Consider the following 55,449-nt stretch of genomic DNA (forward strand, 5'->3'; position numbering starts at 1 on the left):
GGCTGCGCGCCGCACACGAGAGGGAGATCGACGAGGCAGCCCGCGCCGCCCACTTCGCGAAGGTCGAGCGGGCCGCGAGGGCGGCCGCACCGATCAAGGCTTGACGTGCCAGGTGGGAAATCTTCTCAACTCCGTGACCTGAATCTGACCGCCCCCTCCCGCCGGGGAAGCCCCCGTTTCCGGAAGTCCGCGCAATTCATCGGCTCTGGCTATATACGTGACACGGAATTCGCCCTTGTTCGGATTCCCGGCCGCCGATGAAATGGCTGCGGTGCGGTGGCCGTACGCGGTGATTCAGCGAAGCCGATCGCGCCAGCCGTCCCGAATGCGAGAAAGGACTGCCCGCGCGATGGGTGAGATCAGCACTGTAGGAGTCGTCGGCTGCGGCCTGATGGGCTCCGGGATCGCCGAGGTCTGCGCCCGCGCGGGCCTCGACGTTCTCGTCGGCGAGCTCGACGCCGAGGCCGCCAGGGCCGGAAAGGCCCGCGTCACCGCCTCCCTCGACCGGGGCGTCCGTAGCAGAAAGCTCTCCGCGGCCGACCGGGACACCGCCCTGGCACGGCTCGCCTTCACCGACGACCTGGCGGATTTCGCCGAACTCCCCCTGGTCGTCGAGGCCGTGGCCGAACGGCTCGACGTGAAGAGCGGCATCCTCACCGCCCTCGACAAGGTCCTCCTCGACCCGGACGCGATCATCGCCTCCAACACGTCCTCCATCCCCGTCATCGAACTCGCGGCGCTCACCGCACGCCCGGACCATGTCGTCGGCGTGCACTTCTTCAACCCGGTCCCGGTGCAGCAACTCGTGGAGATCGTCCCCACCCAGCTCACCGCCGACGACGTCGTCGAACGCGTCACCACGCTCGTCACCGACGGCCTGGGCAAGACCGCGATCCGCGCCCGCGACCGCTCCGGCTTCGTCGTCAACGCCCTTCTGGTCCCCTACCTGATCTCCACCGTCCGGATGCTGGAGTCCGGCTTCGCGTCCGCCGAGGACATCGACAAGGGCATGGTCCTTGGCTGCGCCCACCCCATGGGGCCGCTGCGCCTGCTCGACCTGATCGGTCTCGACACCGTCCAGGCCATCGCGGAGTCCATGTACGAGGAGTTCAAGGAGCCGTTGTACGCCCCGCCTCCGCTGCTGCGGCGCATGGTCGCCGCGGGCACGCTCGGCCGCAAGACCGGCCGGGGCTTCTACCGCTACGACGGCTGACGCCGACCATCGGCCACCGACTCCCGCCGCGCCGCCGGTCTCGTCGTCCTCGGTCTCGTCGTCCTCGGGATGGCCTGCAGCACCGTCGCGTTCCGGCGTGGGATGAGCAGTGAACGGGCGCACCGCACTCGCCTGGCAGCGGACCCTGCACGCCCGCCGGAAGTCGACCGGCCCTGGCTCAGGCGTCGTTGACCGGTCGCGGCTCGGTGCCGATCGGCCGGTGCACGTCGTCGTACGCGGCGTCCGCGGCGTCCAGGAGGCTCGCGCCCTCGGCCTGGCGGCGTTCGATGGCGGCGTACCAGCTGTCGAGGGTCGCCCTGCACCGGCGTACCACCTCCTCCGCCGCCGGGCTCAGGGCCGCGCGGCGGTGGACGATCCCGAACGGCGCCGACACCACCGGATCCGTCTCCACCACGACGGCCCCGAGCCTCCGCGCCTGCACCGCCATCCGCAGCGGCAGGAAGGCGTGCACGCCCCCGCCGAGCACGAGCGTGAGCTGGGCGTGCCGGTTGGGCATGCTCGCGATCAGCCTCGGTTCGACGCCGACGTCCCGCAGCGCGGAACCGACCCGGTCGTTCTCACGCTGGGCCGGTGCGCAGACCGTCAGGGGCAGCTCGCCGACGGCGTCGAGCGGCAGCCGTCCCCCCGCCGGGGCCGGAGACCCCGGCGGCATCACCAACAGCATGCGCTGCACGCCGAGTTCGACGAAGTCCAGGCCCTCCGTGGGGACCGGCAGGGTGGTGAAGCCGAGCTCGCACCGACCCGCTTCGACCTCGCCGCACAGCGCCCGGACCCCGGGGACCTCGGCGATGTCCAGGCGTACGTCCGGGTGCCGGGCCCGGAACGACGTGATCCAGGAGGCGACCGCGTCGCTGGACATCTCCGGCATCGTGCCGATCGACACGGAGCCGGCCTTCAGGGCACGGGCCCGGCTCATCGTGTCCCGCGCGGCCACGACGCCCTCCAGGATCGCCCGCGCCTTCGGGACCAGGAGCGTCCCCGCGGACGTCAGGACGAGGTTGCGCCGCGCGGCCCGGTGGAAAAGGGTCACGCCGAGCTCGCGCTCAAGGGACTGGACGGCCTGGGAGAGCGTGGGCTGGGAGACGTACAGGTGCTGCGCGGCCCGGTTCAGGCCCTCGTGCTCGACCACGGCCAGGAAGTACTCGAGTTGGCGCAGCTCCATCGTCTCTCCTCGGACACAGGCTCCCGGAACGCCCTGGTTCCGTCGCGGCTCGGCGGACCAGGCTCAACGTACGCGGACCGGGCTCAACGTACGCGGTAGCTGTCCGGAAGGACTCCCTCCGCGGCGACGGACTTGACCGTGGCACGGCCCAGGTTCCGCTCGTGGACCGCGGACGCGCCCTCGTAGATGCGCAGCGTCCGGACGTCGCGCCACATCCGGGGGACGGGGTGCGGGCCGACGATGCCCTCGCCGCCGAGGAGTTGCACGCAGCGGTCGGCGACCCGGCCGACCATCTCCGAGCAGTACAGCTTGGCCGCCGAGATGCGCTGCCGGGGCACGGCCCCGGTGTCGAAGGCACGCGCGGCGTCCAGGGCGAGGGCCCGCCCGGCCTCCAACTCGGCGTAGCAGCGGCCGAGTTCAGCCTGCACGACGCCGAGGTCGGCGAGCGGGGCGCCGAACTGACGGCGCCCGGTGACGTGCCGGGTGGTCTCCTCCAGCATCCGCGTCGCCTGTCCGACGCAGGTCGCGGCGACGTGGAGCCGGGCGTGGTTGATGCCGCGCATCGCCGCCTTGAGCCCGGTCCCCGGTGTGCCGCCGAGCAGCCGGTCCGCGGGCACGGCCACCGATTCGAGGTCGATCTCGGCGACGGGGCCCTCGGCGTGACCGTTCATCAGGTCCGGGATGCGGGTCGAGACGCCGGGCAAGGACGTGTCGACGATGAACGCGGAGATCTCAGCGGCTTCGGCGGCTTCGGCGCTGCCGTCGTCCGTACGCGCGAAGCCGCCGTCGTCCGTACGCGCGAACACGAGCAGGGTGTCCGCCCAGTGGGCGTTGGTGATGTAGCGCTTCATTCCGTCGATGACCCAGCCGTCCCCGGTGCGTCGGGCGACGGTCTGCACGTTGGTGGCATCGGAGCCGGCCTCCGGCTCGGTCAGCGCGAACGAGGTGACCCGCCGGCCGGCCGCCATCGCCAGCAGCATCTCGCGACGCTGCTCCTCCGTGCCGTGGTCGAGGATCGCCTGCGAGCAGAGCCCGATCACGGTCGAGAAACGGGAGCGGTAGACGCAGGACGCCCTGGTGAACTCGTACGTCAGGAGCACCTGTTGTTCCATGGTCCAGCCGAGCCCGCCGTAGGCCCGCGGGATCGAGATGCCGAACAGGCCGAGTTCGGCCATGCGCTGCACGAGCGCGTCCGGCACCTGCCCGGCGGCGACCATGTCCGGCTCGGCCGGGATGAGTTCGTCGTCGGTGAACGCGGCGATCGTACGCAGATACGTGTCGAAGTCGGTCGTCGCCAGGGCAGGGCGATCCGCCGTCACGGTCATGGGGTCTCCTCAGAGAGGTTGGTCTTGGTCGGAGGGCTTGGTCTTGGTCGCGGTCACGGTGTTTCTCGTGGTCGCGGGCGTAGTCGTAGCCGCGGTTGCGGTTGCGGTCGTGGTCGTCGTCGCGGGGACGGTCAGGGTCGCTTCGGCAGGGCGACGACGCCGTCGTCGACGAGCCGGTCGATCTCGTCCTCGCCGCGCCCCAGTTCGCGCAGCACGTCGCGGGTGTGGGCGCCGAGGCGGGGTGCGGCCGTGGTCCGGCCACGGGCGGTGCCGTCGACCCGGAAGGCGGTGCCCGGGGCGTCGAGTCCCGGCTCGTCGAGGGCGACGACCAGTCCGGACGCGGCCAGGTCGGCGTCCTTCACGAACTCGTCGAACGACCGCACCGAGCCGCAGACGATGCCGCGCGAGGCCAGCAGCGCGATGGCCTCGTCGCGGGTGAGCCGGCCGAGGACCGAGTCGAGTACCTGCTTGAGCGCCGCCCGGTTCGCGACCCTCGCCGCGTTGTCCACGAAGCGCGGGTCTGCCGTGAGCTCGGGCCGGCCGATCACCGAGCAGAGGTCGGCCCACTTGGCGGCGGTGTACGCGGAGATCACGACGGCGCCGTCGACGGTCCGCACGAGATCCGCGGCGGGGGCCACAGCGGGCTGGCCGTTGCCCGTCCGCCGGGGCGGCTGCCCGGAGAGGCGGTAGTCCGTCCACTGGGTGGCCTGGGCGGAGACGACCGCCTCCATCAGGGAGGTCTCGACCACGCCGCCCGCGCCGGTCCGCGCCCGCCGCAAGAGCGCGGCGAGCACCCCGGTGGCCAGGGCGTTCGCCGCCAGGACGTCGGCGACCGTGAAGCCCACGCGCTGCGGTTCGCCGTCGGCGTCGCCCGTGGTGTGCATGATCCCGAACTCGGCCTGGGCCGCGATGTCGAGGCCGGCCCGCCCCGCCGACGGACCTCGGCTGCCGAACCCGCTGACGAAGCCGTAGACGAGGTGGGGGTGGCGGACGCGCGTCTGCTCCGGCCCGATCCCGAGCCGCTCGGCGGAGCCGTTGCGGAAGTTGTGCAGCAGTACGTCCGACTCCGCGCACAGCTCGTCGAGGATGCGCAGCCCTTCGGGGCGCCGCAGGTCGATGGCGAGGCTGCGCTTGCCCCGGTTGTTGGCGTGCAGCATGGCGGCGCCGAAGGGGCCCACGGACCGTGCCTGATCGCCCGTGAGGCTCTCCACCTTGAGCACCTCCGCGCCCAGATCGGCGAGTTGCTGACCGGCGCCGGGGGCGGCGATGTACTGGCCGAGGTCGATCACCCGGACTCCGGTCAGCGGTCCTTCGGTCGCCGGCACCTCTGCCGGTGCGGTCGTCACTTCGGTCGTTTCCGTTGCTGCGATCGCTGCGGCTTCTGACACCTCTGCGGGTGCGGCTGTCGCTTCGGTCACGACGTCCTCCCGGTGGTCGCCGCGGACCGCAGGCGGAGCGTCTCGGACTCCAGCGTCCGGCGGGCCGCCTCCGGGTTCAGCAGGCGCCCGCCGATCGCCGCGCACACGCAGATGGCGACGCCGACGAGCAGGAACCCGTTCGCGTAGCCCTCGGAGACCGTCGCCCCGGCTTCGACGACGAGCCCCAGGACGTACGGTGCGACGATCCCCGCGACGCTGTAGACGGCGATGACGCACCCGAAGAACGCGGTGCGCTGGCGCTGCGGGAGGAAGTCGGACGCGCCGGCGAAGGCCACGGAGAACGCGACGCTGTTGATCGAGAAGGTGCAGATCACCAGGGCCAGCTGCAGCGGCCCCGGCCCGACCAGGGTGAACGCGATCATGCTCAGGCCGGCGAAGACGATCAGCGCGGCGCTGAAGTAGCTGCGCGCGGCCCGGGAGCTCCAGCCGCGCGCGAGCAGCCTGCCGGACAGGAACCCGGAGCCGAGGAGGACGACGACCGCGGTGGCGTAGGGCACGGTGACCAGCCAGCCGACGGTGGTCGGCGCGTAGCCGAGCCCCTCGCCGAGGAACGCGGGCAGCCAGGCGACCTTCAGCGAGGTGATGAGGTAGCCCGCGAACGACAGCAGGCTGAGCCCCCAGAAGCTGGGGAGCCGCAGCAGCGCGCGGAAGGGGACGTCGATGTGGCCGTTCGGGTCCGCTTCGGCGTCGGCTCGTCGGGCGGCCGCCGGCCTCTTCCGCAGCGGCTGGCGTTCTACGTAGCACACCCAGACGAGCAGCCAGGCGAGGCCGACGACGATCAGGGCGAGGAATGCCGTGTGCCAGGAGTGCGTGACGATGACCCAGGTCAGGATCGGCGCGGAGATCAGCGGGCCCACCGAGGAGCCCGCGTTCACGACGGCCCCGGCGAACGCGCGCTTCTCTTTCGGAAAGCGATCGGCGACGACGCTCTGGCACAGGGCGTGCGCAGGCCCTTCGAAGAAGCCGAGCGCCACCCGGGACGCGAGGAGCACCCCGAAGGTGGTGGGCATCGTGAGCGGCAGCATGCTGGCGACCCAGGTGACCATCAGGAAGGCCGCCGCCCACTTGTAGGAGATCCAGCGCATGGCGGCCGAGAGCCCCACCGCGCCGACGGCGAACAGCCAGAAGAACGAGCTGCCGACGAGGCCGAATTCTCCGGCGCTGAGGCCGAGATCCCGGCGAATCTGCGGTGACGCGAGGCCTACCGCCGCTTTGTCCGCGAAATTCAGGGTGAAGAAAACAAAAAGCAGAATGACAATGCCCCAGGCCCTGCGATCCGGGCGGACGGGCACCGGCGACGCCGGCGGCGTGGCGATTTCGGGTGATGCCATGTGAGCCTCCCTCGACAGCCTCGTCCTCCCTGACGAGTGCTGCGCTGCACTCACTTCATCGACAATTCACGTCGCCGACAACGACGAATATGTTGCCACGGTTATAGCCAGAGCCAATAACGCACGACCGGTCCGTACGACGCACGCGAACCGCCGCACGACCGGTCCGTACGACGCACCGCCCCGCGGGTTCTCCTGATCGCCGAGGCCGTTGACGTCTCAGGCGCGCGTTCCGGAATGGCCCAGGCCCTGACGCGCCGGACTCACCGGACTCACCGGACTCACCGGACTCACCGGACTCACCGGGTTCGCCGGACTCACCGGACTCACCGGATTCGCCCACGCGACGTCGTCGACCGCGAGCCAGGGCGCGGTCGCGACGGCCCTGGGGGTCACGCCCGCGAAGGCCACGACGTCGCGGTGGAGGTGGGACTGGTCGACGTAGCCGCTCTCCGCCGCCACCCGCGCTGCGCTGTGGCCTGCGGCGAGGCGGTGGGCGACGTGGTCGAAGCGGACCAGCTGCGCCGCGCGCTCGGGGGTGAGGCCGATCTGGGACCGGAAGCGGGCCCACAGCCGCTTGCGGCTCCACCCGACCTCGGCCGCGAGCGGCTCGACCCGCACCTGTCCTCGGCCGGTCACCATCCGCCGCCAGACGTGGCCGACCTCCGGATCCACCGCCCGGCCTGCGTCGTGGCCCCGTACGAGCGCGGCCTGCGCGATCGCGAACCGGTCCTCCCACGACGCGGCGGCGCGCAACCGCTCCTGGGTACGCGTGGCGTCGCGGCCCCAGAGGTCGTCGAGGCCGACCACCCTGTCACCGGACTCCGGGAATCCGCCGAGGACCGCGTGCGCGACCAGCGGTGAAAGGCGGATCTGCAGGCCGTCGATGTCCCGGCCGCGCACCCGGACGCTGCCGGGCGCGAGGCCGAGCACGGCGCTGCCTCGCTGCGTCCGGCCGCTCACGTCGTCCACGAGCAGCCCGTCGCCGAGGTCGACGACGAGGGTGACGGCCGGGTACGGGACCACCTGAAGGTCGAGGAGGTCCGTGCTTCGGTCCCGGAATCCGGCCATGGCGACCCCAGGCAACCGGCGGAGCCGCGACGGGGTGGCGATGTCCCACCTCGCCGCGGCGTCAGCACGAGCCGACTCCGCGTAGGGCATGGCCCCAGGCTACGAGCCCGCCCCGATGGACGCGTACGCCGTCGGGACATTTGTCCAAGACCCGGCCCGGGGGCCGCGCGAACACTGGCAGCCAGCCCAACACCCGTACAGGGAAGGACAGTTCGTGATGCGCAATCCGATCGACCCGTTCACGTCGGCGGTCGAGCTCGCCGCAGCCGTACGCCGCAAGGAGATCAGCCCGGTCGAGATCGTCGACGGCTGTCTCGCGCGGATGGACGCGCTCGACCCCGGACTCAACGCGTTCTGCCACCGGGCCGACGACGACGTACGCAAGGCCGCCGCCGCGGCAGCCGATGCGGTGGTGCGGGCCGGCTCGGTCGAGGACCTGCCGCCCTTCCACGGCGTCCCGCTGCCGGTCAAGGACCTTGCCGATGTGGCCGGTTGGCCCACGACCTACGGGAGCGCCGCCACCGACCGGGCCCCGGCGGCGGCGTCGGCCCCGGTGGTGCACCGGTTCGTGGACGCCGGTTTCGTGCCGCTCGGCAAGACCACCACCTCCGAGTTCGGCAGCGTGCCCTTCACCGAGAGTCCGGCCCTCGGCATCACCCGCAACCCGTGGGACCCGGACCGCACTCCGGGCGGTTCGTCGAGCGGTGCGGGCGTTGCCGTGGCCTCCGGGATGGCGCCGATCGCGCACGCGGCCGACGGCGGTGGCTCGATCCGCGTCCCGGCGTCGTGCAACGGCCTCGTCGGGCTCAAGCCCACCCGCGGTCTGGTCACCGACGCCGTCGTCGAGTGCGAGGGCCTGGGCGTCAACGGCGTACTGACCCGCACGGTGGCCGACTCGGCGGCCGCGCTCGACGTGCTCGCCCGCCACGATCCCGCCGCGTGGTGGTCGCCCCCGGCCCCGCGGCGCCCCTTCGTGGACGCGCTCACGACGGCCCCGCCGGCCGGGCTGCGGATCGGGGTGCTCGTCGACCCGCCGATCGCCGGGATGGACGTGGACCCGGCGTGCCTGGCGGCGGTCGACACGACGCTGCGCGCGCTCGAAGCCGCGGGCCACCACGTGGTGGACGTACCTCTGCCGCTGCCGCCGACGGACGAGCTGATCGAGACGTTCACGACCATCTGGAACATCGCCGCCGCGGGCGTCCCACTCACGGACCCGGACCGCGTCGAGCCGCACAACCGAGCCCTGCGCGAGGCGGCGCACGCCGTCGGCTCCTGGTCCTACGCACAGGCCGTACACCGCACCCAACACCTGTCGCGGCGCGTGGTCGAGGGCTTCGTCGGCAGCTTCGACCTGCTGGTCACGCCCACGATGGCGTGCCTGCCGCCGCCCGTCGGCTTCTGGCGCACATCCGACGCCGCCGCCTCCGCCCCCGACCCGCTGGCTCCCGTACGGAGGAGCTATCCGCTGGCCGTGTTCACCTCGCTGTTCAACGTGACCGGGCAACCGGCCGTCTCGCTGCCCGTGCACCACGACGACGCCACCGGTCTGCCCGTGGGTGTCCAACTCGTCGCCGCGCCATGGCGGGAGGACCTCCTGCTCCAGGTGTCCCGCGCTCTTGAGCTCACACTCCCCTGGGCTGATCGCCGCCCGCCCGCCAGCGCCGCCCGACGGTTGGGAACCCCCAACTCCAGCGTGTGACTGCCCACTTCAGAAGGGACGCCTCGACATGACGACGAACACGACGACGAACAAGCCCCAGAACACGACCGCGAACACGATCGCGAACGTGACTCCGATCGGCGTCTTCGCCTCCCTCATCCACCTCGACGAGGACGGTCAAGTACGCGCCGCGGTGTCAGCGCCCGGCCAGGACGCCGATGCCGCGCAGGAGTGTGTCGACCACCCGCGTGGCGAGGGCGTCCACGGCGGCGTCCGTGTCCGGTGACTCGGCCGCCGCTTCGTGGATGAGCGCGTAGTACACGCGCCGCGCCCAGTCCAGGTCGGTGTCGGGCCGCAGCAGGCCGGCGTCGCGGAGGCGGGTGAACAGGCGCTCGCACTGGGCAAGGACCGCGGCGTGCACACGCGCGACCTCGGGCGAATCGGTGGGGAGCGCGCCCATGGCGTACCGCCATCCGATCTTCACGTGTAGGACGTTCGCAGTGACCTGGTAGAGCGCGACGGCGGGCGGGGTGGTGTCCGGCCGGGCCGCTTCGACGGCGTCGTGGAACCGCTGTGTCGCCCACGCGGCCAGTGCCGCGATCAGCGCCTCCCGCGAGGCGAACCGCCGGTGCACGGTGGTCCGGGCGACCCCGGCGGCCTCGGCGATCTGCTCCATCGGCGCCGCCGGGTTCGCGGACAGCACCCGCTCGGCCGCTTCGAGAATCGCGCGGACCGTCCGCTCGGCATCGGAGCGGAGCGGCTTGGCGGAGGCAGGCAGCGCCATGGGGGTACGGGTCCTTCTGCTTCGGCGGGACGACTCCCCGAGGATACATCCACGTATCAACTCACCCTGAACTTGCAACACTGATGTTGCATGTTCTACGTTCCATGCAACGAGCAAGAAGCACTTTGTTGGAAGCACTTTGTTGGAAGCACTTTGTTGGAAGCGCTTTGTTGGTGGAGGGGAACCATGGATCTGCAGCTGAACGGCAAGACCGCACTGGTCACGGGCGCAAGCCGCGGCATCGGGCTGGCCGTGGTCCGGGCCCTGACCGACGAGGGGGTCCGGGTCGTCGCGGCAGCGCGTACCCCCACCGCGGAACTGAAGGCGGCCGGCGCCCATCCGGTGGCGGTGGACCTGTCCGATCCCGCCGGGGCCGAGCGGCTTGTCGACCAGGCCGTGGCCGAGTTGGGCGGCATCGACATCCTGGTCAACAACGTCGGCGGCGGTGACGGGGGTGACGGCAGCCTGAGCGGCGGTTTCCTCGACGTGACGAACGCGCAGTGGGAACAAACGGTGGACCTGAACTTCTTCACGGCCGTCCGCGTCACACGCGCGGCCCTGCCCGCCCTCCTTGCGGTGCGCGGTGCGATCGTCAACGTGTCCTCCATCGGCGCACGCGTCCCGCACGGCGGACCCATCGCCTATACGACGGCCAAGGCCGCACTGACCGCGTTCGGCAAGGCCCTCGTCCACGAGTTCGGCCCGAGGGGAGTGCGGGTGAACACCGTCTCGCCGGGTCCGGTCCGCACGGACATGTGGGAGAGTCCGACCGGCTACGGCGCCGAGTTGGCCGCATCCATGGGCATTCCGCAGGCCGACCTGCTCGCCGGTCTGCCGACGGCGATGGGCATGCTGATCGACCGACTCGTCGAACCGGACGAGGTCGCCGCGCTCGTCACCTACCTCGCCTCACCGCTCGCCGCCGCGACCACCGGCGCGGACCACGTCATCGACGGCGGAGCGATCAAGACCGCCTGAGCGGCGGCCTTTCTCGCCACGACGGGGCAGGGGACTGACACAGCGAAGCGGGTGCCTCGGCACCGTCAGTCAGGAACTGCTGCCGCAGCTGGAGCCGCCGGAGGACCCTCCGCACGACGAACCGCCGCCCGAGAAGTCCCAGGACCACCCGCCTCCCGCCCCGCCGGACGAACCACCCCACGACGAACCACCCCACGACGAGCTGCCGCACGACGACCCACCGCAGGACGAGCCGTCACCGCCGCCGCACCACGCCAGACCCGCGTCGCCGACCAACACAGCACTACCGGCAACGGCACCGGCACCAGCGCCCGCACCCGCGACCCGCATCCTGCCGGACACCTCCAACTGCTCGCGCATCAACGGGTCCGGCGCGCTCCCGGGGCCGAAGTACGCCACCAGGTGAGCCGGGTCGTTCCAGTCGGCCCGGCTGCGGAACCCGCGAAGCGCCCTCCTGCCCGCGCCGGTGCTGCGACCGCCGAACACCTCCAGATATCCCCGGCCCCCGAAGAACCCGGCCAGACAGGCAGGAAGCACCAACACGACGAACGGCAGCCCGAAACCGCCCCTGTCGGCCTGCGAGAACTGGACGAACGTCAGGACGACCGCCAGCGGGCCCGCCCCGAACGACAGCAGCATCTGCCACTCCGCCCAACGCCGCCGTGCCTCCTGCACGGCCGGCCGCATCAGGAGCCCGCGCTCGGCGAGCCCGTCCCCGAGCGTCTGCACGGCCGGGCTGCGCATCACACCGACCCGCACCCACTCCAGGGCGCTGCTCGGCGCCACGGCGTGCGCGTCGAGTACCGCCTGCTCCACCGGGTGGCGCGCCACCCCCCGCCCCACGCCGACCAGGCCTGGCCTGACGACCGTGATCAGGCCATCGGCATGCATGGCCGTCAGGACGGTGTCCGCGACCCGGCCGGGGCCGCCCGCGAGGAACGCCGCCTCCAACGGGTCGAGCAGACGCCCGGTGGCGGACGAGCCCGACGGACGAGCAGCCCTGAGCACCGGTACGAGCAACCGGATGATCGAGCCGCCGATGACTACGTAATAGAGCAGCGCCAGAAAGATCACCATCGCCGACTCCCCTCCCCGTGACCGAGTCCGCCCGTACAGGCGTAGTGACCCATGCAGCCACTGCCGAATCCACCAACAGGGACGTTCAGAGGGCGATTTGAGGTTTCACCCCGAGCCGTGAGCCCTGAGCCGTGTGGTGACACAGCACTGCATCCGGCAGTCACTCACTGGACGCGCTGGTCCGGCCCCCTCCCCCGAGGTCGTCGCGGCTCACATGCTCGCCCGGTGTCGCCAGCTCGTCGACCGCGTCCGCGCCGACCACCGCGCCGGTGGTTCTCTTCCCGCGCCTCAGCCGGCCTTCCAGCCAGCTCGCGAAGGACGTGAGTGCGAAGTTCAGTACGACGAAGACCACCGCGACCACGGTGAAGCTGGCGATGGTGTTCGCGCCGTAGTTCGCGCTCATCGGGCGGACCGACGCGAGGAGTTCGGAGAAGCCGAGCAGCGCGCCGCCGAGGGCCGTGTCCTTCACGATGACGACCAGCTGGCTGACGATCGCCGGGAGCATCGCGGTGACCGACTGCGGCAGCAGCACATGGCGCATGACCTGGCTCTTGCGCATGCCGATCGCCTTGGCCGCGTCGCTCTGCCCACGGGGGAGGGACAGGATTCCGGCTCGTACGATCTCCGCGAGCACGGAGGCGTTGTAGAGGACGAGGCCGGTGACCACCGCGTACAGCGGCCGGCTGTCGGGGCTGATGTCGGTGAACTCGGAGTACGCCGCGTTCGCGAACAGCATCAGGATCAGCACCGGGATCGCGCGGAAGAACTCCACGACGAGACCGGCCGAACCCCGCACCCACCAGTGGTCGGAGAGCCGGGCGATACCGGCCACCGCCCCGAGCGGCAGCGCGATGGCCATGGCGAGGGACGCGGCGATGAGCGTGTTCTTCAGTCCGGGCAGGAGGTACGTGTACCAGGCGCGGGAGTCCGTGAAGAAGGGCCGCCACTTGACCCATTCCAGCTGGTTCTTGTCGGCGAGGCTCTGCAGCACCCACCAGATCAACGCGGCGAGCGCCACCACGAACACCACCGTGAGCAGCACGTTGCGCCGCTTGGCGCGCGGCCCCGGGACGTCGTACAGGACGGATTGCGAGCTCATCGCCGCACCGACACCTTCTTGCTCACCCAGCCGAGGAACAGTCCGGTCGGGAGGGTGAGGCAGATGAATCCGAACGCGAAGATGACGGAGATCAGGATGAGTTGGGCCTCGTTCTCGATCATCACCCGCATCAGCGCCGCCGCCTCCGCGACGCCGATCGCGGCGGCCACGGTGGTGTTCTTGGTCAGCGCGATCAGCACGCTCGCCAGCGGCCCCACCACGGAACGGAACGCCTGGGGAAGGACGATGAGCCGCAGCACCTGCGGGAAGTTCAGGCCGATCGCGCGCGCCGCCTCGGTCTGGCCGACGGGCACCGTGTTGATGCCGGAGCGGAGCGCCTCGCAGACGAACGAGGAGGTGTAGGCGGTCAGTCCGAGCACGGCGAGCCGGAAGTTGATCGTCGTGAAGTCCTTGGCGCCGAGGGTGACGCCGAGCGTCTGGAACAGGCCGAGCGACGTGAAGACGATGACCACGGTGAGCGGGATGTTCCGGACGATGTTGACGTAGGCGGTGCCGAAGCCCCGCATCAGGGGCACGGGGCTGACGCGCATGGCGGCCAGCACCGTTCCCCAGACGAGGGAGCCGATGGCCGAGTAGAGGGTGAGCTGCACGGTCACCCAGAAGGCGGCGAGGAGGTCGTAACCCTCGAGAAAGTCGAACACGGTCGGCCTTCCGCGGAAGAGAAGGGCGAGGCGCGCCGCTCACGAAAAGCGGCGCGCCGTGGTGCACCGGCGTCAGTTGACGACGACGCCGATCTTCGGTGCGGGCTCGTTCTTGTAGTTGGCCGGGCCGAAGTTCTTCTCTACGGCCGCGTCCCAGGAGCCGTCCTTGACCATCTTCTGCAGGGCGGTGTTGATCTGGTCCTTGAGGTCGCTGCCCTTCTGGACGCCGATGCCGTAGTTCTCGTTGCTCAGCTTGAAGCCGCCGAGCTTGAACTTGCCCTTGAACTCGGGCTGCGCGGCATAGCCGGCGAGGATCGAGTCATCGGTGGTGAGGGCGTCGATGACCTTGTTCTCCAGACCCGTCAGGCACTCCGAGTAGCCGCCGTACTCCTGCAGTTGGGCCTTGGGCGCGATCTTGTCCTTGACGTTCTGCGCCGAGGTGGAGCCGGTGACCGAGCAGAGCTTCTTGTTGTTGAGGTCCTCGGGCTTCTTGATGGTGTCGTCGTCGGCCCGGATCAGGACGTCCTGGTGGGCGAGGAGGTAGGGGCCCGCGAAGTCGACCTTCTTCTCGCGCTCGGGGGTGATCGAGTACGAGGCGGCGATGAAGTCGACGTCGCCGCGCTGGAGGAGCGTCTCGCGGTCGGCGCTCTTGGCTTCCTTCCACTCGATGTCGCCGGGATCGTGCCCGAGCTCCTTGGCGACGTACGTGGCCACGTCTACGTCGAAGCCCGTGTACTTGCCGTCGGGGGTCTTCAGGCCGACGCCGGGCTGGTCGAACTTGATGCCGATGGTGATCTTCTCGTCGCCGGAGCTGGAGCTCGTGTTGTCGCTGTCGTCCGAGCCGCAGCCGACGGCGGTCAGAGAGAGCACGAGCGAGGCGGCGGCCGCGACGGTGACTTTGTGAAGCTTCATGGTGATCGTTCCTAGTGCTCAAGGCCCCCGGGTCAGTGGTGCAGGATTTTCGAGAGAAAGTCTTTGGCCCGCTCGCTGCTCGGATTGCTGAAGAACCGGGCGGGCGTCGTCTCTTCCACGATGCGGCCGTCCGCCATGAACACCACGCGGTTGGCGGCCGAACGGGCGAATCCCATTTCGTGGGTGACGACCACCATGGTCATTCCGTCATGGGCGAGCTGCCGCATCACTTCGAGCACTTCGTTGATCATCTCGGGGTCGAGCGCGGAGGTCGGCTCGTCGAAGAGCATGATCTTCGGGTCCATGGCGAGGGCGCGGGCGATCGCGACGCGCTGCTGCTGGCCGCCGGAGAGCTGCGCCGGGTATTTCTCCGCCTGGGAGGCGACACCCACCCGGTCGAGAAGGCTGCGGGCTCTCTCCTCCGCCTCCTTCTTCTCCTTCTTGCGGACTCTGACCTGGCCGAGGGTCACGTTGTGCAGCACGGATTTGTGCGCGAAGAGGTTGAAGGACTGGAAGACCATTCCGACGTCGGCGCGCAGGGCGGCGAGCTCGCGTCCTTCGGCGGGAAGGGGCTTTCCGTCGATGACGATCTCACCGGAATCGATGGTCTCCAGGCGGTTGATGGCGCGGCACAGCGTGGACTTCCCGCCCCCGGACGGCCCGATGACGACGACGACTTCGCCCCGGGCGATGGTCAGGTCGATGTTCTGGAGGACATGGAGCTCGCCGAAGTGTTTGTTGACGTTGCTCAGCACGACGAGATCGTCTGCAGCCGGGGATGGGTTTTCCTTGATCACGGCAACTCCGCTCATTGATTTCATCGTCCGACTTCCAAAAGAAAGCCGCACGCCGAGAGCGTGTACGAACACGGATGACTGCGGTCGGCCGAGAGCGTCTCTCCGCTCGTGGGATTCCGTCTCGGTGGGTACTCGGCAGGCAGGAGCCGTGAGAGGAGAGTGCGTCATGAACGGGCCTGACTCCGAACCTGATCGCATTCAAGGGCGCGATGCGGGCGGCACAGTTCCCCCTGGTGAGACCCCACCGGGCGAGGCGGGCACCTCCGCAGGAATTTCGTATCCGCAGCCGGAGCTGCGCAGGGGTTGGGGGCCCTTGCCGATCGTCCTGATCATCGTGGTGACGCTGCTGTTCGCGGTCGGCCTGATCGCCATGGCGGTGTCGCTGCTCGCCTGATCCGACACCCGGACGCTTTCACTTACGGGCGTCAAGGACGGCCGCGAGGCCCTCTTGCAGGTCCTTGACGAAATACTCGGGAACCTCAAGGGACGGGAAATGTCCCCCTGTTTCGGGCGACCGCCATCGGACGATCTTTCGGTACCGCTCCTGCGCCCAGGGGCGCGGGCACTTCTCGATGTCGCGGGGGTACATGGTGATCGCCGCCGGGACGTCGACCCGAAGTTCCGGGTCGAGGGAGTTGTGGCTCTCGTAATAGATACGGGCCGCCGATGCGCCGGTCCGTGTCAGCCAGTACAGGGTGACGTCGTCGAGAATCCGGTCTCTGGAAATCCGCTCGAACGGGCTGTCCTCGGTGTCCGACCACTCGGCGAACTTGTCGAGGATCCAGGCGAGCAGGCCGACCGGTGAGTCGACGAGCGAGTAGCCGATGGTCTGCGGCCGGGTCGCCTGCTGCTTCGCGTAGGCCGCGCGGTGACGCCAGAAGTCGCGGGTTTCTTCGGTCCATTTGCGCTCGGCCGCCGTCAGCCCGTCCGTCGGCAACCCGGGCGGGGCCTCCGCGAAGAGTGTGTGCACGCCGAGAACGTGCTCCGGGAATCTGCCGCCGAGAACCGTGGTGATATTGCCGCCCCAGTCGCCGCCGTGGGCCGCGAATTCGCTGTAGCCGAGCCGCCCCATCAGTTCCACCCAGGCGGCGGCGATTTTTTCAGTTCCCCAGCCGGTGGTGGTCGGCTTGTCGCTGTAGCCGAAGCCGGGCAGCGACGGGGCCACGACATGGAACGCCGGGCTGTCCGCGGCTTTCGGATCGGCCAGCTCGTCCACCACGTCGACGAACTCGGCGACGCTGCCCGGCCAGCCGTGCGTCAGGATCAGCGGGGTGGCGTCCGCGCGCGCGGATCGGCGGTGCAGGAAGTGAATGCCCAGGCCGTCGACGGTCGTACGGAACTGGCCGATCGCCTTGAGGCGTTCCTCGAACGCCCGCCAGTCGTACCCGGTGCGCCAGTAGTCCACGACGTCGACGAGGTCGGCGAGCGGAACGCCCTGCCCCCATCGGCGCGGGCCGGGCTCCGCGCCATGGACCGTCTCCGCCTCCGGCAGCCGCGCCGCGGCCAGTCTCGCGCGCAGATCGTCGAGGTCGGCGTCGGTGGCGTGGGCTTCAAACGCGTACACGTCGCTGCTGCGGCGGGGCATGGGACCTCCTGACCATCGCGGAACCGGCTACGACCCAACGCGAACCGGCAATGACGGTTCTAGCAGCCCTCGGAGCCACGCCGCAACCAGCTATGGTGGTTCCATGCGTTCCGGCTTTCCTGACTTCCGCCTCGGCACTGTGCTGGCGACCAGCTTCACGGGGACTCTTTCGGAGCGGCACGGCAACGCCGTGGAGCGCATTCCGACCCCGCAGCGGCTCATCGACTGGCTGGCGGTGTACGGCCTGGCCGTGGACTCCTGCACCCCGGCCCAGCTCGAACTCGCCCGTGAACTACGGGAGTCGATCCACGCCGCCGCGACGGCGGCCGCGCTCCAGGACCCGATTCCCGCGGCTGCAGTCCAGGTCATCAACGACCGCAGCGCCCAGGGTCGGGGCGCAGCGATCCTCACCGCCGAGGGCGGGCGGGAGTGGCGGCTCGGTTCGGCTTCCCGCCTGGAGGACGCCCTCGGCGTGATCGCCGCCGACGCGATCAGCGTCATCTCGGGCGAGCGAGACGGAAAGCTGGCCCTGTGCGCCTCGCCGACCTGTCAGGCGGCCTTCTTCGACACCAGTCGCAGCCGCACCCGCAGATGGTGCGACATGAACACCTGCGGGAACCGTCAGAAGAAGGCCCGCTTCAACGCCAACCAGCGCAAGGACCCCAGCTCAGCGGGGTGAGCGCCGGGCCGTGCCGGCGGGGTGGACTGTCAGTCCGTGCCCTTCTCACGAGGGCCCGCCAAGTCCGGTTTCTGGTCCTGGGACGGGGCGCGGCGGCGGTGCGGGTGGCCGGTGGCGTGGGTCAGGGCGGCTGCGGGGTGAAGGAGCAGCCGCACTCTGGGGTGGTCGAGGATCAGCATGCGCAGTGGCTTGGGGTGCATGGGCGTTTTCTGTCCGGCAGAGGGGTGCGGTGGGATGGGGGTGGGAAAGGTGAGGGTCGCTACGCGGCGTCCTGGAGGACCTCGTCGCGAAGCCGGTGGCAGCAGCGGCTGAGCAGACGCGAGACCTGCATCTGCGAGATCCCGAGCTGCTCTGCGATGCGGCTCTGGGTCATGTCCTTGAAGTACCGCATGTAGAGGATGGTCCGTTCCCGCTCGGGCAGGGCCCGGAGGCGGGGTTTGACCGCCTCGCGCTCCACTGCGGTGTCGAAGGCGGGGTCCGGCTCGCCGAGGGTGTCACCCAGGGCCGGACCGTCCGTGAGACCGGGCGCCTCGGCGTCGAGGGACAGCGCGCTGAAACTCTCCAGCGCCTCCAGCCCCGTCCGTACGTCCTCCTCGCTGAGCTGGGCGTACGCGGAGATCTCGCCGACGCTGGGCAGGTGGTCGGCGACGCTGCAGGACAGGTCCTGGCAGGCCGCCCGTACGCGGTTGCGCAGGTTCTGCACGCGGCGCGGCACATGCAGGTCCCACATGTGGTCCCGGAAGTGCCGCTTGAGCTCGCCGGTGACGGTGGGCACGGCGTAGCTCTCGAAGGCGTAGCCCCGGCCGGGGTCGTAGCGGTCCACCGCCTTGACCAGTCCGAGTGCTGCGACCTGGCAGAGGTCCTCACTGCTCTCCCCACGGTTGCGGAAACGTCCTGCGAGCCTTTCGGCCATCGGCAACCAGGCCTCGACGATCTCCTCGCGCAGCAGGTCGCGCGAGTGGCCCGGCGGCAGGGCGGCGAGCTTTCTGAACGCCTCACCGGTGTCGGGGGCGTCATCGTGCTGGTGGCGCTCGCTCGCTTGGGTGCGCATGGCGGTCGCAACTCCCTCGAAGGGTCAGTGGGGAGCGCGATCTCGTGTCGGGCGGGGGTGTCCGCACGACGACCTGCGTCGCCGCTCCCACGGATGTGCCTCCGGTCCGAAACACGTCTTTCCTGTCTCATGCCTCACATTTCCGGCAGGCAAACGCCTGGGGGTGGTCGCCCTGGCGTGAGGGCCGGGTGGCATGCCGGCTCTGCGGTCGGTCCCGCGGGGCTCGGCCTTCGGCCGGGGTCACGATGCTTTGCCGAGTGCCTCGATGAGTTCGTCGCGGTTCATCGTGGAGCGCCCGGGGACGCCGGCGTGCGCGGCACGTTCGTAGAGCTGCTTCTTGTTGAGCTCCTCCAGACCGCCCTCGGGCTTCTTCCGCCCCTTGCTCCCCTTGCCTCTGCCCTTGCCACCCCGCCCCCTCCGCTCCCCCGCCTCGTCGACGCTTCGCTGCAGTGCGTCCATCAGGTCGACCACGTCGGTGGCCTGCGGGGGCTGCTCGGCCTTCTCGTACGTCTCTCCCTTGGCCTTCGCCTCGACCAGCTCCAGGACGCGCTCGCGATAGGTGTCCCGGTACTCCTCGGGGTGCCACTCCATGTCGAGGGTCTCGACCAGTTTCACCGCCGTCTTCAGCTCTTTCTCGGGCAGGCGGCGCTTGCCGGGGACCGGCGAGAGCTCCTCCTTCGGGTCCCGGATCTCGTCCGCCCAGTGCAGGGTGTGGACGGCCAGGACGTCCGCCTCGGCCTTCACCGCGACGAGGTACTCACGGTTGCGCATCACGAAGGTGGCGATCCCCGCGCGGTTGGTGCGGGACAAGGCCTCGTGGAGCAGCGCGTACGTCTTCGCGTACTCCTCGCCCTTGGGCGCGAGCCAGTAGGTCCGGTCGAAGTAGATCGGGTCGACCTCGTCCAGATCGACGAAGCCGTCGATCTCCAGCGTCCTGGAGCGGCCGGGCGCGATCTCGTCCAGTTCGTCCGGCTCGACGACGACGTACGTGCCGTCCGTCTCCAGGCCCTTGACCATGTCCTCGGCCGCCACCTCTGCGCCGGTGCGCTCGTTCACGTGCTTGTTGCGGATACGGTCCGAGGTGCCCCGCTCCAGCTGCCTGAAGCGGATCGTGTGGCTCTCCGTCGCGCTGTGAAGCCGGACCGGCAGCGAGACCAGACCGAAGGTGAGCGCTCCGCTCCATATCGGGCGTGCCATCTCCTCCACCTCCACGAGGCGCGGCTCGCGCCGCCGCCGAGGATGTGCGGGTAACCGGCGCGGACGAGCTGGAAACCCGGCCTCCCCGGGGCACGTACGTCCGGCCCCGCAGCGCACAGGTCCGGGCACCGGAGCGGCGCTATCGTGGAAGTGTGCTTCGGGCCAGAGGCACGCCGCGGGCCGCTCTTCCCGGCGGCGGCGCCTGCTGGCCGGCTCCCGCGGCGGACATCTGTCAGCCCCTCCGAGAAGGCGCGGGAGCCCTCATGCGAACCGACCGCGACTCCCGGGAGCCCCTCCAGAGCCGCTCCCCGAGGAAGCGCGCCCACGCGCGTCACGACGACACACCTGACACCGCTTCCGCGTTCCGCAGGCTGACCCGCCTGCCGGACGGGCCCGAGCGCTCCGCCGTACGAGAGGAGATCATCCGGGCCTGGATACCGGTGGCCGAGCGGGTGACGCGCCGCTTCCGTCACCGTGGGGAGAGCGGTGAGGACCTCTTCCAGGTCGCCGCGCTCGGGCTGGTCAAGGCGGTCGACCACTACGACCCCGAGCGTGGCCACGCCTTCGCCTCCTTCGCGATCCCCACGATGGTCGGGGAGCTCAAGCGCCACTTCCGCGACCACCTGTGGAGCCTGCACGTGCCGCGCCGCTTCCAGGAGCTGCACACCAAGACGTATCTGGCCATCGTGGAGCTGGACCAGGCCGATCCCAGCCGCACCCCCACCCCCGGAGAGGTCGCCGAGCAGGCCGGTCTGACCGAGAGCGAGGCGGCCGCCGGCATGGCGGCGCACGACGCGTACAGGGCCGCCTCCCTCGACGCCCCCACCCCCGGCATCGCCGGCTCCAGCCTCACCGACGTCCTGGGCGACGACGACCACGCCTTCGACCTCGTGGTCGACCGTGAATCGCTCAAGCCGCTCCTCGCCGACCTGCCCGAGCGTCAACAGCGCATCCTCTACCTGCGCTTCTTCCGGGAGCTCACCCAGTCGCAGATCGCCGAGGCGGTCGGCGTCTCGCAGATGCAGGTGTCCCGCCTCCTGAGGTCGACGTGCGCTCAGCTCCGCAGGGGGCTCCTCGCCGGAGTCTGAAACCTGCGGGCGGTCGGCTTTTCGAGGCTGCGGGCGTAGGGCGCGTCAGCGCGGGTAACCGAGGTCAACCCGGTGGTTCGGCTGACAGCCGCCGGGCCAGCGGGGGCGGCCGGACTGCAGCCGGCTTCCCCACGCGCCCTCCGCCCGCACCCGTGTTTAGCTGGCACAAAGCATCAGCACAAAGCATCGGCTAGGCATGGAGCGGCGCCGTGGACGAGGCAGCGATCAAGCTGGCACGGATGCTCGCCGACCTGGCGCAACAGCTGCACGAGAAGGGCAGTTGGGAACAGACCCTCACCGAGGTCGTCGAGGCGGTCCGCTGGGCCGTGGACGGGTGCGACGGGGCCGGCGCCCTGCTGCAGCGGGCCAAGGGGGCCGCCGAGATCCCCGCGTCCACCGCGGAGTGGGTGCACCTCTGCGACCGCGCCCAGCTGGAGCTCGGCGAAGGCCCCACCCTGGACGTCTCGGCCGGCCACCCCCTCGTACGCATCCCCGACCTGGCGGCCGAGCCCCGCTGGCCGCGCTTCGCCGAGCGCGCGCACGGCCTCGGGGCGGGCTCGATGCTCGTGCTGCCCGTGACCTCATCGGCCGGACTGTCCTGCTCCCTCAACCTCTACGGGACCCGGCCCGAGGCCTTCGACGGCACCGCCGAGGAGCTGGCCGAGATCTTCGCCGCGCACGCCTCCGTGGCACTCGCCAGCGCCCGCGTGCAGGAGACCCTGGAGGCGGCCGTCGCCTCACGGCAGGCGATCGGCGAAGCCTGCGGCATCCTCATGGAGCGTCACGGAACCACGTCGAGGCAGGCCTTCGACATGCTCGTACGCGCCTCCCAGCACATGAACGTCAAACTCCGGCTGATCGCCGAAGCGGTGGTACGCACGGGACGCGACCCGGCCGACGTCAGGCCGCGGCAGGACGGCTGACCGCACCGTCGACACGTAGGTCGAATTCCCGGGCTCCGCGGGAGCGTTCTCAGCTGAGGAGCGCGCTCGGCTTGAGTGGCGGTGTGCGGAGGCCCTCGCCCTTGCGCAGGGCCTCGAGGAACTCGGTGAGTGTGTCGTCCGCCGTGTGCTCCGGGGTCCAGCCAAGGCGGTCCCGGGCGCGGGTCGTGTCCAGGAGGGGCAGGTCGAGGAGGGCGTCGAGCAACTGCGGGGGAACGGGGGCCAGATGGGCCGCCCACGCGGCGCGTGCGGCTGCTCGCGCGGCCTGCCGGGGCACCTTCCACGCCCGCGCGCCCAACAGCCGGGCCAGCACGCCCGCGTCGATCACCGGCTCCGCGGCCAGGTTGAAGGCGCCGCGAACGTCGTCGTCCAGTGCGGCGAGCCGGTAGGCCTCGGCGACGTCGTCCGCGTGCACCACCTGGAAGGCCAGGCCCTCGATGTCCGGTACGACGGGAATCAGCTCGGGCCGTACCAGACCGTGGGGCAGGAACGGTCCGGCGAAGAGGCGGAGCTGCTCCATGGCCGCCGTGCGCTGGAAGGTGAACCCGGGCCGCATGCGTACGACGCGCCGCTCGGGGTGCGTCGCCTCGAAGGCGTCGAGGACCCGTTCCACGTAGGCCTTCTCGCGGGAATAGGCCACGTCGGGCCGGCCGTGCGTGGGCCAGCCCTCGCGGACGGGCGGGCGTTTGGGGCCGGGGGCGTACGCGGCCAGGGACGACGCGACGACGACCGCGGGCACGTCGGCGGCCGCGACCGCCGCCAGGACGGCGACCGTGCCCAGGGCGTTGGTGCGCCAGGTGACGTGGGGATCGCGTGCGGGCTGGAGCAGCCAGGCGAGATGGATGACGGCGTCGGCGCCGCGGAAGAGGCCGGTGAGGTGCTCGACCGACGTCCCGTCGAGGTCGACGCTCCGCCACCGGGTCTTGGGGACCTCCCAGCGGGGCGTCCGGCGGGCGAGGCCCAGGATCGTGGACACCTGGTCGTCCGCCGCGAGGGCGCGTACGACGGCGGTGCCGACGTTTCCTGTGGCTCCCGTGACGACGATGCTTCGTCCGCGGCGCTGCTCACCGCTCTGTTCACCGCTCTGCTCACGGCTCTGCTCGCGGCTCTGTTCATGGCTCCGTTCACGCTTCATGCCGCCGGGTGCCCGAGCTCTCGCGGCTTGAAACGGGTGCGGTGCGCCGGGAGGAAAGGCGGGCGCCGTTTGCCGTGCGCCGTTGGGGATACCCGGACGTGCTGAAGGGAGCCCCCGTGCCCGGACCCGATGCCGATGCCGATGCCGATGCCGACGCCTATGACGCCACGCCCTTCGTCCCTGAGCGCGGCGGACTCGACGCGCTGCGCAAGGCGGCCGCCCGGTGCGAGGGGTGTCCCCTCTTCCGCGAGGCCACGCAGACGGTGTTCGGCAAGGGGCGGCGTTCCGCCCGCGTGGTCCTGCTCGGGGAGCAGCCCGGCGACCAGGAGGACCGCCGGGGCGAACCGTTCGTCGGGCCCGCCGGGCACCTGCTCATGCGTGCCTGTTCGGAGGCGGAGATCGACCCGGCGGAGACGTACGTGACGAACGCGGTGAAGCACTTCAAGTTCGTCCTGAGCGAGGAGCGCGGCAAGCGGCGCATCCACAAGCCGCCCACACTGCGCGAGTTGGCCGCCTGCCGGCCCTGGTTGTCGGCCGAACTCCGCCTGGTCGAACCGGAGTTGATCGTCGCTCTCGGGGCGACCGCGGGCAAGGCCCTGTACGGGTCCGGCTTCCGCGTGACCCAGGCGCGCGGCGCCGTACTGGACCCGCCGGACGAGCTCCAGGCCCTGGACGCCAAGGGCGTCGTGGCGACGATCCACCCCGCTGCCGTGCTGCGCGCCGGCGAGAACCGCGAGGAGGTGTACGCGGGCCTGGTGTCCGACCTCCGGGTGGCGGCAGCCGCCCTGAGCCGGTCGTAGGGTCGTAGCCCGATCGGGCCTCCTTCAGTCGCGGCACACGATCGTCCGGGTTTGAGGTGGAGAGCAGCGGGGACTCGGGCCCAGGCCCACACCCAGCGCAAGGAAGCATTCACCCACCAGCGCAAAGGGGCGCCGTGCCATGCCAGCAGGATCGAGTGCCAAGCGGGAGCGGCAGTACGAGCACATCAAGGAGGGCGCTCAGAAACGCGGCGCCTCGGAAGGCCGGGCCGAGGAGATCGCGGCGCGGACCGTGAACAAGGAACGGGCGCGTTCCGGGGAGTCGAAGACGGCGAGCAAGAGCTCCTCCAGGGGTTCGAAATCCCCTTCCCAGAAGGGCGGCGAGCGTTCGCACACCGGGAAGCAGGGGCGTACGAAGGAGCAGTTGTACGAGGAGGCGCAGCGGCGCAACATCGAGGGGCGCTCGTCCATGAACAAGGCTGAACTCCGCAAGGCCCTCGGCGGCTGACGGCGTTCGCCATGACCGCGTCGACCACATACGGATACTTTCTGGCGAGCGAGGAGTTCGGTCCCGCCGAACTCCTCGCCCAGGCAAAGGCGGCGGAAGCGGCCGGATTCGACGCTCTCGCCATTTCGGACCACTACCACCCCTGGAGCGACGAACAGGGGCAGAGCCCGTTCGTGTGGTCGATGATCGGGGCCCTCTCCCAGGTCAGTTCGCTGCCGGTGACGACCTTGGTGACCTGCCCGACCGTACGGATGCATCCGGCGCTCAACGCGCAGGCGGCCGCGACCTCCGCAGTGCTGACGAACGGGCGGTTCCGCTTCGGTCTGGGCACCGGTGAGGCGCTCAACGAGCATGTCCTGGGCGACTCCTGGCCCGCCGCCGACCTGCGATTCGGCATGCTGGAAGAGGCCATGCAGGTCATGCGGCAGCTGCTCACGGGCCGCATGACCACGCACCGCGGGGAGCACTACACGGTGGAGAACGCCCGTCTCTACACGGTCCCCGACGAGCCGCCTCCCCTCTACGTGTCGGCGTTCGGCCCCCAGGCGGCGGCCCTGGCCGGGCGGATCGCGGACGGCTTCGTGACCATGACGCCCGACGCTCAACTCGTCGAGCAGTTCCGCGACTCGGGCGGCGGCGGCAAACCGGTCCTCGGCGGTCTCAAGGTCTGCTGGGGCCGCGACCGCGACCAGGCCGTCAAGACCGCACACCGCCTCTGGCCCAACCTGCTGCTCCCCGGCGAGCTGGGGCAACTCCTGCCGACACCCCAACACTTCGAGCAGGCAAGCGAGTTGGTCACCGACGACATGGTCAGCTCGGCCATCACGTGCGGCAACGACGTGGACGAGCATCTGTACTCGGTCCGCGCGTACGAGGAGGCCGGCTTCGACGAGGTGTACGTCGGCCAGATCGGCGGCGAGCAGCAGGGTTTCTTCGACTTCTACGGGTCCGAGGTCCTGCCGCGTCTCAGGGGCTCCGCATGACGGCCGGGCGGGACGTCCCGTGCGCGGCGCTCTTCGACGTGGACGGCACCCTCGTCGACACCAACCACCTTCATGTGACGTGCTGGTGGGAGGCGTTCCGGCAGGCCGGGCACCGGGTGTCCACGCACGCCGTCCACCGCGCGATCGGCCTGCCCTCCGAGGATCTAGTCGCGCACCTGCTCGGCGAGGACCGGGACAAGGGCCGGGACGAGGAGATCAGCGCCGCGCACAAGGCGCTCTACGGCACGTACGCGGACCGGCTCGCGCCCCTGGACGGCGCGGGCGACCTGCTGAACGAACTGGCCGACCGGGGCTGGCGCACGATCCTCGTCACCTCGGCCGGCGGCAGCGAACTGGCGGCCCTGAAGCGGGCGATCGACGCGGACGACGCGATCGCGGGCACGGCGAGCGCGGACGACGTGGCCGACGGCAAGCCCGCCCCCGAGCCGGTGCGGCGCGCACTCGACCTGGCCGAAGTCGACGCCGGCGGGGCGGTGTTCGTCGGCGACTCGGTCTGGGACATGCAGTCGGCGACCCGGGCCGGGGTACGGCCCGTCGGCCTCCTCTGCGGCGGCATCCCGCACGCCGACCTGCGCGAGGCCGGTGCGGTGGAGGTGCACCGGGACCCCGCCGACCTCCTCGCCCGGCTCGACACGAGCGTGTTCGACCGCGTACGGCGCGACTGATCGGTCTGGTCACTGCTGGTGGGCACTGGTAGGCCTGTCGGCCGGAAGTCCTGGAACGGCGAGAGCCTGGAACGGCGAGAGCCCTGGAACGGCGAGAGCCCGGCGCGCCCTCTTCCCGCTGTGCGGGGTGTGGCGCGCCGGGCTTCACGGCGCTCGGGTCACATGGGGTCGACCGGGTTGTCCGGGGTCGAGCGGCCGGCCTTGCGCGCCTGCTCCTCGGCCTTGCCGCGCAGCTTCTTCGCCTCGCCGCGGGCCTGCTGCATCTTGCCCTCGGCCTGCTGCTTGCGGTCGCCGGTGACCTTGCCGGTCATTTCCTTGGCCTTGCCCTTTGCCTTGTCCATGCCGCCCTTGTCGGCCATGGGTTCCTCCTTGTTCGGAAAGGATTGCGCTCTCAACGTATGCGGGACTCGCCACTCGCACACTTTGGAGCGTCACTGTGCGTGGTAACCGAATTGCCGCCGTATTCGGCGGCGTTGTTTCAACCGGTGGGCGCGGGGTTACCCGGAACTCGGCCGGGCGGCCACGCCCCGAGCGCGGACGAGGAGGAGGACATGACCGGCACGCTCCACACTCGGATCGGGCGACGGGAGTTCGAGGTCAAGCGGCCGGAGAAGGAGCTCTTCCCGCAGGACGGCCTCAGCAAGGCCGACCTCGTCGAGCACTACCGCCGCGTGGCCCCGCGCATGCTGCCCGAACTGCGCGGCAGGCCCCTGATGCTGGAGCGGATGCCGGACGGGATCGAGGGCGACCGGTTCTTCCAGAAGGAGATCTCCGCATACTTCCCCGACTGGATCCACCGGGCCTCGGTGCCCAAGGAGGACGGCGAGGTCACGCATGTGCTGTGCGAGGACACGGCGACCCTCGCCTATCTGGCCGGGCAAGCGTGCATCACGCTGCACCGCTGGCTGAGCCGCGCCGACCGGCCCCGCAACCCCGACCGGCTTGTCTTCGACCTGGACCCGCCCCGCCACGACTTCGAGCCGGTGCGCCGCGCCGCGCGCCAACTGTACGAACTCCTCGGCGAGTTGGAGCTACACGCGGGGCTGATGACGACCGGTTCCCGGGGCCTGCACGTCGTCGTGCCGCTGAACCGGCACGCGGACGTCGACGATGTGCTGGCCTTCGCACGCGAGGTCGCGGAGGTGCTCACGGCACGCCACCCGGAGACGCTGACCACGGAGTTCTACAAGGACGCCCGCAAGGGCCGCCTCTACCTGGACGTGGCGCGCAACGGCTACGCCCAGACCGCGGTCGTGCCGTACGCCGTGCGCACCAAGCCCGGCGCGCCGGTGGCCGTGCCGCTGGCCTGGGGCGACTTGGATTCGCCGGAGTTGAACGCCCGCCGCTGGACGGTGACCGACCTCGGCGACCGGCTCGACAAGGACCCCTGGGAGGGGCTCGCCCGGCACCGCCACGGCCTGACCGAGCCGGCCCGTCGCCTGCGGAGCCTGCGGCGGAAGGACGGGGCCTGAGCCGGACATACGGGACCTGAGCCGGGCTTTTACGGGACCCATCGGTCAGAGGTCCGTGAAGCGCGGCTCGCGCTTCTCGAACCGGGCCGCGACCGCCTCCGCCTGGTTCGGGCTGCCGATGAGCGCGCCGATCTCCTTCTGCTCCTCCGCGAATCCGGACGCGAGGTCCGTACGGCCCGCCAGATCGAGCAGCCGCTTCGCGGCGCGGACGGCGTGCGGGCTGTGCCGGGCCATGTCCGCGGCCAGGGCGAGTGCGGCCGACAACGGGTCCGGGTCGGTCCGGGTGGCGAGGCCGATCCTCGCGGCCTCGTCCCCGCTGACGATCCGGGCGGTCAGGGTCAGCTCCTTCGCCACGTCCCGGCCGACGAGTTCGGGCAGGAGCTGCGTGCCCGTCATGTCCGGGACGAGTCCCCACGCCACCTCGAAGACGCTGAGGCGGGCGTCCGGGGCGACGATGCGGATGTCGGCGCCGAGTGCGATCTGCAGGCCGCCGCCGAGCGCGTTGCCGCGTACGGCCGCGACGACCGGGACCGGCAGTTCGGACCACACGTGCGCCGCGCGCTGGCCGGCCGCCTGCGCCGGGCCTTCCGACAGCGGGAGTTCAGCGAGCGCGGAGAGCCTCTGCCCGTCGCGCATCGCCTGGAACGCGGCGAAGTCGAGGCCGGCGCAGAAGTCCGGGCCCTCCCCGGAGAGGACCACCGCCCGCACGCCCGGTTCTCTCTTCAGTCGTTCGCCGGCCGCCACCAGTGCCGCGAACATCGCCGGGTCCAACGCGTTGCGCTTCTCGGGCCGGTTGAGCCGGACGTCGGCGACCCCGTCGGTCATCGACACGGTCACGCGCTCAGACGTATCTGTCATGGAAATCCTCTCTCGATGAACGTTCGTTCAACCGTCTCGACCGACGGCCGTCCTCATCTGCTCGCGGGTTCAGCGGGGAGCCACCGGGCCGGCTCGCTCCCGCTCTCGACGATCTCTCCCCGCGCTGCGAGGAGTTTGAGGTGGGCCAGGGTCTCCCCCAGGGCGAACCGCCGCTGCTGGATGCCGAACTGCCCCCAGGGGCGCGACCATTCGAGGCGTGCGGCCAACTCCCAACCGGTCGCGCCCGGTACCGAGTTGACGGCGGCGTAGGTCTCGGCGAGGCGCTCGGTGTGGTGCTTCGCCATCTGTACGAGGCGCTGGTCGAGGCGGCTGAAGCGGTACTCGTGGGCGGGCAGGACCTCTTCCACGTCGTACCGTTCGAGTCGCTCGAGGGACAGCAGGAAGTCGGCGAGCGGGTCGCCGACGGTGCGGGCGTACACGCCGACCGCCGGGGTGATCCGGGGCAGCACGTGGTCGCCCGAGAACAGCAGGCGGCGGCCGGGTTGGTGGAAGCAGGAGTGGCCGGGGCTGTGGCCCGGGGTCCACACCACGGTCAGGTCCAGGCCGGGCAGCTTGATCCGCTCGCCGTCCTGGAGCAGCACGTCGGGGCGGGGCGCTCCGAACAGCAGGTCGGTGTTCATGGCGCGCACCGTGTCGGCGGCCTCGGCGTCGGGCATGCCGTTGCGGGTGAGGTGGCGGCGGAGGCCGTCGTGCCACTCCTCGCGGGTGCCGGGTTCCGGCCCCAACGGCGTTGCGTCCAGGGCGTGCAGGGCGACGTACGCGCCGGAGGCCTCGCGGACCCGGCCGGCGAGGCCGAGGTGGTCGGCGTGGTTGTGGGTGACCAGGACCGCCTTGACGTGCTCGACCGCGGTGCCCATCTCCGTGAGGCCGTCGCACAGCGCCTGCCAGGACTCCTCCGCGGGCCAGCCGGCGTCGACGAGGACGACTCCGTCACCGGATTCCAGGGCGTACACCAGGACGTACCGCAGGGGGTTGTCCGGGATGGGGACGGGGATGGACCAGAGGCCGTCGCGGACGCGCTCGACCGGGGGCAGGACGCGGTCCTGCCAGGCCTGCCACTGCGCGGTGCCGGTGATCTCGAGAGCCACGGTCCGTCCCTTCCGTCGACACCGTCCGGTCCGTTGACACGGTCTGGGGCCTGTGGTTGCCTGAGCACGCAATTGCCGAACGATCGTTAAGTTAGCAGACCAGGTGCGGCCCCGGCACTCCCCGCCGGAAGCGGAGCACAGAGTTCGCGACAGCTCCGGCACAGCCGCCCGCAGCACTCCCCGCCACAGGGAAGGATGTGGGGGAATTCATGCGTATCGACGGTGTTTCCGCTCTGGTCGCCGGTGGGGCCTCCGGTCTCGGTCTGGCCACCACGCGTCTGCTCGTGGCGGGCGGCGCCCATATCGTTCTTCTCGACCCTCCGACGTTCGAAGGCGCTTCCGTGGCAAAGGAGTTGGGCGAGCGGGCCGCTGGACGGCGACCGCGGCGTCATCGTCAACACCGCCTCGATCGCGGCGTTCGACGGGCAGATCGGGCAGGCGGCGTACTCGCTCGATACTGAACGGGGAGGCCGTTCGGCTTGATGGGGCGATTCGGATGGGGCCCAGGCAGGACTCCCCGCCCCTTCCCGAAAGTTCTCAGCGGACAGCTTCGGGGCTGCGCCCCGGACCCCCTGTCGTTCGACTGCTGCGCCGGCGTGGCTGGTCGCGCCCACGCGGCGCAGCCGCCAATGTCACAGCCCCGCGCCCCTGTCGGGGCACGGCCCACCTACGGAGCACGGAGACCCCAGATGTCCGACGCGGTTCGCACCGAGTTCTTCGACGGCGTCGCCGTCATCACCATCGACCGGCCCGAAGCCCGTAACGCCGTCGACCTCGCCGTGGCCGAGGGGGTCGCTGTTGCACTCGATGAGTTGGACGCGCGGGACGACCTGAGTGTGGGGGTTCTCACCGGGGCGGGTGGCACGTTCTGTTCCGGTATGGATCTCAAGGCCTTCCTGCGCGGTGAGCGGCCCAGCGTCGAGGGGCGCGGCTTCGGCGGGCTCACCGACAGTCCGCCGTGTAAGCCGTTGATCGCCGCGGTCGAGGGGTACGCGCTGGCCGGGGGCTGTGAACTCGCGCTCGCCTGCGACCTGATCGTGGCCGCCGACGACGCGAAGTTCGGGCTGCCCGAGGTCAGGCGCGGACTGGTCGCGGCGGCGGGCGGGCTGCTTCGCCTGCCGCAGCGGCTGCCGTATCCGATCGCCATGGAACTCGCCCTGACCGGCGGCTTCCTGGAGGCCGGGCGGGCGCACGCGTACGGCCTCGTCAACCGGCTCACCGCCCCCGGCGGCGCCCTGGACGGAGCGCGGAAGCTCGCCGCCGTCATCGCCGCCAACGGGCCGCTCGCCGTACGGGTCACCAAGGAGGTCGTCGTCGGGTCCCTGCAGTGGCCGGCCGACGAGGCGAGGCAGCGTCAACAGGCCCTGGTGGAGCCGGTGTTCGCGTCCGAGGACGCGAGGGAGGGGCCGCGCGCCTTCGCGGAGAAGCGTGCCCCGCGCTGGACCGGCCGCTGATGTCCGGCAGCCGGAATCCGTCCCGTGGGCCACTCACGGGCGTACGCATCGTAGAGCTGGGCGGGGTCGGCCCCGTGCCCTTCGCCGGGATGGTGCTCACCGGGCTCGGCGCGGAGGTGATCCGGGTCGAGCGGCCGCAGGCCCGTGTCAGCGCCGGGGACACGGTCCTGCTGCGCGGCCGGCGGTCCGTGGCCGTCGACCTCAAACAGCCCGAGGGCGCGGCGGCCGTGCTGCGGCTCGTCGACTCCGCCGACGCTCTCCTCGAAGGGTTCCGGCCCGGCGTCACCGAACGTCTCCGCCTCGGCCCGGAAGTGTGCCGGGCCCGCAACCCGCGTCTCGTGTACGGGCGGATGACCGGCTGGGGCCAGGACGGGCCGCTCGCCGAGGCGCCGGGGCACGACATCAACTACATAGCCCTGACAGGGGTGTTGCACTCCATCGGCGCGGCCGGCGGCGACCCCGTACCGCCGCTCAACCTGATCGGCGACTTCGGCGGTGGCGGGATGCTCCTCGCCCTCGGTGTGGTCAGCGCGCTGCTGCACGCGCGGGCCACCGGCAGCGGGCAGGTCGTCGACGCCGCGATGACGGACGGCAGCGCGCTCCTGCTGGCCATGACGCACGGCTTCCTCGCCGGGGGCCAGTGGTCCGAGGGGCGCGGCGTCAACCTGTTCAGCGGGTGCGCGCCCTTCTACACCACGTACCGGTGCGCGGACGGCGAGCACGTCGCGGTCGGCGCCATCGAGCCGCAGTTCTACGCCGCGCTGGTACGGGAGTTGGGCCTGGCGGACGATCCGGTGTGCGGCGTGCAGAGCAGGTCGCCGGAGACCTGGCCGACCGCGCGGCAGCGGTTCGCGGAGGTCTTCGCGACCCGCACCAGGGACGCCTGGGCGGAGCACTTCGCCGGTACGCAGGCCTGCGTCACGCCCGTGCTCTCCCTCACCGAGGCGGCCGCGCACCCGCACAACGCGGCCCGCGGCACCTTCCTCGACGGGGACGGGCCGCTGCGCCCCGCGCCCGCGCCCCGGTTCTCCGCGACTCCGGGCGCCGCGCCCGGCCGGCTGCCCGAGGCGGGCGGTGACACCCGGAGCGTCCTGGCCGGAGCGGGCCTGACCGACGCCGAGCTGGACCGCCTGAGCGCGCGAGGAGTGATCGCATGACCCGTACCTCCCTGGACTGTCCGACGGCCGACGCGGGCGCCGTCCTCGCCGGAGCCGCCCACCACCACGAGCACCGCGTCGCCGTGCGCGAGGGCGAGCAGACTCTGACGTTCGGTCAACTCGACGACCAAGCAGATCCCCACCGCGTACGTCGTGCCGCGCCCCGGCTCGTCCGCCACGGCGGAGGAGCTGATGTCGTACGTGGCGGACCGCGTCGCCCCGTACCAGCAGGTGCGGGAAGTGCACTTCCTCGACGCGCTGCCGGTCAGCTCCGCCGGAAAGATCCTCAAGAACGAGCTGCGCGCGCGGCACGCAGGAACAGGCGAACAACCGTCCATCTCACGGCAGTTGAGGAGCACACGATGAGGATCGGCCTGATGCTGAGCTACAGCGGCGGTTTCAAGGAGACCGTCGATGTGCTCGGCGACTACGAGAAGGCCGGCCTGGACATCGTCTTCGTCCCGGAGGCGTACTCGTACGACGCGATCAGTCAGCTCGGGTTCATCGCGGCGCGCACCGAGCGCCTGGAGATCGCGTCCGGCATCGTCCAGATCTACACCCGCACACCGTCGCTGACCGCCATGACCGCGGCCGGTCTCGACTACGTCTCCGACGGCCGCTTCACGCTCGGCATCGGCGCGTCCGGGCCGCAGGTCATCGAGGGCTTCCACGGGGTGCCGTACGACGCTCCGCTCGCGCGCACGCGGGAGATCGTCGACATCTGCCGGCAGGTGTGGCGCCGCGAGAAGGTCGTCCACGACGGCGCCCACTACCAGATCCCGCTGCCCGCCGACCGGGGCACCGGGCTCGGCAAACCGCTCAAGCTCATCAACCGCCCGGTGCGTGACCGCATCCCGATCGTGCTCGCCGCGATCGGGCCGAAGAACGTGGCGCTGACCGCCGAGTTGGCCGAGGGCTGGCTGCCCATCTTCTTCCACCCCGACAAGGCGCACGAGGTGTGGGGGCCGTCCCTCGCCGAGGGCTCGGCGCTGCGCGACCCGGCGCTCGGCCCGCTGGACATCGTGGCCCAGGCGCCGCTGGCCATCGGCGAGGACGTGGACGTGGACGAGCTGATCGACCTGGCCCGGCCCCAACTCGCCCTCTACATCGGCGGGATGGGCGCGCGCGGCAAGAACTTCTACAACAACCTCGCGCGCCGCTACGGCTACGAGGCCGAGGCCGCGAAGATCCAGGACCTCTACCTGTCCGGCCGCAAGGAGGAGGCCGCGGCCGCCGTGCCCGCCGATCTGCTGCGGAACATCTCGCTGATCGGCCCCGCCTCGTACATCGCCGAACGCGTCGCGGCGTACCGGGCGGCCGGGGTCACCACCCTCAAGGTCAACCCGGTCTCCCCCGACCCGGCCCGTCGCCTTGCCGACCTGGAGCAGCTGAAGGCCCTGGCGTCGTAGCGCACGCCGCCCCTGAACCCCAACGCGAGAAAGGCAGGCCGACGTCATGACCGACGAGCCCGTACTGCTCACCAGCCGCACCGACGGCGTCCTCACCCTCACCCTGAACCGGCCGCGGCGCAAGAACGCCCTCGACGGCGAGCTGTGGACGACACTCGGGGAGGCGCTGAGCGCGGCGGGGAGGGACCCGGAGGTGCGTGCGGTCGTCCTGGCCGGGGCGGGCGGGGCGTTCTGTGCGGGGGCCGATCTGTCCGGCGGGGCCGACAGCCGGCCGGGGCATCCGCTCGACCGGATGCGCGGCATCAACGACATCGCCCTGCTGCTGCACGAGTTGCCCGTGCCGACGGTGGCGAAGGTCGACGGGGTGGCGGTCGGCGCGGGGTGGAACCTCGCCCTGGGGTGCGATCTGGTGGTGGCCACACCTCAGGCCCGCTTCTCGCAGATCTTCGCGCGCCGCGGCCTGTCCCTGGACTTCGGCGGCTCGTGGCTGCTGCCGAAGCTGGTCGGCCTGCAGCAGGCCAAGCGGCTCGCGCTGCTCGCCGAGATGATCGACGCGGCGGAGGCGCACCGGCTCGGCCTGGTGACGTGGCTGGTCGACGCGGCCGAGCTCGACACGTTCGTGGACGACCTCGGCCGACGCCTCGCCGCCGGGCCGCCGGTTGCGTTGGCGCAGAACAAGGCGCTGCTCAACGAGGGCGGGGACCGCACGCTGCGCGACGCGCTCGCAAGCGAGGCACGCGCCCAGTCGGTCAACTTCGCGACGGCGGACGCGCCGGCGGCGTTCGCGGCGTTCAACGAGAAGCGCGAGCCTGTGTTCACCGGCGAGTGGGCCGTCAAGTGACCGGCCGCAGCGACGCTGTGCCTTGGGGCCCGTACGGTCAGCGTGACGTGCGGGCCCTGCGGGCGGCCGGGCGGTACTCGACGAGGACCAGGGCCAACTCGGCGTAGCGGTCGGCCAGTTCCTCGACACTCACCTCGCCGCCCTCGTCGTACCACTGGGCGACCGCGTTGCACATGGCGATCACTGCGCGCCGCGCGTCCTCGGGGTGCGGCGTACGGAAGACGCCCTCGGCCACCCCCGCGTCGACGATCTCCTGGAACATCCGGGAGCCGTCGAACTGGCGGCGCCGGAACTCTACCAGCTGCTCCTCGGACAGGCTGCGCCACTCGGTGAGCGTGAGGCTGCTCTCCAGGCGGTACTCCGCGCGGTACCGCACGGTGGCGCGGACCAGTACGGCGAGGCGCTCCCCCGGGTCGTCGCCGGCGGCCTTCAGCTCTTCGTCGCAGACGTCGAAGTACGCCTGGCCGCCGGCGTTCACCAGCGCGTGCAGCAGGTGCTGCTTGCTCGGGTAGTAGTAGTACATCGCCGACAGGCTCAACCCGGCCCGCTTGGCGATGTCGCGGATCGACGCGGCCGCGTACCCGCGCTCCGCGAACTCGTGCCGGGCGGCCTCCAGAATCGCCTGCCCACCTGTGCCTCGCACCGGCGCCCCTCTCCGAACGGATCCGGTCAGTTTACGTGTCCGGGCAGCGGCGCCGATGCTCAGGAAGGGCCGCCGGGAGCGCTCGCGTAGCGCGCCTTCAGCTTGCCTTTGACGAGCTTGCCGGTGGGTGTGCGCGGCAGGCTCTCGACGAAGTCGACGCTGCGGGGCGCTTTGTAGTGCGCGATGCGGGAGCGGACGTGGTCGATGAGCCGCCGTTCAAGGTCCGGGCCTGGGCGCAGGTCGGGCGAGGCCTGGACGACCGCCTTGACCGATTCCCCCATCTCCGCGTCCGGTACGCCGATGACCGCGACGTCGACGACGTCGGGATGCAGGGCGAGTACGTCCTCCACCTCCTGCGGGTAGATGTTCACCCCACCCGAGATGATCATGAATGCTTTGCGGTCGGTGAGGAACAGGTAACCGTCCTCGTCGACGTAGCCGAGGTCACCGACGGTCGCCCACATCGGATGGTCCGGGTGATGTGCGGCCTTGGTCTTCTCCGCGTCCCCGAGGTACTCGAACCCGCCCTCCTCGCGTACGAAGTAGATCGTGCCGGTCTCCCCCGCGGGCAGCGGCCGGCCCTCGTCGTCGCAGACGCGCAGCTCCCCGAGGAGGGACCGGCCCACCGATCCGGGTTTGCTCAGCCACTCCTCGGAGGTGATGAACGTGGTGCCGATGCCCTCGGTCGAGGCGTAGTACTCGTAGAGGACGGGCCCCCACCAGTCGAGCATCGCGCGTTTGACGTCGGGCGGGCACGGGGCGGCGGCGTGCACGGCCACGCGGTGACTCGAGAGGTCGTGCGCGGTGCGGGTCTTCTCCGGGAGTCGCAGCATCCGGATGAACATGGTCGGCACCCACTGGCTGTGCGTCACCCGGTACCGCTCGATCGCCCGCAACGCGTCCTCGGCGTCGAAGCGTTCCATCATCACGACCGTGCCGCCGACCGCGTGCACCGACGCCCCGTACCGGAGCGGGGCGGCGTGGTAGACGGGCGCCGGGGACAGGTACACCGTGTCCCGGTCGAATCCGTAGAACGCCCGCGTGAGTTCGACCAGTACGTCGCCTTCCTCCCCCACCTGGCGGTCCGGGAGTTCGGGGCGGATTCCCTTGGGGCGGCCGGTCGTTCCCGAGGAGTAGAGCAGGTCGGCGCCCCTCGGCTGGTCGGCGGGCGGCTCGGGCGAGGCGGCGGCGAGGGCGGGCTCGTAGTCCTCGTACCCGGCGACCGGGCCTCCGTAGGCGAGGCGGATCCGCACGGCCGGGGTGCGGTCGGCCAGTTCCGCAGTCAGCCCCTGCGCCAGGTCGGCCAGCGCGTGGGACACGACCAGGGCGGCGGCCCCGGAGTCCGCGACGATGTAGGCGACCTCGGACGCCCCGAGGTGGCTGTTGACGAGGGTGATGTACAGGCCCGAGCGGACCGCCGCCCAGTACACCTCGTACGCGTGGATCGAGTTGTCCGTCAGCAGGGCGACCACGTCGCCACGGCGCAGACCGGCGTCGTGCAGCACATGCGCCAGACGTACGGAGCGCTCTTCGAGCTCGGCGTAGGTCAGCCGGTCGCCGGTCGCGGCCATGACCACGGCGGCGCGGTGCGGATCTGTCGCGACATGGGCACCTGGGTACATGGGATCCCTTCGCCGGAGTAACGAGCGATCGTTAAGTACCATGCCACCACGGCCAGTTGACGCCGACAAGCCCTCGCGCCGGACTCTCTCCCCCGCCCCTGCACACGCGCCGTACCGGGCCTCCCCGGGCACGACCACAGCAGCTCGGACGACCGGCGGCGCTACGATGGACACCTGTACGAACGTTCGGCCAGCACTGTGACTGTGACTGTCCGGAGCGCGCCCTTGTGATCGGAGAACCGTGAGCACCCGTCCCCCAGGCCACGCCGCCATCGTCAGGGCGGCCCGCGCGGAGTTCGCCGAGCGGGGCTACGGTGCGACGTCGATCCGGGACATCGCGCAGCGCGCAGGGGTCAGCCTGTCGGCGCTGTACTACTACTACAAGGGCAAGCAGGACCTGCTCGTGGCCATTCTGGACGACGCCCAGGACGCCTACTTCAGCTCCTGCGAACAGGCCCTGGCCGAGGCGGGCGAGGATCCGGCGGAGCAGCTGGAGGCCCTCGTCGAGGCCACGGTCCGGTACCGCAGCACCCACGCGAGCAAGAGCAACATCCTGCTGTCCGAGGAACGCAGCCTGGAGCCGGAGCACCTGGAGCGCTACCGGGCCGACAACGCCCGAAGCACCCGGCGGTTCCGCGACATCATCGAGCGGGGCGTGCAGGACGGGTTGTTCCTCACCCCGTACCCCGACGACGCCCGGCGCGCGGTCATCGCCATGTGCAATGCGGTGGCGCAGTGGTACGAGCCGGGGGGCGCGCTCTCCGAGGACGACCTCGTCGAACGCTATGTGTCCCTGGCCCTGACCGCGGTGGAGTACCGCCCCCGTGCCCCGCGCAGGGCCTCACGGACTCAGGCGTAGCCGACGGTTCCCGTGCAGGCCGGGGCCCCTCCTCGGGTGCCCGCGTTCAACTCCGCGCCCCCTTCCGCCGGTTGCCCGGCCACCCTCACCTCGTCCGGCAGGAACAGCGGGCTGCGCAGACGGTACGCGAACGACTCCACCCGGCGTTCCGGGGCGAAGCGGCGCGGCAGTTCGAGCAGGGCCAGGGCCAGGAGCGGGCCGTGCACCACAAGGTCCGGGTAGCCCTCCACTTCGGTGGCGTAGTCACGGTCGTAATGGATGCGATGCGCGTTGTACGTGAGCGCACTGAAGCGGAACAGCAGGGCGGGGTCGGGGCGCAGGGTGTACGTCCACGGGGCGGAGGGATCCGTAGGCGTTGATGCGGTCGGCGGCCGCGTGACTGCAGGGGCCTCGGGGACGGGCTGCTTGTAAACGATGTCCTGCTCCTCGACAGCCCTCAACTCTCCCTGTACACGTAGTTCGTGACGAGTGGTCACAAGGAGCAGCCAACCGGATCCGCCGCGGCGCACCCGGACGCGCGCGGCCGATGAGCGCCGGGTCAGGAGGTCGCCGACCAGGATCGGTGCGCGGAGCTCAAGGCGGCCGCCGCCGAACATGCGGCGGCGGTCCGGGAGCGGCGGCAGGAAGGGCCCGGCCTGCGGATGGCCGTCCTCGCCGAGGTCGGCCTGTGCGGGGCGGTCGAGCAGGTACAGCCAGTGCCAGAGCGGCGGCAACACGTCGCCCACGCCCATGGCCGGCGGCTCCTGGTCGAAGAGCCCGGCCAGGGCCCGCGCGGGTGCGGCCGTGACGAACTCGCTCAGCTCGACCGGCTCCGGCCGCCACTCCCGCTCGACGGCGGCGAAGTGCTCGGGGACCCGGTCCCGGCCGTCGGCGGCGCGCGCAACCCCGCTCACCCGAGTGCCTCCGCCGTGCCGAGCAGAGCCGTCGCCTGACTCGACAGGACACCGCCATTGCCGTTGACCAACGCGACGCGCGCGCCCGGCTCGGCGTCACCGCAGTGCGGGCAGAGCACCCTCGGGTGGAACACGGCTCGCTCGCAGGCCGTGCAGTGCTGGAAGCGGAGCTCGCCGGCGGCGAGGCCTTCGGCGTACGCCACGGTGGGCGCGGTCGGCTCGCTCATCCGCGGCCTCCGTCGTCGATCGGGTTGCGGGCGATGTGCTGCTTGACGATGACGCCCAGCTGGATCTCGTTGGTGCCCTCGCCGACGATCATCAGCGGGGCGTCGCGGAAGTAGCGCTCGACGTCGAACTCGGTGGAGTAGCCGTAACCGCCGTGCACGCGGACCGCGTTGAGGGCGATCTCCATGCACACCTCGGACGCGAACAGTTTCGCCATGCCCGCCTCCATGTCCGCGCGCTGCCCCGCGTCCACGCGGGCGGCGGCGTCCAGGGTGAGCAGCCGGGCGGCGCGCAGTTTGGTGGCCCCCTCGGCGAGGTAGTTCCCGACGGTTTGGTGCCGCCAGATCGGCTTGCCGAAGCTGTGCCGTTCCTGCGCGTACCGGGTGGCGTCGTTCAGGGCGGCCTGGGCGACGCCGAGGGCCCGGGATGCGACCTGGATGCGGCCGATCTCCAGGCCGCGCATCATCTGCGCGAAGCCGACGCCCGCCGTGCCGCCGAGCACCGCGCTCTCCGGGACCCGGACGTCGTCGAAGGTCACCTCGCAGCTCTCGACGCCCTTGTAGCCGAGCTTGGGCAAATCCTCGGAGACCTGGTAGCCCGCGCTCTTCTCGACGAGGAGGATGGAGAAGCCCTTGCCCTGCTTCGGTTCCGTACGGCAGAGCAGTGCGATCAGACCGGCCCGGCGGGAGTTGGTGATCCACGTCTTGGAGCCGTTGACGGTCCAGGTGCCGTCGGCGAGTACCGCCTTGGTGCGCATGTTCTGCAGGTCGGAGCCGCCGCTCGGCTCGGTGAGCGCCATGGTGGCGCGCAGCTCGCCGGTGGCCATGCGGGGCAGGTAGGCGGCCTGCTGCTGCGGAGTGCCGAAGGTGCGGATCAGATACGTGACCACCGAGTGGCCGCCCATGGCCCCGGACAGCGACATCCAGCCGCGCGCCAACTCCTGCGCCACCAGCGCGAAGCACGCGGTCGAGACGTCCGTGCCGCCGTACTCGGCCGGCGCCAACAAGCCGTACACGCCGAGCTTCTTCATCTTCTCGATCAGCCGCCCCGGATAGGCGTTCGCATGCTCCAACTCCCTTACGACCTGGAGGACTTCGGTGTCGACGAAGTCGGCGACGACTTCGACGACGGCGCGCTCCTCGTCGTCGAGTCGCGCCGTCAGCGGGATCTCCGTCATGGCCATGGGCTACTTCACGTCCTTGCGCACTGCGTCCGGCGTCGCATCCTTCAGGAGGGCCTTGCCGATGATGAGCTGCTGGATCTCGCTGGTGCCCTCGTAGATGCGGAAGAGGCGGGCGTCGCGGAAACAGCGCTCGACGACGGTGCCGCGCATGTAGCCCATGCCGCCGTGGATCTGCACCGCGAGGTCCGCGGCCTTGGACGCCATCTCCGAGCAGAACAGCTTCGCCGCCGAGGGTGCGATACGCCGGTCCTCGCCCGAGTCGTACTGCCGGGCCGCTTCGAGGACCATCGCCCGGCCCGCGTACAGGCCGGTCTTGATCTCCGCGAGCATCGCCTGGACCAGCTGGAACTCGCCGATCGGCCGGCCGCCCTGCCTGTTGGAAGCGGCGTACGCGACGGACTCCTCCAGGATCCGCTCGGCCATGCCGACGCACAGCGCGGCGATGTGCACCCGGCCGCGGACCAGCGACTTCATCGCCGTGCCGAAGCCCGCGCCCTCCTCGCCACCGACCAGGCTGTCCTTGGGGACCCGTACGTCGTCGAAGAACACCTCGGCCGTCCACGCTCCGGCCTGGCCCGTCTTGCGGTCCTTCGGGCCGACGGTGAGGCCCGGCAGACCCCGCTCGACCAGGAACACGGAGATGCCCTTCGTGCCGCGGCTCTCCTCGCCGGTACGGGCGAACACCACGAACAGGTCGGCGAGCGGGGCGTTGGTGATGAAGCGCTTGGCCCCTGAGATGACGTATGCGCCGTCCTCCCCGTCCCGTACGGCCCGTGTGGTCAGCCCCGACGGGTCGGATCCGGCCTCGGCCTCCGTGAGGGCGAACGAGGCGACCGCGCCCTCGGCGAGCCGGGGCAGCCAGTGCCGTTGCTGCTCCTCGGTGCCCGCGTTGACCAGGACCTGCCCCGCGATGCCGTTGTTCGTGCCGAACATCGAGCGGAACGCGGGCGTGGTGTAGCCGAACTCGAAGGCCAGGCGCACGTCTTCGGAGAGGCTCGCACCCAGGCCGCCGTACTCCTCGGGGAGCGTGTAGCCGAACAGGCCCATGTCGACGGCCTTGCGCCGGACGTCCTCCGGGATCGCGTCGCTCTCCTCGATCTCGTCCTCGCGCGGTACGACGTCCTCGCGGACGAAGCGGCGCACCGAGTCGAGCACCGCCTTGAAGTCAGCGGCTTCCATGTGTGGTGTTCTCCCTCCTGCTCTGCTCGCCGGTTCAACTCGCCGGTGGATCAGAGGAGTTCGAGCACGGTGGCGTTGGCCATGCCGCCGCCCTCGCACATCGACTGCAGTCCGTAGCGGATGCCGTTGTCCTTCATGTGGTGGACCAGAGTCGTCATGAGGCGAGCGCCGGAGCCGCCGAGCGGGTGGCCGAGGGCCATCGCGCCGCCGTTGGGGTTGAGCAGTGCGTAGTCCGCGCCGAGCTGCCGCTGCCAGCCGAGCGAGACGGAGGCGAAGGCCTCGTTGATCTCGAAGGCCCCGATGTCGGCGAGGGCGAGACCGGACCGCTCGAGGACCTTCTGCGTGGCCGGGATCGGGCCCTTGAGCATGGTGATCGGGTCGACGCCGGTGACGGTGCCGGTGTGGAAGCGGGCTAGCGGGGTCCAGCCGTTGCGGGCGGCGATCTCGCTCGTCGTGATGAGCAGCGCGGCCGAACCGTCCGAGATCTGCGAGGCGTTGCCCGCGGAGACGACGCCGTTCTCCTTGAACGGGGTCGTCAGTCCGCCCAGCGCCTCCAGGGTGCCGCCCCTGCGGATGCCCTCGTCGGTGTCGAAGACACGGGTGCCGCCGTCGGCGTCGGTGACCGTGACCGGGGTGATCTGGCCCTTGAAGCGGCCCTCGTCGACGGCGCGGGCGGCGCGCGCGTGCGAGTCCAGAGCGTGCTGGTCGAGCTCCTCGCGGCTCAGGCCGAACTCCTCGGCGATCATCTCCGCGCCGATGCCCTGGTTGAAGCGGAAGTGGTCGTAGCGTTCGGCGACCAGCGGCCCGAACGGCTCGCCCAGCTCGCCGCGCACCCGGCTCGACCCCATCGGCACGCGCGACATCGACTCGACGCCCCCGGCCACCGCGATGTCGTACTGCCCGGCGATGACCCCGGCCGCCGCCTGGTGCACCGCCTGCTGGGACGAGCCGCACTGCCGGTCGACGGTCAGGCCCGGCACGTGCTCCGGCCAGCCCGCGGCGAGCACCGCGTACCGGCCGATACTGCCCGCCTGCTCGCCGACCTGGGACACACAGCCCCAGATCACGTCGTCCACAGCCCCCGGGTCGAGGCCGTTCCGCTCGGCCAGGGCGCCCAGGACGTGGGCGGACAGGTCGACGGGGTGGACGCCGGACAGCGCACCGCCCGGCTTGCCCTTGCCGACGGCTGTGCGTACGGCGTCGACGATGACTGCGTCACGCATGAGCAACTCCTCTGGGAGGCAGGGAACTTGGGCCTGCCGTTTGGATCTTGCCGGGGTCGCGGGGCTTCCGAAGGCGGCCGGTCGTGACTACCGCGGCGCCATCCGGATCGATCCGTCGAGGCGGATGGTCTCGCCGTTGAGCATCGGGTTGGCGACGATCGCCTCGACCAGCTGCGCGTACTCGGCGGGCTGCCCGAGGCGGCTCGGGTGCGGGACCTGCGCGCCGAGCGAGTCACGGGCCTCCTGCGGCAGCCGCCCCAGCATCGGCGTCTCGAACAGGCCGGGCGCGATCGTCATGACGCGGATGTGCGTCCGGGCCAGGTCGCGCGCGATCGGCAAGGTCATGCCGACGACGCCGCCCTTCGACGCGGAGTACGCGCACTGCCCTATCTGCCCGTCGAACGCGGCCACCGATGCGGTGTTGACGATGACACCGCGGTCGCCGTCGACCGGCTCGTTGCCGCCCATCGCCGCCGCCGCGAGCCGGATCACGTTGAAGGTCCCGATCAGGTTGACCTCGACCACCTTCCGGAACCGCTCAAGCTCGTACGGGCCTTCCTTGCCGACCGTGCGACCCGCACTGCCGATGCCCGCGCAGTTGACGGTGACACGGAGCGGGGCGAGGGCGGTCGCGGCCTCGACGGCGGCGGTGACGTCGGCCTCGCCGGTGACGTCCCCGGGGACGAAGGTCGCGCCAATCTCCTTGGCCGCCGCTTCACCGCCCGACGAGGGCAGGTCGACGATGACGACATGTGCGCCGTTCGCCGCGAGACGCTCCGCGGTGGCCCGGCCGAGGCCCGAGGCGCCGCCGGTGACGAGGGCCGAACTGCCGTTGATCTGCATGGTGTTGGGCTTCTCTTTCCTGTTGTCGTGTCGCCGGGCAGGGCTGTTCAGAGGCCGAGGGACTTGGCGATGATGGTCTTCATGACCTCGCTGGTCCCGCCGAAGATGCGCGAGACGCGGGTGTCGGCGTACAGGCGGGCGATCGGGTACTCGGTGACATAGCCGTAACCCCCGTGCAGCTGAAGGCACTTGTCGATGACCCGGCCCGCGGTCTCCGTGCAGAACAGCTTGGCCTTGGCCGCGTCGGCGACCGTCAACTCGCCCTCGTCGTGCAGCTCCAGGGCGCGGTCCGCCATCAACTGCGCGGCCTCGACGTCGGTGGCGCACTCGGCGAGCACGAACTTGGTGTTCTGGAAGTGCGCGACCGGCTTCCCGAAGACCGTGCGGTCCTTCACGTACTCGGTGGCGAACCGCAGCGCCGCGACCGCCGTGGAGGTCGCGTTGAGCGCGATCGTCAGCCGCTCCTGCGCGAGGTTGTGCGAGAGATACGAGAAACCCGCGCCCTCCTCCCCGAGCAGGTCGCCGACCGGCACCTTGACGTCCGTGAAGGACAGTTCGGCCGTGTCGGAGGCCTTGAGCCCGATCTTCTGCAGCTTCCGCCCCACCGCGAAACCCTCACTCGCGGACTCGACGCAGAGGATCGAAAGACCGGCGCGACGGTTCTCCGGGTCGTACGGGGTGGTGCGGGCGACGACGAGGACCAGGTCGGCGAGTGCGCCACCGGTGATGAACGTCTTGGCGCCGTTGAGGACGTAGTGCGCGCCGTCCGCCGAAAGCTCCGCCCTGGTCTGGATGTTGGCGAGGTCGGAGCCGGTGCCGGGCTCCGTCATGCCGATCGCCGTCATCAGGTCGCCGCTCGCGAAACCGGGCAGCCAGCGCCGCTTCTGCTCCTCGGTCGCGTACTTCATGAAGTACGGCAGGATCAGGTTGGTGTGCACCGACTGGTTGCCGAGGGAGACGCCCGCGCGCGCCGACTCCTCGCTGACCACCGCAGCGAACTTGAAGCTGGACTCCCCCGCGCCGCCGAACTCCTCCGGCACCTGGATGCCGAGCACACCCAGCTCGCCGAGCCTGCGGTAGAAGTCGCGCGGCGGGTGGCCCTGCTCCTCCCACTCGTGATGGACCGGCACGACCTCCTTCTCGATGAAGTCCCGCAGCGTCGCTCGGAACGCCTCGTGGTCCTCGTTGAACACCGTACGGCGCACGGAAACCTCTTCTCGGACTCGGTGTGACCTGCATCTCAACCCAGTCGAACGATCGTTAAGGTACTCGGCGGCGTGGGGGCTGTCCACGGGCTCTGCGGGTGACTTGCTTCACGGAAGGCCGCAGGCGCTGCACCGCCAGCCGAGCGCGGGCACGACGAGGGCCGGCCTCACCAGCGGCTGCCGATGCGGCCGGCCCGGTCAGCTCGGGTCGGGTCGGGTCAGGTCAGGTCAGGTCAGGTCAGGTCAGGTCAGGTTCAACTCAGCTGCTGAACACGCCCACTTCGCGGAGCGAATAGCCCCACTTGGTGCCTCGGTCCGTGCCGAGGACGCGTACGTAGCGCGCCGGAGTTGAAGCGAACCGTACGGTGTCCAGGCCGCCGTTCCCTGAGTCCGTGGACCAGGCCGTCCGCCAGTTCTCGCCGTCGTCCGACAGCTCGATGCGGTACGACTTCGCGTACGCGGCCTCCCAGTCGACGGTGACGCGCTCGATCGGCTTCGGGGAGCCGAGGTCGACCCGCAGCCACTGGTCGTTCTTCCACTCGCTGGCCCAGCGGGTGCCCTTGTCCCCGTCCACGGCCTTGCGGGCGCCGAAGTTGACGAACGGGTTCCACCACTCCGTCGTGGACGCCGAGGCGCTCGCGCCCGTGGCCAGGTTCTGGCCGAGGCGGTGCTTCTCGGAGCCGCCCCAGGTGTCGAGGTAGGACTCGGCGCCCGCGAAGAGGTCGTCCACCACCTCCTGGCCGCCGACGTTGCGGATGTCCTCGATCCAGTCCGGGACCATGCCGTAGTGCGCGGCGCCGTCGGTGTTGAAGTCCCACGTGCGTTCGCCGGTGGTCTGCTTGTCGATGACCGAGCCGCCGTCCGTGCTGCGGAAGGGGTACTTCACCGGGTTGGGGGCGTCCTCGCCGCGCGGGGCGGGCCAGCCGCCGACACCGTTCATGTCGGTGCCGAAGCCGTAGCCGACGTCGTACTTCTCGCGCAGCGGCGCCTTGCTCTTGGCCTCCTCGCTGAACGGCCCCGCGACGCTCATGTACTGGGCGGAGAACCCGCCGAGCTTGTAGAGCCGCTCGGTCCAGCCCGCGTCCATCCAGCTGTGCGAGGAGATGGCGCCCGGGTAGTCCTCGGACTCCAGCACCTCGAAGGCCTGATCAGCGGCCTTGACGCTCATGTGGTCGAGCTCCAGCATCATGTGACGCTTCATCATGCCGCGTAGCGCGTACTCACCGAGGTTGGTGAGCCCTCGGGTGTTGCACTGCGCGCCCGAGGCGTACGTGGGGACTTCCTCGCCCTTCGGGAGGCGCTTCTCGGCCTCCGGCGCCGCCGCGTTGCCGATGGGGTTGTCGTGCTGCGGACCCTTGCAGTCCTCCGTCTTCCAGTACGTGCCGGTCGACAGGAACTGGCCCACGTTGATGGCCGTGCCGAGCGCGCCGGAGTCGAAACGTACTCCGCACAGGGCGTTGTCGAACTTGTGGCAGAGGAACATGCTGCTGACGCCCAGCTCCTTCAACTCGTCCAGGCCACGGTCAATGTCCGCCTTGCTGCACTGCGCGACGTCCATGATCTGCTTGCAGCCGAACGGCTCCGAGGTCTCGACGCCCAGGACGACGGCCAACTTGCCCTGCTCGATGACCTTTCGGGCCTGCGCGCTGCTGGTGACGATCCGGAACCAGCCCTTGCCCGGACCGCCGTACATCTTGTCGACGAAGGCCTGCATGTCGTACGACTTCTTCGCCTCCAGGCGGATGGCGTCCATCTCGTCGCAGCCGCGGTCCTTGAAGAAGTAGACCGAGCAGATCACGCCGTTGGTGACCAAGTCGTTGACCAGGACCCGCTGGCCGCCGCGCCAGGCCCGCTCGATGCCCGCGTAGTAGTTCTGCTGGTGGGTCAGCGAGTCATGGGCCGGCCAGTCCTTGAACGTGGGCCAGCCGTTCGGGTCGTGCTTGCCGTCGCCGCCCTTGGTGATCATGTCGAAGACGGCGAAGGTGCCGTCGGGGTAGTGCTCGGGGCAGTCCTTGAGCGCGTCGGCGACGCCCTGCTCCGAGAACGGCTTGCCGCAGATCAGCCGGCCGCCGAAGCCCTCGTTGGACATGATGTGGTCGTGGGCGTCGACGAAGCCCCTGACCCGGCCCTGCGCGTCGGCGCCCTTGAAGGGCTCACCCGTGACATCGACCTGCGCGTCGGGCGCGGGCCGCGCGGTCGGGTTCCACCAGCCGGGGTCGGAGTCCGCCGCGGAGCTGGGCAGCGGGCCGAGCACCAGGGCCATCACGGTGAGGAACAGCGACACCACCGTGAGGGAACCGAGTCTGCGGCGCGGAGGTCGAGCCATGGTCATCACTCACCCTTTTGACATGTTCACGCAAGTTACTGGTGAGTTGAGGATTCCGACCGCCGCCCGTCGAGTCAATGGCCTGGAGCCACTGAGTTGACGATCCGTCAGTTGCGATCCGGTCTGCCCGGTCCGGTCCCGTCCGGTCTGGTCCTGCCCGGCTCGGCGCGGCGCGGCCAAAACATGAACGATGTTCACGTTACGGCGCGGCTCGCCCCGGACACAAGACCCAGGCGTGAACGGCCGCCTCCAGAAGGCCTGTTGGGGTGCGGACAGGCCCCGGCGGAGAGTCATGCACGTGCCGGTCCCCCAGCGGCGCCAGGGTGGGCGGATCGGCCACCTGGCGGCCCTGTTCCCGGTGTGGGGTGCCCTGACAGTGCCTGGTTCGCGTCCGCGAGGCGGGGGACGGTGGTCGGGCAGCCCAGAAGAGCTGGGTCTCATTCGACAGGAGAACAGCATGAACCCCACCTACGACTTCTCCGGGCAGGTGGCCCTGGTCACCGGCGCCGCCTCCGGTATGGGCCTGGCCGCCGCCCGCGCCTTCGCCGACTCCGGGGCAGCCGTGGTTCTGGCCGACCGGGACCGCGATGCCGTCCGCAAGGCTGCCGAGGAGATCACCGGCCCCGGGCGGCGGGCCGTCGGTGTCGTCTGCGACGTCACCGACGAGCAGCAGGTGGAAGCGGCGGTACGGCGCGCGGTGACGGAGTACGGGCGTCTGGACATGGCGTTCAACAACGCCGGCATCCAGGTGCCGCCGACCGACGCGGCCGACGAGACGGCCGACGCCTTCGACCGGGTCAACGCCGTCAACATGCGCGGCGTCTGGGCGGCGATGAAGCACGAACTGCGGCAGATGCGGGAGCAGGGCAGCGGCGCCATCGTCAACTGCTCGTCCCTGGGCGGGCTCGTCGGGCTGCCGGAGCGTGCGGCCTACCACGCCTCCAAGCACGGCGTCATCGGCCTGACCCGCAGCGCAGCGGTCGAGTACGCGCCCCGGGGCATCCGCATCAATGCCGTGTGCCCCGGCGTCATCGACACCCCGATGGTCGCCGACATGGTCGAGAACCAGGCCGAGGCGATGGCCGGGATCATCAAGGAGCAGCCCATCGGCCGCCTGGGGCGCGCGGACGAGGTCGCGGCGGCCGTCCTGTGGCTGTGCAGCCCCGGCGCCAGTTTCGTCGTCGGAACGGCTCTCCCCGTGGACGGCGGCTTCACCGTCCACTGATACGGCGCCGGAGGAGCTTCTCGTGGTCGCCGGTGCGTGGAAGCGCAGAGGTCCGCGAAACGCTCAGCGGTCCTTCTTGAGTTCCTCTGATCGCGCCAGCAGTTGCCCGGCGAATGCGTCCCAGTCCGGGCCGAAGCTCAGGAGGTCCGCACCGGCCTGCCCGAGGTTTTCGGCATCGTCGGGGCGCTGCAGGCACAGCAGCCGGAAAGCCAGGTTCCGTGCCCAGACGGGGAGTGCCGTCCAGTCCTCAGCCAGGGATTCCCGAAGCGCCTGCCAGATGTCCTCAGGAGCGGCGAAGGTCAGCTTCTCGATGAGGCGCCGGGCCTCGACCGGGATCTCCACAGCACCGTCGTTCACCCCCTTCGTCGAGACCTTCGACATGAGTTGAGTCAGGTCGGACACAGTCATCCGTTCTTCGTGGGCTCAGCCGGTAGGGCCGTCCCAGCCGGCGGCATCAGCCCGGATAGTCGTCGCCGATGTCCTCGTGCCACAACTCGGGCCTGGCGGCGATGAATTGCCGCATCAGCTCGGCGCACTCGTCGAGATCGAGGACCACGACTTCCACGCCGTGGCTGCGCAACAGGTCCTCGCTGGTCGAGAACGTGCGGTTCTCGCCGATGACGACGCGGGGAATCCCGTAGAGCAGGACCGCGCCCGTGCAGAGGAAACACGGCGACAGCGTGGTGAAGAGGGTCGCTTGCCGGTAGACGGAAGCGGGCTGCCTCCCGGCTCGCTCCACGCAGTCGATCTCGGCATGCAGGGTCGGACTCGCTTGCTGGACGCGCCGGTTGCGTCCCACGGCCAGCAACTCGCCGCCTGAGACGAGTGCGGCGCCGATCGGAACTCCGCCCTCGGCGCCGCCGATGCGCGCCTGCTTGATCGCGTGTTTCATCGATGCGTCGAACTCGGACACTGTTGCCTCCCGGGGAAACCGCTCGTTGGATTCGGTGAACAGGGGCAGCCGGTCAAGGGCCGCCGTGCCGAGGATGCCGGTTCGTGGGTGCTCCTCCCCCGACACAGGCGGGGCGTGGGCGAAGGCCGGCTCTCGCCTCACCCGTCTGGCCTTCTCATCTGCGCAGGGTACGTGGCTGCTCGCAGAATGGTTCGATGTGGTCCCGTCGGATGGTCCTTGCCACCGGGGTCGTGGCAGTGGCTGTGCTGGTTCTGCAGGACGCCCCGTCCCGTCCCACCCGGCCCGAGCCCGAGCGCGAGCCCGTCGCCGTCGGCCCGGCGGCCCCGCGGCCCCGGATCGTCAGCCGGAAGGCGTGGCGGGCCGACGAGGGACTGGTCAAGGAACGGGCGACCTATGCGGGCGCGGTGAGCTCGGTCTTCCTCCATCACACCGGCCATACGAACGGTTACGACTGCGCCGACGTCCCGCGGATGCTGCGCGCCATGCAGCGGCAGCACGTGGAGCGAGAAGGCTGGGACGACATGGGCTACAACTTCGTGGTGGACCGATGCGGAACCATCTACGAAGGCCGGGCCGGCGGCGTCGCACGTCCCGTACAAGGCGCGCACACCAAGGGCTTCAACGCCGGCACCATCGGCCTCGCGGCGCTCGGCACCTTCCGGTCCGGCACCCCGGTCCCCCCGGCCCTCGAGGCCGGGATCGCGAAGATCGCCGCCTGGAAGCTGCGGCCGGGGGCCGACCCCCGTGGCATGGTTCGGCTCGTCTCGACGAACGACGAGAGCACCTACAAGAAGGGCGAAGCGGCGCGACTCCACGTCATCTCCGGGCATCGCGACAGCTTCCAGACCGACTGCCCCGGCGACGCGTTGTACGAGCGGTTGCCCGCCATCAGGAAGGCCGTGGCCCTGCTGCGCAAGGACTGAGGTGGCCGAGGTGATCGCGTCACGTGACAGTGCGGCCCAGGTAGGCGGCGAGACGGTCGAGCGGTCCCGCGCCATCGGGGACCGGCTGCGGCGGGGCGAAGGAGCCGGCGGCGGTGCGGGGCAGTTCGCCGTAGATCTCGCGTACGACGGGGAGCGCCGTCTCAGCGACCTGCTGGACGGTGTCGAAGGGGCGCCCGACGGCCTGGGCCAGATCCCAGCCGTGGACCAGCATCTCGATCACCAACTGCTCGACGAGCCGCCGCCCGGGAGCGGGCCCGTAGCGCTGCTCCAGCATGTCCGGGCGGCTGAAGGCCGAGCGTGCGGCCTGGGATGCGGTACGGAACGCCGCGACATGGTCTTCCCCGAGATGGTCGGCGGTGAAGTCGGAACGGGGAGTTCCGTCGGCCAGGCCGGCCCACAGCAGGTTCTCCCACACCAGGTGGCCGAGGAGGGTGCGGACGTCCCAGTCCGCGCAGGGTGTCGGCCGGTCGAACTGGTCCGGCTGCACGGCGGAGACGAGCCCGCCGACGGCGTCCAGGACCACGTCGCAGGCGTGGAGCACGCCGGTCGGTTGCCACGCGTCCTGGCCCGCGTCGTACAGCTCGGCGAGCCGGGCGGCGCGTGCACCGGGCTCAGGGTGCGCCCGCAGTGCCGCCGTCAGCCATCGGCCGGCTGCCGCCATGCTGGGCCGCACGGGCAGGCCGTTGATGACGCACAGCAGCTGCCAGTACCGCTCCATACGCGTGTCGGAGGCGACTTCGAGCTGCTCCAGGAGCAGGCCCCTGGCCCGCGCGTCGTCGACGAGCGCCGTTCCGTCCGGAGCCGGCTGCGAGGGGATCCAGGTCGCCACGACGGCGGCGACGACGGGATCAGCTGCCGGCGAGTCCGGGGCGATTCCTTGCGCCGTCGCCGCCTCCACTCGCCGCAGCCAGTCGTCCGTCACCTGCTCGGCGTCCCGCAGCGCGCTGTCGTCGTGCTCGCCGGGGTGGTGTTCGGCGGCGTAGCGGGCCATGCGGCGCACACTGGCGCGCAGAGCCGGGTTCCGGACGAGTTCGCCCAGTTCGAGCCAGGCGTCGACCTGCTCGTCGGTGGGATCGGCAGGCAGGTCGGGGGTGGCTGCCAACAGGCCCCGCCGGTAGGTGGGCACGTCCAGTTCGCCCAGGGTGTCGGTGACGAACTCCCGGATGGTGGCGCGGCGTTCGGCGGCTGACATGCGCGCCAGCTCGGTCATGGTGGTGAGCCTCTCGGCAGTGGTGTCGCGGCGGGTGACGGAGCGCAGCACCGCTTGCTGCGTTCGCAGCGTGCGGATCTGCTGCTCCAGCGCGTCGATGTGGGTCGCGGCCACCTCGGGCAGGGTGCTCTCGCGCTCCAGTACGTCCCGGATCGCCGCAAGGCCCAGGCCGAGCCCGCGCAGTGTCTGTGCGAGCTGCAGCCGGGCCAGCGCCTCGGCGCCGTACAGCCGGTAGCCGGACGGAGTCCGACGTGCCGGGTGGACGACCCCGACGTCCGACCAGTGCCGGATCAGCTTCACCGAAAGCCCGGTCTTGCGGGCGACCTGCCCGATGCTCCAGAGCGTGTTCTCACCGACGTGCATGCACTCCACCCTCGGGTCTCCCATGAAGGGAGAGTCAACAGTTCAGCGGCCCGTCGCCGTGCTCGTCGTCCCGGACGTTCCGAAGAAACCCGTCGGTAGGATCGACGAACCGACGCTCCGTCAGCAGGCGCTCACTCCCTCCGCCTGAGCCCGTCCACCGGCCCCCCCCCCACAAGAACTCAAAGGTGTGCTCCCCATGGGCTTCATGAAACCCACGCTGCCGGCGGTCGACGCCGATGCCTTCCGTGCGCTGCCGCGCCCTGACCGGCTGCGCATCCTCACCCGCGACTGGGTCGAGAACGGCTTCGGCAGCCCGTACGCGGTGTACCTCTTCTATCTCGTCAAGTGCCTGCTGTACGTGGGCGGGGCGGCGTTAGTCATCTCCCTTACGCCGGGCCTGAGTTCGGTCTCGGAGATCGGGTCCTGGTGGTCCGAGCCGATCGTCTACCAGAAGCTGATCGTCTTCACGCTGCTGTGGGAGGTGATCGGCCTGGGCTGCGGCTCCGGCCCGCTGACCTCCCGCTTCAACCCGCCGATCGGCTCGGTCCTGTACTGGCTGCGGCCCGGCACGATCCGGCTGCCTCCGTGGCCGGGCAGGGTCCCGCTGACGCGCGGCGACCGGCGCGGGATCGTCGACGTCCTGCTGTACGCCGGCGTCCTCGCCTCCGGGGTCTGGCTGCTCGGCCGCCCCGGCGACGGCACGTCCATAGCGGGCTTCGGGCAGGTCGGCCTGATCGACCCGCTGGCCGCCGTGCCGCTCATCGCGAGCGTGGCGGTCCTCGGACTGCGGGACAAGACGATCTTCCTCGCCGCGCGCGGTGAGCAGTACTGGCTGTCGCTGCTCGTCTTCTTCTTCCCGTACAACGACCAGTTCATCGGCTTCCAGCTGGTCATGCTGGCGATCTGGTGGGGTGCGGCGACGTCCAAGCTCAACCACCACTTCCCCTTCGTGGTGGCGACGATGCTGAGCAACGCGCCGCTGGTGCCCGGGGGGCGCGTCAAGCGCGCCCTCTACCGGAACCATCCGGACGACCTGCGCCCCTCGAAGCTGCCGTTCCTGCTCGCGCACATCGGCACCGCCACCGAGTACCTCGTCCCGCTCTACCTGGTCTTCCTCGGCGACGGCGGCCGGCTGACCTGGGCGGCCCTGATCTACATGGCCGTGTTCCACCTGCACATCCTGTCGGCCATCCCGATGGGCGTGCCGCTGGAGTGGAACATCTTCTTCGTCTTCTCGCTGTTCTACCTCTTCGGCGCCCACGGCGACCTGACGGTCTGGGACCTCCAGTCGCCCTGGCTGCTCGCGGTGCTCCTGCCGAGCCTGGTGCTGCTTCCGGTCCTCGGCAACATCCGCCCCGACCTCGTCTCCTTCCTGCCCGCGATGCGCTACTACGCGGGCAACTGGGCCACCAGCGTCTGGGTGTTCACCGGCGACGCCATGAACCGCATGGAAGCCGGCCTGACCACCGCGACCCGGCTCGCCGCCCACCAGCTGGAGACGCTGTACGACGCGGACACCGCCATGCTCACCATCAGCAAGGCCGACGGATTCCGGTCCATGCACTCCCACGGCCGCGCCCTCAACGGACTCGTCGACCGGGTCACCGACAGCCAGGACGACTTCGTAACCGTCGAGGGCGAGGTCGTCGCCGGCTTCGCGGTCGGCTGGAACTTCGGCGAAGGCCACCTGCACAACGACCAGTTGCTGCGCGCCGTCCAGGACCGCTGCGGCTTCGCGCCCGGCGAGGTCCGCGTGATCTGCCTGGAGGGCCAGCCCATCCACCGCCAGACCCAGGTGTACGAGATCCACGACGCCTCCCTCGGCCTCCTCGAAAGCGGACACGTGAAGGTGCGCGACATGCTGGACCGGCAGCCGTGGCCCACCGACGGCCCCAACTACCCGGTCCACGGGGTGCGTTCACTGCACCCGCTGCGGCCGGTGCCGTCCGCCGCGTCGCCCACGGACGCGTCGCCCACGGACCTGGGCACGGCGTCATGAACACCGCCGTCATCGTCGGCGGCGGGCCCAACGGGCTCGCCGCCGCGGCCCTCCTCGCGCAGGAGGGCCTGGACGTCACGCTCCTGGAGGCCGCGGACGAGGTCGGCGGCGGCACCCGAAGCGACGAGGCGCTGCTGCCCGGTCTGCTGCACGACCACTGCTCGGCCATCCACCCCATGGCCGTCAGCTCCCCCGCCCTGCACAAGCTCGACCTGGAACGGCACGGTCTGCGCTGGAAGTTCGCGGACGTCGACTGCACCCACCCGCTGGACGACGGCAGTTCCGGGGTGCTGCTGCGCTCCGTCGACGCAACGGCCCCCTGCTCGGCCCCGACGGCGACCGCTACCGCGCCCTGTTCGCACCCTCCGTACGCGACTGGGACTCTCTGGCCGAGGACACCCTCGGCCCGCTCCTGCGCGTCCCGAGCCACCCGCTGCTGCTGGCGCGCTTCGGTCTGCCGACCGCGCTGCCCGCCTCCGTCCTCGCCCGGCTCTTCAACACGCCCCAGGCGCAAGCACTTTGGGCGGGCGTCGCGGCGCACAACTTCCGGCCGCTGTCCCGCCCCTTCACGTCCGCGATCCCCCTCGGCATCCTCACCGCCGGGCACGCGGCCGGTTGGGCCGTCGCCGAGGGCGGCTCCCAGTCCATCGCCCGCGCACTCGAAGCCGCCCTGCGCGAGCACGGCGGCACGATCCACACCGGCGTACGCATCACCGACGCCGCGCAGCTCCCGCCCGCCGACGTGACGCTCCTGGACCTCGACCCCGGTCAGGTCGCCGCGATCTACGGGGACCGGCTGCCGAAGCGGGTGCGGCGCGCGTACGAACGCTTCCGGCGCGCGCCCGGGGCCTTCAAGCTGGACCTGGCCGTGGACGGCGGCATTCCGTGGACGAACGAGCCGTCGCGCCGCGCCGTCACCGTCCATCTCGGCGGCCCGCTCGCCGAGGTGGCCCGCCTGGAGAGGGACGTGGTGGCCGGCCGGATGCCCGAGCGGCCCTTCGTCCTCGTCTACCAGCAGTACCTGGCCGACCCGTCCCGGTCCGTCGGCGACGTCCACCCGGTGAACCTGTACGCGCATGTCCCGTACGGCTACGACGGCGACGCGACGGAGGCGGTCCTCGGGCAGCTGGAGCGGTTCGCGCCCGGCGTCCGCGAACGCATCGTCGGCATGCGGACCACCGGGCCCGCCGCATTCGCCGCGACCAACCCCAACTTCGCCGGCGGCGACATCGTCACCGGCGCCAAGACCGTGCCCCAACTCCTCCTCGGCCCACGCCCGGCACTCGACCCGTACTCCACCGGCATGCCCGGCGTGTACGTGTGCTCGGCCGCCACCCCGCCCGGCCCCGGGGCGCACGGCATGTGCGGCGCGGGTGCGGTGGCGTCCGCGCTGCGGCACCTTCGCGGGAAGTGAGGGGTTCAGGTCAGCCGCGGGCCTTCCGGCCGGTTCCGCCCTTGCGCAGGAAGCGCTGCAGGCGGGTCCGCGGCCAGGTGTTGATCACGTCGTCCTTCGTGAGCCAGCCGCGCTGCGCCATGCCCACTCCGTAGCGCATGTTGGCCAGGTGGAGGACGGAGTGGGCGTCACTGTCGACGGCGAACTTCACGCCGTGCCGGCGGGCCCGCAGGATGTCCTCGTCGCGCAGATCGAGCCGCGCGGGATGGCCGTTGATCTCCAGGGCGGTGCCGGTGCGCGCGCACGCGGCGAAGATCTCGTCGAGGTCGGCGTCGACGGGCGGCCGCTTGCCGATGACGCGGGTGGTGGGGTGCCCGATGACGTTGACGTAGGGGTTCTCGCAGGCCCGTACGATCCGCCGGGTCAGCGCCGCACGCCCCTGGTTGAAGTGCGAGTGCACCGAGGCCACGCACAGGTCGAACCCGGCCAGGAACTCCTCCGGCCAGTCCACCTCGCCGTCCGGGTCGATGTTCAGCTCCACGCCGTGCAGCAGCCGCAGGCCCCGGCCGCCCCTGCCTCTGTAGGCGCCGTCGAGTTCCCGTACGCGGTCGCGCTGGGCCAGCATCCGTTCGTCCGTCATGCGCTGCATGACGAGGTCGGGGCCGTGGTCGGTGATCGCGTAGTAGGCGTAGCCGCGTTCCGCTGCCGCGGCGACCATCTCCTCCAGGGGGGCGAGGCCGTCGGTGAGGTCGGTGT

General features: G+C 70.8%; 55 protein-coding genes and 2 pseudogenes (2 of these 57 cut by a window edge). 24 read left to right on the forward strand and 33 right to left on the reverse strand.

Annotation, left to right across the window (positions count from 1 at the left end; translation table 11 throughout):
• On the forward strand, positions 1–104 hold the end of the coding sequence (locus tag QIS96_RS24190) for a DinB family protein (protein ID WP_282544828.1). The gene continues 481 nt to the left of window position 1, outside the view; only the last 104 of its 585 coding nucleotides appear in the window; its start codon lies off the left edge, out of view; its stop codon occupies positions 102–104.
• A gap of 245 nt (positions 105–349) precedes the next feature.
• Positions 350–1,213 carry a 3-hydroxybutyryl-CoA dehydrogenase gene (locus QIS96_RS24195; RefSeq protein ID WP_282544829.1) on the forward strand — a complete coding sequence of 288 codons (864 nt, stop codon included), beginning with the start codon at positions 350–352 and terminating at the stop codon, positions 1,211–1,213.
• Between the two features lie 178 nt (positions 1,214–1,391).
• Here the strand turns inward: QIS96_RS24195 and QIS96_RS24200 are convergent, their stop codons facing one another.
• From QIS96_RS24200 to QIS96_RS24220, 5 genes are all read right to left on the reverse strand, one after another.
• Positions 1,392–2,396: a LysR family transcriptional regulator gene (locus QIS96_RS24200; RefSeq protein WP_282544830.1), complete on the reverse strand. Its 1,005-nt coding sequence runs from the start codon at positions 2,394–2,396 to the stop codon at positions 1,392–1,394.
• 83 nt (positions 2,397–2,479) lie between these two features.
• On the reverse strand, positions 2,480–3,721 hold the full coding sequence (locus tag QIS96_RS24205) for an acyl-CoA dehydrogenase family protein (RefSeq protein ID WP_282544831.1): 1,242 nt from the start codon (positions 3,719–3,721) through the stop codon (positions 2,480–2,482).
• 131 nt (positions 3,722–3,852) lie between these two features.
• Positions 3,853–5,067 carry a CaiB/BaiF CoA transferase family protein gene (locus tag QIS96_RS24210; protein ID WP_282544832.1) on the reverse strand — a complete coding sequence of 405 codons (1,215 nt, stop codon included), beginning with the start codon at positions 5,065–5,067 and terminating at the stop codon, positions 3,853–3,855.
• Between the two features lie 68 nt (positions 5,068–5,135).
• Entirely contained in the window at positions 5,136–6,491 is a 1,356-nt protein-coding gene (locus QIS96_RS24215) for an MFS transporter (protein ID WP_282544833.1), read from the reverse strand.
• A 219-nt stretch (positions 6,492–6,710) separates the two neighbouring features.
• Entirely contained in the window at positions 6,711–7,652 is a 942-nt protein-coding gene (locus QIS96_RS24220) for an AraC family transcriptional regulator (protein ID WP_282544834.1), read from the reverse strand.
• 127 nt (positions 7,653–7,779) lie between these two features.
• Here QIS96_RS24220 and QIS96_RS24225 point away from each other — a divergent pair, with 127 nt between their 5' ends.
• Positions 7,780–9,264 carry an amidase gene (locus QIS96_RS24225; RefSeq protein WP_282544835.1) on the forward strand — a complete coding sequence of 495 codons (1,485 nt, stop codon included), beginning with the start codon at positions 7,780–7,782 and terminating at the stop codon, positions 9,262–9,264.
• A gap of 157 nt (positions 9,265–9,421) precedes the next feature.
• Here the strand turns inward: QIS96_RS24225 and QIS96_RS24230 are convergent, their stop codons facing one another.
• Positions 9,422–10,009 carry a TetR/AcrR family transcriptional regulator gene (locus tag QIS96_RS24230; protein WP_282544836.1) on the reverse strand — a complete coding sequence of 196 codons (588 nt, stop codon included), beginning with the start codon at positions 10,007–10,009 and terminating at the stop codon, positions 9,422–9,424.
• 186 nt (positions 10,010–10,195) lie between these two features.
• Between QIS96_RS24230 and QIS96_RS24235 the strand changes: the two genes are divergently transcribed.
• On the forward strand, positions 10,196–10,987 hold the full coding sequence (locus tag QIS96_RS24235) for an SDR family NAD(P)-dependent oxidoreductase (protein ID WP_282544837.1): 792 nt from the start codon (positions 10,196–10,198) through the stop codon (positions 10,985–10,987).
• Positions 10,988–11,056: 69 nt separating this feature from the next.
• On the opposite strand, the gene QIS96_RS24240 is transcribed toward QIS96_RS24235, so the two are convergent.
• The 5 genes from QIS96_RS24240 to QIS96_RS24260 all read right to left on the reverse strand — a co-directional run bounded on the left by QIS96_RS24240 (position 11,057) and on the right by QIS96_RS24260 (position 15,549).
• A complete protein-coding gene (locus QIS96_RS24240) occupies positions 11,057–12,064 on the reverse strand; it encodes a TIGR04222 domain-containing membrane protein (RefSeq protein ID WP_282544838.1) in 1,008 nt (335 codons plus the stop codon).
• Positions 12,065–12,224: 160 nt separating this feature from the next.
• Positions 12,225–13,163, reverse strand: a complete 939-nt coding sequence (locus QIS96_RS24245) for an amino acid ABC transporter permease (RefSeq protein WP_282544839.1) — start codon at positions 13,161–13,163, stop codon at positions 12,225–12,227.
• On the reverse strand, positions 13,160–13,825 hold the full coding sequence (locus QIS96_RS24250; RefSeq protein ID WP_282544840.1) for an amino acid ABC transporter permease: 666 nt from the start codon (positions 13,823–13,825) through the stop codon (positions 13,160–13,162). Before QIS96_RS24250 ends, QIS96_RS24245 begins: the two co-directional genes overlap by 4 nt.
• Positions 13,826–13,897: 72 nt before the next feature.
• Positions 13,898–14,737 carry a glutamate ABC transporter substrate-binding protein gene (locus QIS96_RS24255; RefSeq protein ID WP_282544841.1) on the reverse strand — a complete coding sequence of 280 codons (840 nt, stop codon included), beginning with the start codon at positions 14,735–14,737 and terminating at the stop codon, positions 13,898–13,900.
• A gap of 32 nt (positions 14,738–14,769) precedes the next feature.
• Entirely contained in the window at positions 14,770–15,549 is a 780-nt protein-coding gene (locus QIS96_RS24260) for an amino acid ABC transporter ATP-binding protein (protein WP_282544842.1), read from the reverse strand.
• A gap of 151 nt (positions 15,550–15,700) precedes the next feature.
• Between QIS96_RS24260 and QIS96_RS24265 the strand changes: the two genes are divergently transcribed.
• Complete coding sequence (locus QIS96_RS24265; protein ID WP_282544843.1) at positions 15,701–15,928, forward strand: DUF6480 family protein; 228 nt, start codon at positions 15,701–15,703, stop codon at positions 15,926–15,928.
• An 18-nt stretch (positions 15,929–15,946) separates the two neighbouring features.
• Here QIS96_RS24265 and QIS96_RS24270 read toward each other — a convergent pair whose 3' ends face one another.
• Positions 15,947–17,119, reverse strand: a complete 1,173-nt coding sequence (locus QIS96_RS24270) for an epoxide hydrolase family protein (RefSeq protein WP_282544844.1) — start codon at positions 17,117–17,119, stop codon at positions 15,947–15,949.
• Between the two features lie 103 nt (positions 17,120–17,222).
• Between QIS96_RS24270 and QIS96_RS24275 the strand changes: the two genes are divergently transcribed.
• Positions 17,223–17,798: a CGNR zinc finger domain-containing protein gene (locus QIS96_RS24275; RefSeq protein WP_282544845.1), complete on the forward strand. Its 576-nt coding sequence runs from the start codon at positions 17,223–17,225 to the stop codon at positions 17,796–17,798.
• A 29-nt stretch (positions 17,799–17,827) separates the two neighbouring features.
• Here QIS96_RS24275 and QIS96_RS24280 read toward each other — a convergent pair whose 3' ends face one another.
• From QIS96_RS24280 to ku, 3 genes are all read right to left on the reverse strand, one after another.
• Positions 17,828–17,998 carry a hypothetical protein gene (locus tag QIS96_RS24280; RefSeq protein ID WP_282544846.1) on the reverse strand — a complete coding sequence of 57 codons (171 nt, stop codon included), beginning with the start codon at positions 17,996–17,998 and terminating at the stop codon, positions 17,828–17,830.
• A gap of 59 nt (positions 17,999–18,057) precedes the next feature.
• The gene (locus tag QIS96_RS24285; RefSeq protein WP_282544847.1) at positions 18,058–18,849 is read right to left on the reverse strand and encodes a SigB/SigF/SigG family RNA polymerase sigma factor; all 792 of its coding nucleotides are present in this window, start codon (positions 18,847–18,849) and stop codon (positions 18,058–18,060) included.
• Between the two features lie 240 nt (positions 18,850–19,089).
• Complete coding sequence (ku, locus tag QIS96_RS24290) at positions 19,090–20,046, reverse strand: non-homologous end joining protein Ku (protein ID WP_282544848.1); 957 nt, start codon at positions 20,044–20,046, stop codon at positions 19,090–19,092.
• 263 nt (positions 20,047–20,309) lie between these two features.
• Here ku and QIS96_RS24295 point away from each other — a divergent pair, with 263 nt between their 5' ends.
• On the forward strand, positions 20,310–21,134 hold the full coding sequence (locus QIS96_RS24295; RefSeq protein ID WP_282544849.1) for a SigB/SigF/SigG family RNA polymerase sigma factor: 825 nt from the start codon (positions 20,310–20,312) through the stop codon (positions 21,132–21,134).
• 209 nt (positions 21,135–21,343) lie between these two features.
• Positions 21,344–22,057 carry a GAF and ANTAR domain-containing protein gene (locus QIS96_RS24300; protein ID WP_282544850.1) on the forward strand — a complete coding sequence of 238 codons (714 nt, stop codon included), beginning with the start codon at positions 21,344–21,346 and terminating at the stop codon, positions 22,055–22,057.
• 49 nt (positions 22,058–22,106) lie between these two features.
• On the opposite strand, the gene QIS96_RS24305 is transcribed toward QIS96_RS24300, so the two are convergent.
• Positions 22,107–23,210 carry an NAD-dependent epimerase/dehydratase family protein gene (locus QIS96_RS24305; RefSeq protein ID WP_282544851.1) on the reverse strand — a complete coding sequence of 368 codons (1,104 nt, stop codon included), beginning with the start codon at positions 23,208–23,210 and terminating at the stop codon, positions 22,107–22,109.
• 116 nt (positions 23,211–23,326) lie between these two features.
• On the opposite strand from QIS96_RS24305, the gene QIS96_RS24310 reads away from it, so the two are divergent.
• The 4 genes from QIS96_RS24310 to QIS96_RS24325 all read left to right on the forward strand — a co-directional run bounded on the left by QIS96_RS24310 (position 23,327) and on the right by QIS96_RS24325 (position 26,145).
• Complete coding sequence (locus QIS96_RS24310) at positions 23,327–24,010, forward strand: UdgX family uracil-DNA binding protein (RefSeq protein ID WP_282544852.1); 684 nt, start codon at positions 23,327–23,329, stop codon at positions 24,008–24,010.
• Positions 24,011–24,149: 139 nt separating this feature from the next.
• Entirely contained in the window at positions 24,150–24,476 is a 327-nt protein-coding gene (locus tag QIS96_RS24315) for a plasmid stabilization protein (protein ID WP_282544853.1), read from the forward strand.
• 11 nt (positions 24,477–24,487) lie between these two features.
• Positions 24,488–25,459 carry a TIGR03557 family F420-dependent LLM class oxidoreductase gene (locus QIS96_RS24320; protein WP_282544854.1) on the forward strand — a complete coding sequence of 324 codons (972 nt, stop codon included), beginning with the start codon at positions 24,488–24,490 and terminating at the stop codon, positions 25,457–25,459.
• Complete coding sequence (locus tag QIS96_RS24325) at positions 25,456–26,145, forward strand: HAD family hydrolase (protein WP_282544855.1); 690 nt, start codon at positions 25,456–25,458, stop codon at positions 26,143–26,145. Before QIS96_RS24320 ends, QIS96_RS24325 begins: the two co-directional genes overlap by 4 nt.
• Positions 26,146–26,303: 158 nt before the next feature.
• On the opposite strand, the gene QIS96_RS24330 is transcribed toward QIS96_RS24325, so the two are convergent.
• Entirely contained in the window at positions 26,304–26,504 is a 201-nt protein-coding gene (locus QIS96_RS24330) for a CsbD family protein (protein ID WP_282544856.1), read from the reverse strand.
• 192 nt (positions 26,505–26,696) lie between these two features.
• Here QIS96_RS24330 and ligD point away from each other — a divergent pair, with 192 nt between their 5' ends.
• Positions 26,697–27,617, forward strand: a complete 921-nt coding sequence (gene ligD, locus QIS96_RS24335; protein ID WP_282544857.1) for a non-homologous end-joining DNA ligase — start codon at positions 26,697–26,699, stop codon at positions 27,615–27,617.
• Positions 27,618–27,662: 45 nt separating this feature from the next.
• Here the strand turns inward: ligD and QIS96_RS24340 are convergent, their stop codons facing one another.
• Positions 27,663–28,475, reverse strand: coding sequence for a crotonase/enoyl-CoA hydratase family protein (locus QIS96_RS24340; RefSeq protein WP_282544858.1), 813 nt, complete (start codon positions 28,473–28,475; stop codon positions 27,663–27,665).
• A 53-nt stretch (positions 28,476–28,528) separates the two neighbouring features.
• Positions 28,529–29,584, reverse strand: coding sequence for an MBL fold metallo-hydrolase (locus QIS96_RS24345; RefSeq protein WP_282544859.1), 1,056 nt, complete (start codon positions 29,582–29,584; stop codon positions 28,529–28,531).
• A 372-nt stretch (positions 29,585–29,956) separates the two neighbouring features.
• Here QIS96_RS24345 and QIS96_RS37985 point away from each other — a divergent pair.
• From QIS96_RS37985 to QIS96_RS24375, 6 genes and pseudogenes are all read left to right on the forward strand, one after another.
• Positions 29,957–30,055 (forward strand): annotated as a pseudogene (locus QIS96_RS37985) (3-hydroxyacyl-CoA dehydrogenase); the annotation flags it as partial.
• Between the two features lie 218 nt (positions 30,056–30,273).
• Entirely contained in the window at positions 30,274–31,038 is a 765-nt protein-coding gene (locus QIS96_RS24355; protein ID WP_282544860.1) for a crotonase/enoyl-CoA hydratase family protein, read from the forward strand.
• Entirely contained in the window at positions 31,038–32,195 is a 1,158-nt protein-coding gene (locus tag QIS96_RS24360) for a CaiB/BaiF CoA transferase family protein (protein ID WP_282544861.1), read from the forward strand. The genes QIS96_RS24355 and QIS96_RS24360 overlap by 1 nt, the downstream gene beginning before the upstream one ends.
• Positions 32,196–32,330: 135 nt before the next feature.
• Positions 32,331–32,561, forward strand: a complete 231-nt coding sequence (locus QIS96_RS24365; protein ID WP_282544890.1) for an AMP-binding enzyme — start codon at positions 32,331–32,333, stop codon at positions 32,559–32,561.
• On the forward strand, positions 32,558–33,604 hold the full coding sequence (locus tag QIS96_RS24370) for an LLM class F420-dependent oxidoreductase (RefSeq protein ID WP_282544862.1): 1,047 nt from the start codon (positions 32,558–32,560) through the stop codon (positions 33,602–33,604). The genes QIS96_RS24365 and QIS96_RS24370 overlap by 4 nt, the downstream gene beginning before the upstream one ends.
• A gap of 46 nt (positions 33,605–33,650) precedes the next feature.
• Positions 33,651–34,445 (forward strand): enoyl-CoA hydratase-related protein, encoded by a 795-nt coding sequence (locus tag QIS96_RS24375; protein ID WP_282544863.1) that lies wholly within the window; start codon positions 33,651–33,653, stop codon positions 34,443–34,445.
• Positions 34,446–34,482: 37 nt separating this feature from the next.
• Here QIS96_RS24375 and QIS96_RS24380 read toward each other — a convergent pair whose 3' ends face one another.
• A complete protein-coding gene (locus QIS96_RS24380) occupies positions 34,483–35,088 on the reverse strand; it encodes a TetR/AcrR family transcriptional regulator (protein ID WP_282544864.1) in 606 nt (201 codons plus the stop codon).
• 59 nt (positions 35,089–35,147) lie between these two features.
• The gene (locus tag QIS96_RS24385) at positions 35,148–36,710 is read right to left on the reverse strand and encodes an acyl-CoA synthetase (protein ID WP_282544865.1); all 1,563 of its coding nucleotides are present in this window, start codon (positions 36,708–36,710) and stop codon (positions 35,148–35,150) included.
• Between the two features lie 241 nt (positions 36,711–36,951).
• Here QIS96_RS24385 and QIS96_RS24390 point away from each other — a divergent pair, with 241 nt between their 5' ends.
• Positions 36,952–37,569, forward strand: a complete 618-nt coding sequence (locus tag QIS96_RS24390) for a TetR/AcrR family transcriptional regulator (protein ID WP_282544866.1) — start codon at positions 36,952–36,954, stop codon at positions 37,567–37,569.
• Here QIS96_RS24390 and QIS96_RS24395 read toward each other — a convergent pair.
• From QIS96_RS24395 to QIS96_RS24430, 8 genes are all read right to left on the reverse strand, one after another.
• The gene (locus QIS96_RS24395; RefSeq protein ID WP_282544867.1) at positions 37,560–38,462 is read right to left on the reverse strand and encodes an FAS1-like dehydratase domain-containing protein; all 903 of its coding nucleotides are present in this window, start codon (positions 38,460–38,462) and stop codon (positions 37,560–37,562) included. The genes QIS96_RS24390 and QIS96_RS24395 overlap by 10 nt on opposite strands.
• Positions 38,459–38,689 carry a zinc ribbon domain-containing protein gene (locus QIS96_RS24400; RefSeq protein ID WP_282544868.1) on the reverse strand — a complete coding sequence of 77 codons (231 nt, stop codon included), beginning with the start codon at positions 38,687–38,689 and terminating at the stop codon, positions 38,459–38,461. The genes QIS96_RS24395 and QIS96_RS24400 overlap by 4 nt, the downstream gene beginning before the upstream one ends.
• Positions 38,686–39,870, reverse strand: a complete 1,185-nt coding sequence (locus QIS96_RS24405) for an acyl-CoA dehydrogenase family protein (RefSeq protein ID WP_408907244.1) — start codon at positions 39,868–39,870, stop codon at positions 38,686–38,688. Before QIS96_RS24405 ends, QIS96_RS24400 begins: the two co-directional genes overlap by 4 nt.
• Before the next feature lie 3 nt (positions 39,871–39,873).
• Positions 39,874–41,049: an acyl-CoA dehydrogenase family protein gene (locus QIS96_RS24410; RefSeq protein WP_282544869.1), complete on the reverse strand. Its 1,176-nt coding sequence runs from the start codon at positions 41,047–41,049 to the stop codon at positions 39,874–39,876.
• Between the two features lie 50 nt (positions 41,050–41,099).
• Positions 41,100–42,272, reverse strand: coding sequence for a thiolase family protein (locus QIS96_RS24415; protein WP_282544870.1), 1,173 nt, complete (start codon positions 42,270–42,272; stop codon positions 41,100–41,102).
• A gap of 87 nt (positions 42,273–42,359) precedes the next feature.
• Entirely contained in the window at positions 42,360–43,115 is a 756-nt protein-coding gene (locus tag QIS96_RS24420) for a 3-hydroxyacyl-CoA dehydrogenase (protein WP_282544871.1), read from the reverse strand.
• 47 nt (positions 43,116–43,162) lie between these two features.
• Complete coding sequence (locus QIS96_RS24425) at positions 43,163–44,320, reverse strand: acyl-CoA dehydrogenase family protein (RefSeq protein ID WP_282544872.1); 1,158 nt, start codon at positions 44,318–44,320, stop codon at positions 43,163–43,165.
• 259 nt (positions 44,321–44,579) lie between these two features.
• Positions 44,580–46,652, reverse strand: coding sequence for a galactose-binding domain-containing protein (locus QIS96_RS24430; protein ID WP_282544873.1), 2,073 nt, complete (start codon positions 46,650–46,652; stop codon positions 44,580–44,582).
• Positions 46,653–47,103: 451 nt separating this feature from the next.
• Between QIS96_RS24430 and QIS96_RS24435 the strand changes: the two genes are divergently transcribed.
• Positions 47,104–47,871 (forward strand): SDR family NAD(P)-dependent oxidoreductase, encoded by a 768-nt coding sequence (locus QIS96_RS24435; protein WP_282544874.1) that lies wholly within the window; start codon positions 47,104–47,106, stop codon positions 47,869–47,871.
• 63 nt (positions 47,872–47,934) lie between these two features.
• Here the strand turns inward: QIS96_RS24435 and QIS96_RS24440 are convergent, their stop codons facing one another.
• Positions 47,935–48,279 carry a hypothetical protein gene (locus QIS96_RS24440; protein ID WP_282544875.1) on the reverse strand — a complete coding sequence of 115 codons (345 nt, stop codon included), beginning with the start codon at positions 48,277–48,279 and terminating at the stop codon, positions 47,935–47,937.
• Between the two features lie 46 nt (positions 48,280–48,325).
• Entirely contained in the window at positions 48,326–48,784 is a 459-nt protein-coding gene (locus tag QIS96_RS24445; protein WP_349017413.1) for a nucleoside deaminase, read from the reverse strand.
• A gap of 194 nt (positions 48,785–48,978) precedes the next feature.
• Between QIS96_RS24445 and QIS96_RS24450 the strand changes: the two genes are divergently transcribed.
• On the forward strand, positions 48,979–49,707 hold the full coding sequence (locus QIS96_RS24450; protein WP_282544876.1) for a peptidoglycan recognition protein family protein: 729 nt from the start codon (positions 48,979–48,981) through the stop codon (positions 49,705–49,707).
• Positions 49,708–49,726: 19 nt separating this feature from the next.
• On the opposite strand, the gene QIS96_RS24455 is transcribed toward QIS96_RS24450, so the two are convergent.
• Complete coding sequence (locus QIS96_RS24455; RefSeq protein WP_282544877.1) at positions 49,727–51,301, reverse strand: TIGR03086 family metal-binding protein; 1,575 nt, start codon at positions 51,299–51,301, stop codon at positions 49,727–49,729.
• A 196-nt stretch (positions 51,302–51,497) separates the two neighbouring features.
• On the opposite strand from QIS96_RS24455, the gene QIS96_RS24460 reads away from it, so the two are divergent.
• A complete protein-coding gene (locus QIS96_RS24460; RefSeq protein ID WP_282544878.1) occupies positions 51,498–53,300 on the forward strand; it encodes a DUF3556 domain-containing protein in 1,803 nt (600 codons plus the stop codon).
• A pseudogene (locus QIS96_RS24465) lies at positions 53,297–54,714 on the forward strand (phytoene desaturase family protein). Before QIS96_RS24460 ends, QIS96_RS24465 begins: the two are co-directional and overlap by 4 nt.
• A 10-nt stretch (positions 54,715–54,724) precedes the next feature.
• Here QIS96_RS24465 and polX read toward each other — a convergent pair.
• Positions 54,725–55,449: the final stretch of a DNA polymerase/3'-5' exonuclease PolX gene (gene polX, locus QIS96_RS24470; RefSeq protein ID WP_282544879.1), read on the reverse strand. It continues 1,033 nt past the right edge of the window; 725 of the gene's 1,758 nt are visible here — the last part of the coding sequence; its start codon lies off the right edge, out of view — the gene reads right to left on this strand; it ends in the stop codon at positions 54,725–54,727.

The organism is Streptomyces cavernicola, from assembly GCF_029968035.1.
GTDB lineage: Bacteria > Actinomycetota > Actinomycetes > Streptomycetales > Streptomycetaceae > Streptomyces > Streptomyces cavernicola.

Bases quoted from the DNA above. Each gene is read 5' to 3' on its own strand.
- QIS96_RS24215 (WP_282544833.1), bottom strand. From the start codon at position 6,491: ATGGCATCACCCGAAATCGCCACGCCGCCGGCGTCGCCGGTGCCCGTC.
- QIS96_RS24325 (WP_282544855.1), top strand. From the start codon at position 25,456: ATGACGGCCGGGCGGGACGTCCCGTGCGCGGCGCTCTTCGACGTGGAC.
- QIS96_RS24430 (WP_282544873.1), bottom strand. From the start codon at position 46,652: ATGACCATGGCTCGACCTCCGCGCCGCAGACTCGGTTCCCTCACGGTG.
- ku (WP_282544848.1), bottom strand. From the start codon at position 20,046: ATGGCACGCCCGATATGGAGCGGAGCGCTCACCTTCGGTCTGGTCTCG.
- QIS96_RS24195 (WP_282544829.1), top strand. From the start codon at position 350: ATGGGTGAGATCAGCACTGTAGGAGTCGTCGGCTGCGGCCTGATGGGC.
- QIS96_RS24270 (WP_282544844.1), bottom strand. From the start codon at position 17,119: ATGCCCCGCCGCAGCAGCGACGTGTACGCGTTTGAAGCCCACGCCACC.
- QIS96_RS24340 (WP_282544858.1), bottom strand. From the start codon at position 28,475: ATGACAGATACGTCTGAGCGCGTGACCGTGTCGATGACCGACGGGGTC.
- QIS96_RS24305 (WP_282544851.1), bottom strand. From the start codon at position 23,210: ATGAAGCGTGAACGGAGCCATGAACAGAGCCGCGAGCAGAGCCGTGAG.
- QIS96_RS24455 (WP_282544877.1), bottom strand. From the start codon at position 51,301: ATGCACGTCGGTGAGAACACGCTCTGGAGCATCGGGCAGGTCGCCCGC.
- QIS96_RS24435 (WP_282544874.1), top strand. From the start codon at position 47,104: ATGAACCCCACCTACGACTTCTCCGGGCAGGTGGCCCTGGTCACCGGC.
- QIS96_RS24225 (WP_282544835.1), top strand. From the start codon at position 7,780: ATGCGCAATCCGATCGACCCGTTCACGTCGGCGGTCGAGCTCGCCGCA.
- QIS96_RS24440 (WP_282544875.1), bottom strand. From the start codon at position 48,279: ATGACTGTGTCCGACCTGACTCAACTCATGTCGAAGGTCTCGACGAAG.
- QIS96_RS24240 (WP_282544838.1), bottom strand. From the start codon at position 12,064: ATGGTGATCTTTCTGGCGCTGCTCTATTACGTAGTCATCGGCGGCTCG.
- QIS96_RS24280 (WP_282544846.1), bottom strand. From the start codon at position 17,998: ATGCACCCCAAGCCACTGCGCATGCTGATCCTCGACCACCCCAGAGTG.
- QIS96_RS24315 (WP_282544853.1), top strand. From the start codon at position 24,150: ATGCCAGCAGGATCGAGTGCCAAGCGGGAGCGGCAGTACGAGCACATC.
- QIS96_RS24385 (WP_282544865.1), bottom strand. From the start codon at position 36,710: ATGTACCCAGGTGCCCATGTCGCGACAGATCCGCACCGCGCCGCCGTG.
- QIS96_RS24450 (WP_282544876.1), top strand. From the start codon at position 48,979: ATGTGGTCCCGTCGGATGGTCCTTGCCACCGGGGTCGTGGCAGTGGCT.
- QIS96_RS24405 (WP_408907244.1), bottom strand. From the start codon at position 39,870: ATGGCCATGACGGAGATCCCGCTGACGGCGCGACTCGACGACGAGGAG.
- QIS96_RS24230 (WP_282544836.1), bottom strand. From the start codon at position 10,009: ATGGCGCTGCCTGCCTCCGCCAAGCCGCTCCGCTCCGATGCCGAGCGG.
- QIS96_RS24235 (WP_282544837.1), top strand. From the start codon at position 10,196: ATGGATCTGCAGCTGAACGGCAAGACCGCACTGGTCACGGGCGCAAGC.
- QIS96_RS24400 (WP_282544868.1), bottom strand. From the start codon at position 38,689: ATGAGCGAGCCGACCGCGCCCACCGTGGCGTACGCCGAAGGCCTCGCC.
- ligD (WP_282544857.1), top strand. From the start codon at position 26,697: ATGACCGGCACGCTCCACACTCGGATCGGGCGACGGGAGTTCGAGGTC.
- QIS96_RS24460 (WP_282544878.1), top strand. From the start codon at position 51,498: ATGGGCTTCATGAAACCCACGCTGCCGGCGGTCGACGCCGATGCCTTC.
- QIS96_RS24355 (WP_282544860.1), top strand. From the start codon at position 30,274: ATGTCCGACGCGGTTCGCACCGAGTTCTTCGACGGCGTCGCCGTCATC.
- QIS96_RS24265 (WP_282544843.1), top strand. From the start codon at position 15,701: ATGAACGGGCCTGACTCCGAACCTGATCGCATTCAAGGGCGCGATGCG.
- QIS96_RS24220 (WP_282544834.1), bottom strand. From the start codon at position 7,652: ATGCCCTACGCGGAGTCGGCTCGTGCTGACGCCGCGGCGAGGTGGGAC.
- QIS96_RS24200 (WP_282544830.1), bottom strand. From the start codon at position 2,396: ATGGAGCTGCGCCAACTCGAGTACTTCCTGGCCGTGGTCGAGCACGAG.
- QIS96_RS24245 (WP_282544839.1), bottom strand. From the start codon at position 13,163: ATGAGCTCGCAATCCGTCCTGTACGACGTCCCGGGGCCGCGCGCCAAG.
- QIS96_RS24205 (WP_282544831.1), bottom strand. From the start codon at position 3,721: ATGACCGTGACGGCGGATCGCCCTGCCCTGGCGACGACCGACTTCGAC.
- QIS96_RS24420 (WP_282544871.1), bottom strand. From the start codon at position 43,115: ATGCAGATCAACGGCAGTTCGGCCCTCGTCACCGGCGGCGCCTCGGGC.
- QIS96_RS24285 (WP_282544847.1), bottom strand. From the start codon at position 18,849: ATGCGCACCCAAGCGAGCGAGCGCCACCAGCACGATGACGCCCCCGAC.
- QIS96_RS24255 (WP_282544841.1), bottom strand. From the start codon at position 14,737: ATGAAGCTTCACAAAGTCACCGTCGCGGCCGCCGCCTCGCTCGTGCTC.
- QIS96_RS24260 (WP_282544842.1), bottom strand. From the start codon at position 15,549: ATGAGCGGAGTTGCCGTGATCAAGGAAAACCCATCCCCGGCTGCAGAC.
- QIS96_RS24295 (WP_282544849.1), top strand. From the start codon at position 20,310: ATGCGAACCGACCGCGACTCCCGGGAGCCCCTCCAGAGCCGCTCCCCG.
- QIS96_RS24360 (WP_282544861.1), top strand. From the start codon at position 31,038: ATGTCCGGCAGCCGGAATCCGTCCCGTGGGCCACTCACGGGCGTACGC.
- QIS96_RS24370 (WP_282544862.1), top strand. From the start codon at position 32,558: ATGAGGATCGGCCTGATGCTGAGCTACAGCGGCGGTTTCAAGGAGACC.
- QIS96_RS24410 (WP_282544869.1), bottom strand. From the start codon at position 41,049: ATGGAAGCCGCTGACTTCAAGGCGGTGCTCGACTCGGTGCGCCGCTTC.
- QIS96_RS24330 (WP_282544856.1), bottom strand. From the start codon at position 26,504: ATGGCCGACAAGGGCGGCATGGACAAGGCAAAGGGCAAGGCCAAGGAA.
- QIS96_RS24275 (WP_282544845.1), top strand. From the start codon at position 17,223: ATGCGTTCCGGCTTTCCTGACTTCCGCCTCGGCACTGTGCTGGCGACC.
- QIS96_RS24415 (WP_282544870.1), bottom strand. From the start codon at position 42,272: ATGCGTGACGCAGTCATCGTCGACGCCGTACGCACAGCCGTCGGCAAG.
- QIS96_RS24375 (WP_282544863.1), top strand. From the start codon at position 33,651: ATGACCGACGAGCCCGTACTGCTCACCAGCCGCACCGACGGCGTCCTC.
- QIS96_RS24320 (WP_282544854.1), top strand. From the start codon at position 24,488: ATGACCGCGTCGACCACATACGGATACTTTCTGGCGAGCGAGGAGTTC.